Annotated in this window: 52 protein-coding genes and 6 tRNA genes (1 of these 58 running past the window's edge); 49 read left to right on the top strand and 9 right to left on the bottom strand. The window is 51.3% G+C overall.

Annotated features, from left to right (window positions below):
- Positions 1 to 1,093, top strand: partial view of an FAD-dependent 2-octaprenylphenol hydroxylase gene (locus BZJ18_RS03000; RefSeq protein ID WP_077455283.1) — the 3' portion only. 140 nt of this gene lie to the left of the window's left edge; 1,093 of the gene's 1,233 nt are visible here — the last part of the coding sequence; its start codon lies off the left edge, out of view; it ends in the stop codon at positions 1,091 to 1,093.
- 120 nt (positions 1,094 to 1,213) lie between these two features.
- Entirely contained in the window at positions 1,214 to 1,615 is a 402-nt protein-coding gene (gene gcvH / locus BZJ18_RS02995; RefSeq protein WP_069589757.1) for a glycine cleavage system protein GcvH, read from the top strand.
- Positions 1,616 to 1,692: 77 nt separating this feature from the next.
- On the opposite strand, the gene BZJ18_RS02990 is transcribed toward gcvH, so the two are convergent.
- The 5 genes from BZJ18_RS02990 to ygfZ all read right to left on the bottom strand — a co-directional run bounded on the left by BZJ18_RS02990 (position 1,693) and on the right by ygfZ (position 5,137).
- Complete coding sequence (locus tag BZJ18_RS02990) at positions 1,693 to 1,938, bottom strand: DUF1107 domain-containing protein (protein ID WP_069589755.1); 246 nt, start codon at positions 1,936 to 1,938, stop codon at positions 1,693 to 1,695.
- Between the two features lie 193 nt (positions 1,939 to 2,131).
- A complete protein-coding gene (locus BZJ18_RS02985; RefSeq protein ID WP_077455282.1) occupies positions 2,132 to 2,668 on the bottom strand; it encodes a GNAT family N-acetyltransferase in 537 nt (178 codons plus the stop codon).
- A 3-nt stretch (positions 2,669 to 2,671) separates the two neighbouring features.
- Entirely contained in the window at positions 2,672 to 3,634 is a 963-nt protein-coding gene (locus tag BZJ18_RS02980) for a LysR family transcriptional regulator (protein ID WP_077455281.1), read from the bottom strand.
- Between the two features lie 15 nt (positions 3,635 to 3,649).
- Positions 3,650 to 4,150, bottom strand: a complete 501-nt coding sequence (locus tag BZJ18_RS02975) for an aminoacyl-tRNA deacylase (protein WP_241824904.1) — start codon at positions 4,148 to 4,150, stop codon at positions 3,650 to 3,652.
- Positions 4,151 to 4,153: 3 nt separating this feature from the next.
- Complete coding sequence (ygfZ, locus tag BZJ18_RS02970) at positions 4,154 to 5,137, bottom strand: tRNA-modifying protein YgfZ (protein ID WP_077455279.1); 984 nt, start codon at positions 5,135 to 5,137, stop codon at positions 4,154 to 4,156.
- Positions 5,138 to 5,364: 227 nt separating this feature from the next.
- Between ygfZ and BZJ18_RS02965 the strand changes: the two genes are divergently transcribed.
- The 3 genes from BZJ18_RS02965 to BZJ18_RS02960 all read left to right on the top strand — a co-directional run bounded on the left by BZJ18_RS02965 (position 5,365) and on the right by BZJ18_RS02960 (position 7,950).
- Positions 5,365 to 5,628, top strand: coding sequence for an FAD assembly factor SdhE (locus BZJ18_RS02965; RefSeq protein WP_069589792.1), 264 nt, complete (start codon positions 5,365 to 5,367; stop codon positions 5,626 to 5,628).
- A complete protein-coding gene (locus tag BZJ18_RS17195; RefSeq protein ID WP_131825257.1) occupies positions 5,597 to 6,007 on the top strand; it encodes a hypothetical protein in 411 nt (136 codons plus the stop codon). The genes BZJ18_RS02965 and BZJ18_RS17195 overlap by 32 nt, the downstream gene beginning before the upstream one ends.
- A 113-nt stretch (positions 6,008 to 6,120) precedes the next feature.
- Positions 6,121 to 7,950: a methyl-accepting chemotaxis protein gene (locus BZJ18_RS02960; RefSeq protein WP_077455278.1), complete on the top strand. Its 1,830-nt coding sequence runs from the start codon at positions 6,121 to 6,123 to the stop codon at positions 7,948 to 7,950.
- A gap of 84 nt (positions 7,951 to 8,034) precedes the next feature.
- On the opposite strand, the gene nadB is transcribed toward BZJ18_RS02960, so the two are convergent.
- Positions 8,035 to 9,651, bottom strand: coding sequence for an L-aspartate oxidase (gene nadB / locus BZJ18_RS02955; RefSeq protein ID WP_069591283.1), 1,617 nt, complete (start codon positions 9,649 to 9,651; stop codon positions 8,035 to 8,037).
- Positions 9,652 to 9,985: 334 nt separating this feature from the next.
- Between nadB and rpoE the strand changes: the two genes are divergently transcribed.
- The 11 genes from rpoE to acpS all read left to right on the top strand — a co-directional run bounded on the left by rpoE (position 9,986) and on the right by acpS (position 18,936).
- Positions 9,986 to 10,567, top strand: a complete 582-nt coding sequence (gene rpoE / locus BZJ18_RS02950) for an RNA polymerase sigma factor RpoE (protein ID WP_077455277.1) — start codon at positions 9,986 to 9,988, stop codon at positions 10,565 to 10,567.
- Positions 10,568 to 10,599: 32 nt separating this feature from the next.
- Complete coding sequence (locus BZJ18_RS02945; protein WP_077455276.1) at positions 10,600 to 11,235, top strand: RseA family anti-sigma factor; 636 nt, start codon at positions 10,600 to 10,602, stop codon at positions 11,233 to 11,235.
- On the top strand, positions 11,232 to 12,209 hold the full coding sequence (gene rseB, locus BZJ18_RS02940) for a sigma-E factor regulatory protein RseB (RefSeq protein WP_077455275.1): 978 nt from the start codon (positions 11,232 to 11,234) through the stop codon (positions 12,207 to 12,209). The genes BZJ18_RS02945 and rseB overlap by 4 nt, the downstream gene beginning before the upstream one ends.
- The gene (locus tag BZJ18_RS02935; RefSeq protein ID WP_077455274.1) at positions 12,206 to 12,703 is read left to right on the top strand and encodes a SoxR reducing system RseC family protein; all 498 of its coding nucleotides are present in this window, start codon (positions 12,206 to 12,208) and stop codon (positions 12,701 to 12,703) included. The genes rseB and BZJ18_RS02935 overlap by 4 nt, the downstream gene beginning before the upstream one ends.
- Positions 12,704 to 12,781: 78 nt before the next feature.
- The gene (gene lepA / locus BZJ18_RS02930) at positions 12,782 to 14,578 is read left to right on the top strand and encodes a translation elongation factor 4 (RefSeq protein ID WP_077455273.1); all 1,797 of its coding nucleotides are present in this window, start codon (positions 12,782 to 12,784) and stop codon (positions 14,576 to 14,578) included.
- Between the two features lie 14 nt (positions 14,579 to 14,592).
- Positions 14,593 to 15,492, top strand: coding sequence for a signal peptidase I (gene lepB / locus BZJ18_RS02925; protein ID WP_077455272.1), 900 nt, complete (start codon positions 14,593 to 14,595; stop codon positions 15,490 to 15,492).
- A 12-nt stretch (positions 15,493 to 15,504) separates the two neighbouring features.
- On the top strand, positions 15,505 to 16,179 hold the full coding sequence (gene rnc, locus BZJ18_RS02920) for a ribonuclease III (RefSeq protein ID WP_077455271.1): 675 nt from the start codon (positions 15,505 to 15,507) through the stop codon (positions 16,177 to 16,179).
- Positions 16,176 to 17,081: a GTPase Era gene (gene era / locus BZJ18_RS02915; RefSeq protein ID WP_069591303.1), complete on the top strand. Its 906-nt coding sequence runs from the start codon at positions 16,176 to 16,178 to the stop codon at positions 17,079 to 17,081. Before rnc ends, era begins: the two co-directional genes overlap by 4 nt.
- 36 nt (positions 17,082 to 17,117) lie before the next feature.
- Positions 17,118 to 17,813, top strand: coding sequence for a DNA repair protein RecO (gene recO / locus BZJ18_RS02910; protein ID WP_069591305.1), 696 nt, complete (start codon positions 17,118 to 17,120; stop codon positions 17,811 to 17,813).
- Between the two features lie 2 nt (positions 17,814 to 17,815).
- Positions 17,816 to 18,547: a pyridoxine 5'-phosphate synthase gene (gene pdxJ / locus BZJ18_RS02905; protein WP_069591306.1), complete on the top strand. Its 732-nt coding sequence runs from the start codon at positions 17,816 to 17,818 to the stop codon at positions 18,545 to 18,547.
- Positions 18,547 to 18,936, top strand: coding sequence for a holo-ACP synthase (gene acpS / locus BZJ18_RS02900; RefSeq protein WP_077455270.1), 390 nt, complete (start codon positions 18,547 to 18,549; stop codon positions 18,934 to 18,936). Before pdxJ ends, acpS begins: the two co-directional genes overlap by 1 nt.
- 17 nt (positions 18,937 to 18,953) lie before the next feature.
- Here acpS and barA read toward each other — a convergent pair whose 3' ends face one another.
- Positions 18,954 to 21,716 (bottom strand): two-component sensor histidine kinase BarA, encoded by a 2,763-nt coding sequence (gene barA / locus BZJ18_RS02895; protein ID WP_077455269.1) that lies wholly within the window; start codon positions 21,714 to 21,716, stop codon positions 18,954 to 18,956.
- Between the two features lie 150 nt (positions 21,717 to 21,866).
- On the opposite strand from barA, the gene rlmD reads away from it, so the two are divergent.
- From rlmD to rpoS, 13 genes are all read left to right on the top strand, one after another.
- Positions 21,867 to 23,183 carry a 23S rRNA (uracil(1939)-C(5))-methyltransferase RlmD gene (gene rlmD / locus BZJ18_RS02890; RefSeq protein ID WP_077455268.1) on the top strand — a complete coding sequence of 439 codons (1,317 nt, stop codon included), beginning with the start codon at positions 21,867 to 21,869 and terminating at the stop codon, positions 23,181 to 23,183.
- Between the two features lie 91 nt (positions 23,184 to 23,274).
- Positions 23,275 to 25,488 carry a GTP diphosphokinase gene (gene relA / locus BZJ18_RS02885; RefSeq protein WP_077455267.1) on the top strand — a complete coding sequence of 738 codons (2,214 nt, stop codon included), beginning with the start codon at positions 23,275 to 23,277 and terminating at the stop codon, positions 25,486 to 25,488.
- Positions 25,489 to 25,536: 48 nt separating this feature from the next.
- Positions 25,537 to 26,346: a nucleoside triphosphate pyrophosphohydrolase gene (gene mazG / locus BZJ18_RS02880; RefSeq protein ID WP_077455266.1), complete on the top strand. Its 810-nt coding sequence runs from the start codon at positions 25,537 to 25,539 to the stop codon at positions 26,344 to 26,346.
- Between the two features lie 140 nt (positions 26,347 to 26,486).
- Complete coding sequence (locus tag BZJ18_RS02875; protein WP_069591319.1) at positions 26,487 to 28,121, top strand: CTP synthase; 1,635 nt, start codon at positions 26,487 to 26,489, stop codon at positions 28,119 to 28,121.
- A gap of 77 nt (positions 28,122 to 28,198) precedes the next feature.
- Positions 28,199 to 29,497 (top strand): phosphopyruvate hydratase, encoded by a 1,299-nt coding sequence (eno, locus tag BZJ18_RS02870; protein WP_077455265.1) that lies wholly within the window; start codon positions 28,199 to 28,201, stop codon positions 29,495 to 29,497.
- A 242-nt stretch (positions 29,498 to 29,739) separates the two neighbouring features.
- Positions 29,740 to 30,018, top strand: coding sequence for a cell division protein FtsB (gene ftsB / locus BZJ18_RS02865; protein ID WP_069591125.1), 279 nt, complete (start codon positions 29,740 to 29,742; stop codon positions 30,016 to 30,018).
- A 42-nt stretch (positions 30,019 to 30,060) separates the two neighbouring features.
- Positions 30,061 to 30,759, top strand: coding sequence for a 2-C-methyl-D-erythritol 4-phosphate cytidylyltransferase (ispD, locus tag BZJ18_RS02860; protein ID WP_077455264.1), 699 nt, complete (start codon positions 30,061 to 30,063; stop codon positions 30,757 to 30,759).
- Positions 30,759 to 31,238, top strand: coding sequence for a 2-C-methyl-D-erythritol 2,4-cyclodiphosphate synthase (gene ispF, locus BZJ18_RS02855; protein ID WP_069591121.1), 480 nt, complete (start codon positions 30,759 to 30,761; stop codon positions 31,236 to 31,238). Before ispD ends, ispF begins: the two co-directional genes overlap by 1 nt.
- Positions 31,235 to 32,272, top strand: a complete 1,038-nt coding sequence (gene truD, locus BZJ18_RS02850; protein WP_077455262.1) for a tRNA pseudouridine(13) synthase TruD — start codon at positions 31,235 to 31,237, stop codon at positions 32,270 to 32,272. The genes ispF and truD overlap by 4 nt, the downstream gene beginning before the upstream one ends.
- Complete coding sequence (gene surE / locus BZJ18_RS02845) at positions 32,253 to 32,990, top strand: 5'/3'-nucleotidase SurE (RefSeq protein ID WP_077455261.1); 738 nt, start codon at positions 32,253 to 32,255, stop codon at positions 32,988 to 32,990. Before truD ends, surE begins: the two co-directional genes overlap by 20 nt.
- 78 nt (positions 32,991 to 33,068) lie before the next feature.
- Positions 33,069 to 33,689: a protein-L-isoaspartate(D-aspartate) O-methyltransferase gene (locus tag BZJ18_RS02840; RefSeq protein WP_069591116.1), complete on the top strand. Its 621-nt coding sequence runs from the start codon at positions 33,069 to 33,071 to the stop codon at positions 33,687 to 33,689.
- A gap of 33 nt (positions 33,690 to 33,722) precedes the next feature.
- A complete protein-coding gene (nlpD, locus tag BZJ18_RS02835; protein WP_077455260.1) occupies positions 33,723 to 34,628 on the top strand; it encodes a murein hydrolase activator NlpD in 906 nt (301 codons plus the stop codon).
- Between the two features lie 97 nt (positions 34,629 to 34,725).
- Positions 34,726 to 35,700, top strand: coding sequence for an RNA polymerase sigma factor RpoS (rpoS, locus tag BZJ18_RS02830; RefSeq protein ID WP_077455259.1), 975 nt, complete (start codon positions 34,726 to 34,728; stop codon positions 35,698 to 35,700).
- A 68-nt stretch (positions 35,701 to 35,768) separates the two neighbouring features.
- Here rpoS and mutS read toward each other — a convergent pair whose 3' ends face one another.
- Complete coding sequence (gene mutS / locus BZJ18_RS02825; protein ID WP_198532177.1) at positions 35,769 to 38,315, bottom strand: DNA mismatch repair protein MutS; 2,547 nt, start codon at positions 38,313 to 38,315, stop codon at positions 35,769 to 35,771.
- 141 nt (positions 38,316 to 38,456) lie between these two features.
- Between mutS and BZJ18_RS02820 the strand changes: the two genes are divergently transcribed.
- The 20 genes from BZJ18_RS02820 to luxS all read left to right on the top strand — a co-directional run bounded on the left by BZJ18_RS02820 (position 38,457) and on the right by luxS (position 55,840).
- Positions 38,457 to 38,939 carry a CinA family protein gene (locus BZJ18_RS02820; RefSeq protein WP_077455257.1) on the top strand — a complete coding sequence of 161 codons (483 nt, stop codon included), beginning with the start codon at positions 38,457 to 38,459 and terminating at the stop codon, positions 38,937 to 38,939.
- A 133-nt stretch (positions 38,940 to 39,072) separates the two neighbouring features.
- Positions 39,073 to 40,119, top strand: a complete 1,047-nt coding sequence (gene recA / locus BZJ18_RS02815; RefSeq protein WP_077455256.1) for a recombinase RecA — start codon at positions 39,073 to 39,075, stop codon at positions 40,117 to 40,119.
- Positions 40,119 to 40,568, top strand: a complete 450-nt coding sequence (locus BZJ18_RS02810) for a regulatory protein RecX (protein ID WP_240531929.1) — start codon at positions 40,119 to 40,121, stop codon at positions 40,566 to 40,568. The genes recA and BZJ18_RS02810 overlap by 1 nt, the downstream gene beginning before the upstream one ends.
- Before the next feature lie 146 nt (positions 40,569 to 40,714).
- A complete protein-coding gene (gene alaS, locus BZJ18_RS02805; protein WP_077455255.1) occupies positions 40,715 to 43,297 on the top strand; it encodes an alanine--tRNA ligase in 2,583 nt (860 codons plus the stop codon).
- Positions 43,298 to 43,740: 443 nt separating this feature from the next.
- The gene (csrA, locus tag BZJ18_RS02800; protein WP_069591103.1) at positions 43,741 to 43,938 is read left to right on the top strand and encodes a carbon storage regulator CsrA; all 198 of its coding nucleotides are present in this window, start codon (positions 43,741 to 43,743) and stop codon (positions 43,936 to 43,938) included.
- A 200-nt stretch (positions 43,939 to 44,138) separates the two neighbouring features.
- Positions 44,139 to 44,231, top strand: a tRNA-Ser gene (locus tag BZJ18_RS02795).
- 24 nt (positions 44,232 to 44,255) lie between these two features.
- Positions 44,256 to 44,332 (top strand) — tRNA-Arg (locus tag BZJ18_RS02790).
- A 9-nt stretch (positions 44,333 to 44,341) separates the two neighbouring features.
- Positions 44,342 to 44,434 (top strand) — tRNA-Ser (locus BZJ18_RS02785).
- Positions 44,435 to 44,466: 32 nt separating this feature from the next.
- Positions 44,467 to 44,543 (top strand) — tRNA-Arg (locus BZJ18_RS02780).
- A gap of 55 nt (positions 44,544 to 44,598) precedes the next feature.
- A tRNA-Arg gene (locus BZJ18_RS02775) sits at positions 44,599 to 44,675 on the top strand.
- A gap of 25 nt (positions 44,676 to 44,700) precedes the next feature.
- Positions 44,701 to 44,777: transfer RNA gene (locus BZJ18_RS02770), tRNA-Arg, on the top strand.
- Positions 44,778 to 45,313: 536 nt separating this feature from the next.
- Positions 45,314 to 45,559, top strand: a complete 246-nt coding sequence (locus BZJ18_RS02765) for an OadG family protein (RefSeq protein ID WP_077455254.1) — start codon at positions 45,314 to 45,316, stop codon at positions 45,557 to 45,559.
- 32 nt (positions 45,560 to 45,591) lie between these two features.
- A complete protein-coding gene (oadA, locus tag BZJ18_RS02760; RefSeq protein ID WP_077455253.1) occupies positions 45,592 to 47,376 on the top strand; it encodes a sodium-extruding oxaloacetate decarboxylase subunit alpha in 1,785 nt (594 codons plus the stop codon).
- Between the two features lie 9 nt (positions 47,377 to 47,385).
- Entirely contained in the window at positions 47,386 to 48,516 is a 1,131-nt protein-coding gene (locus BZJ18_RS02755; RefSeq protein WP_077455252.1) for a sodium ion-translocating decarboxylase subunit beta, read from the top strand.
- Positions 48,517 to 48,686: 170 nt separating this feature from the next.
- Complete coding sequence (locus BZJ18_RS02750) at positions 48,687 to 49,643, top strand: NADP-dependent oxidoreductase (protein ID WP_077455251.1); 957 nt, start codon at positions 48,687 to 48,689, stop codon at positions 49,641 to 49,643.
- A 63-nt stretch (positions 49,644 to 49,706) separates the two neighbouring features.
- On the top strand, positions 49,707 to 50,129 hold the full coding sequence (locus BZJ18_RS02745; RefSeq protein WP_077455250.1) for a YqaA family protein: 423 nt from the start codon (positions 49,707 to 49,709) through the stop codon (positions 50,127 to 50,129).
- Between the two features lie 11 nt (positions 50,130 to 50,140).
- Positions 50,141 to 52,990 (top strand): M16 family metallopeptidase, encoded by a 2,850-nt coding sequence (locus tag BZJ18_RS02740; protein ID WP_077455249.1) that lies wholly within the window; start codon positions 50,141 to 50,143, stop codon positions 52,988 to 52,990.
- Between the two features lie 97 nt (positions 52,991 to 53,087).
- Positions 53,088 to 54,665, top strand: a complete 1,578-nt coding sequence (gshA, locus tag BZJ18_RS02735) for a glutamate--cysteine ligase (RefSeq protein WP_077455248.1) — start codon at positions 53,088 to 53,090, stop codon at positions 54,663 to 54,665.
- Between the two features lie 17 nt (positions 54,666 to 54,682).
- Entirely contained in the window at positions 54,683 to 55,291 is a 609-nt protein-coding gene (locus tag BZJ18_RS02730; RefSeq protein WP_443216497.1) for a transglycosylase SLT domain-containing protein, read from the top strand.
- Between the two features lie 30 nt (positions 55,292 to 55,321).
- The gene (luxS, locus tag BZJ18_RS02725) at positions 55,322 to 55,840 is read left to right on the top strand and encodes an S-ribosylhomocysteine lyase (RefSeq protein WP_069586877.1); all 519 of its coding nucleotides are present in this window, start codon (positions 55,322 to 55,324) and stop codon (positions 55,838 to 55,840) included.
- A 318-nt stretch (positions 55,841 to 56,158) separates the two neighbouring features.
- Here the strand turns inward: luxS and BZJ18_RS02720 are convergent, their stop codons facing one another.
- Positions 56,159 to 57,595: an IS1182 family transposase gene (locus tag BZJ18_RS02720; RefSeq protein WP_077455246.1), complete on the bottom strand. Its 1,437-nt coding sequence runs from the start codon at positions 57,593 to 57,595 to the stop codon at positions 56,159 to 56,161.
- Between the last annotated feature and the right edge of the window lie 76 nt (positions 57,596 to 57,671).

The raw sequence follows: 57,671 nt of genomic DNA, 5'->3' as shown, positions 1-57,671 counted from the left end.
GGATAACCGTGTGTCAGCCTTAAGCCGCGCCAGTGAACGCATATTGCGAGGCGTGGGGGCTTGGTCGGGCATTGAATCTCGCCGCCTCGCAAGTTATCAAGCTATGCACGTTTGGGAGCAAGACAGTTTTGCCGAGATAGCGTTTGATGCACAAAGTCTGGGCCAGCGTGATCTGGGCCATATTGTTGAAAACCGTGTCATTCAGTTGGCGCTCCTCGATAAAATCAAACAGCAAAGTAATGTGACGCTGCTGATGCCTGAGCAGTGTCAATCGATGATGATGGGTGAGCGAGAAACCTGGCTACAGCTTGCCTCTGGTGGCGGCGTGACCACTAAATTGGTGGTGGGGGCAGATGGTGCGCGCTCTTGGGTGCGAGGCCAAGCCAGTTTACCTTTGGTGCAACGCGACTACGGGCATCACGCGGTTGTTGCGACGGTTCGCACTGAGGTTGCTCATCAGGGCGTTGCACGGCAAATCTTCACGCCGGATGGCCCACTGGCTTTTTTACCGCTTAGCGATCCGTACCTTTGCTCGATTGTATGGTCGGTGTCGCCGTGCTTGGCGCAGCACTATACGGATATGGACGACGCGGCATTTAATCAGGCCTTAACGGCACAATTTGATGTGACCCTTGGGCTTTGCGAAGCCGTGGGGCCGCGCGCCAGTTATCCATTAACCATGCGTTATGCACAGCAATTTGCCGCTGACCGTGTGGCCTTGGTGGGGGATGCGGCGCACACCATTCATCCACTGGCCGGCCAAGGGGTGAATTTAGGGTTACTAGATGCCGCAGCGCTTGCCGAAACACTCATACACCTTGCTGAGCAAGAAAAAGACATTGGCCTGCATGCGTCACTGCGCAGTTATGAACGCTGGCGAAAAGCAGAAGCGGCGCAAATGATCGCCGCCATGCAAGGCTTTAGAAGTTTGTTTGACGGCGCTCATCCGATCAAAAAATTGATCCGTGGTGTCGGCATGCAGGCTGTGAATCATTTGCCGGGCGCTAAACTGCCATTTATTAAACGGGCGCTAGGGCTAAGTGGCGAGCTACCCAAGCTCGCCTGTACAACATTTTCTGAATCGTCTAGCTGAGATTATTGGCGAATCGATATCTGTGTGCTAGTTGTTGTGTAGTTAATCAACCAAGTATTAGTGAACCACGAAGTCTGTTGAAACGACGATGTGTCACTGGGTGCAACAAGGAACAAAACTATGAGTGATATCCCATCAGAATTAAAATTTACTTCAACGCATGAGTGGGTGCGCCCAGAAGGCGATGGCTTGTTTACCATTGGTATCTCGGATCATGCGCAAGCCCTATTAGGGGATATGGTATTTATTGATTTGCCCGACGAGGGCGACAGTTTTGATGCGGGAGACGATTGTGCCGTGGCAGAGTCTGTCAAAGCCGCCTCTGATATTTATGCGCCTATTTCTGGGGAAGTGGTTGCGGTGAATGAAGAGCTGGACGGTTCTCCGGAATTGGTGAATAGCGACCCTTATGGTGATGGCTGGTTATTCCAAATTCGCGCCACCGATGAGTCTGAAATTGATGATCTCTTGGATGCGCAAAGCTACGAAGAAACCTTAGGGGAAGAAGACGACGACGAATAAGGTTGGCTGTCTTTGCGTCATCGTCAGGCCCTGCCTTTTGGCGGGGCCTATTGATTTAAGCTCGTCCTGAACGTGAATCAGCGGCGTGTATTGACCGTGTGAGGCTGAGTCTCATCACACATCGCTTGCTGATAGGTCTCTCGTATCACCGCATTAACTTCTTTGACGGTTTGATAGTGCGTGATGGTGGCGTCTTGAGGCGCTTTTAGCCAACCGTTTTCGAAATCAAAGCGTCCTCGTCCGGCAATATAAAGTCGACCTGAAAAAAGTCGCGCCACATGTTTTGCGACCAACCTTGGCACATAGCGATTAAAAACGCGCATAAACCCTTCTTGGATAATGAAATAAACCTTGAGTCCTGACCACTTTGCATGGTGGCTCTGACGTGGTAACCCTATTCTAGGTGGTAACCATAGTTGTGATGTCGAGAAATAGCGACTTACAACGGTGCAGATTGTGTAAAGGGTTTATGGCGAGAGGATGACAGCTTCATCGTACATCTTCAGTTTGGGACCCTTACCACAAATCTGCACAGTTAAATGCGGGCACGCAACTGGGTTTTCCCCTCAGAGCGGTTAATGGTGCATCGGTTAATGATTGCGCTAGCCATCCATGTGGGTAGCTCAGATGATGCGGTGGTTGAATGGTATCTGGGGTGGTTGGCGTAAATCCCACGCGACCGTAAAAAGCCGGATCGCCATAGGTCATTACCAACTGATATCCCTGCGTTTTTAATACGGTCAGACCATGCTGGATCAAAGACTGTCCAAGCCCTTGTTTTTGATAGCTTGGGTGGACGGCCATCGGCGAAAGCAGTGCCGCCTCGGGCATGGTTGGATAGCTTAACCGAGAAAAAAAGACCGCCCCGGCCAGCACAGAGTTATCGATGGCGACAAACCCAAGCCACTCACCCTCAGGTGTGGTGTCGTGCAGCTGATGAATCAGTCGTCCAATGAGGTTCCCTTCCTCAGGGCCTTCGCTGTGAGTAAAAGTTTCGCGGACCAGTTCAGCAACGTCATTGATGTTCACATCGGTTAAAGGTAAAAACGGCATCGCTTACTCCTTTCCATCGTAGATTGGATCGGCTTTTAGGGCATCGACTCGGGTTAAAACGGTTTCGGTGATGTGGGCAATGAGCCACTGAGTACGTGGGTGGGCACTGATTTGTTGTCGCCATGCCAGATGGATGTCAAACCCTGGCACATCAATGGGAGGTGCGCTCAGAGCAAGGGTGTCGGTATCATCGAAATTATCGATACGTGCCATTAGTTCCGGGACTGTGCAAAGTAATTGGCGCTGTTTTAGCAATTGCCTCACGGTGAGAAATCGCTGCGATCCCATCACCACGTGACGGTGATAACCTAACTTGGTCAGGGTTTGGTCGATAGGGCTCGTTAACTGACCTTGGGTGGAAACCAGCGCGTGTGGCGTTGCGACAAAATCGGCCAAACTAATGGGGGCTTGCAGCCCTGTGCTTTTGGGATCAAACAGACAGACGTGCTGTTCGTGATACAAGAGCTGACTGGCCATGTTTTCCATCCCCTCTGGAAGCACACCAATCACGACATCGACCTCATCGTTATCAAGCGCCTGCTGACAACTTTTCTTGTCGACAGGACGAAGGCTCAATTGGGCGTGAGGCAGGTGAGTCGTAAAGCTATCAAATAAGGCGGGGGCAAAAATCAGCTCCGCATAGTCCGTGAGCCCGATGCGCACTTGTCCATCATAGTGTTGGGGATCAAAGTAAGGTGGCACCAACACCTCGCTGGCGAGCGTATCGAGTAATGCCTGAATCTTAGGCGCGATATCTATCGCGCGGGCAGTGGGGACCATTTGATGGCCGCGGCGCTCAAATAAGGGATCATCAAGCATCGCACGCAAACGCGACAGGCTATGGCTCATGGCCGATTGCCCTAAGGCCAAACGTTCAGCTGCGCGGGTGACGCTGCGCGTTTCCATTAAGGTGATAAAGGTTACGAGTAGGTTGAGGTCGTATTTACGCCACTGTTTTTGCGCCATCCTTAGCTTTGACTCCTAGGGGGTATCGTCACGACAAATGGCGGCGCGTAGCGGCTGGCACAGTGTCACTAGATCCGCCACTTTCACCCACAGCCCAGCGTGCGGATCACCACTGCTGATCGTGACACTATCGTGGTCGAAAATACGCTCTTCAAATACAATTGGCAGTGGCCGAGGTAACCCTAAGGGCGCGACTGTGCCAAGCGTATATCCTGTCATTGCGCGTACCTTATCTGCGTCAGCCAGTGTCATTCGCCGACATGCTAACTGCTCGCGCACGCGCCGTGGGTCGACCTGACAATCACCGGGCACACAGGCTAATGCGTATTGGTTACCCATATCACGTAAAAGCAGCGTTTTTAGCATACGCGCCGGTAAGATCCCGCGCGCTGCCGCTGTGTCAGTGATGGATTGGGTAGCTTGCGATTGCCACAGCACCTCATAAGCCACCCCTGCCATATCCAGCGTGGCAGTGACGGCGGTGTGCAGTGGCATAGAGGCAGGAGAAGCGACCAAGGGTTATTTTTCCTCTTCGAGTGAATACGGGAGTGCGACGCGCTGCCAAATGGCGTCGGGTGCATCCCCGAATCGAAAGGCGGTGTCGTCGTCCAAGTTATTGGGTAAAACCACTAAGGCGGCTGCATGACCATCTGAGTAGGTAGCGCCAGCAATGACGGTGCCGCCTGCTCGCCAATTATCCCCTACCGCACGCTCCACTTTATCTCCCGGCTTAGGGGCCTTATCGGCCTGTCCTACCAATTTATACATGGCGCGTTTATTGATGCCACGGTACTTCGCGCGTGCGACCGTTTCCTGACCGGTATAACAGCCTTTGGTAAAGCTGATCGCATCCAGTACCTGCAGATTGAGGGATTGTGGAATAAACTCGCTTTTGGTGGCGTCTTCAATGCGCGGCAAGGCAGCATCAACGTCGCATTGCTCCCATAGCGTGCTGTCAACCAATAAGGCACTTTCCTGATAGGCTGCAACCAGTTGATCCGCCGCAGAAGGCGTGATGGCAAGCAACCAGCGGGTTGGCTCGATCATCACCGCTGTGCCGTGCTCGCTGTGGCGCACGTCACCTTGAGCGCCGAAATGTTTTTCGATCACTTGTTCTGCTTGTTGGCCGACGACACCGAGTAATACATCTTCACTAGGCTGAAAGTCGATTTTCGAGAAGATGGCGTATTTTTTTATCTCAGTGAGTTGCGTTTGTGCAATCGACATTGGCTGCACCATGGCCAGACCGTCGCCGTGATGGAAAAGCCGTAATACCGACCATACTTTGCCTTTGGGATCGCAATGAGCCGCGAGGGTCGATTGATGTTTGTCGAGTTGGCTCAGATCGCAGGTCAATTGGCCTTGCAGATAGCTTTGAGTGTCGTCGCCGGTCACTTGCGTCAATGACCAGTTATCTAATGCGACCAAGGCCAAATCAGGCAGTGGGCTATTTGCATTGCGCTCGGCTGGGGTAAAGGCGACTGTTTGATACCATTCGCTCATAGAAATCACGCTCGCAGTTGAGAAAAACACAGAGTATGACACGTATACTAATCGTGCGTTGTCAGCTTGTCAGCCTTTGTATTGTAAGGGTATTGATGGCAAGCGACGTTGAATTGATAAACATCAGGGGATAGCTCTCATCTTCATCGCCGAGTTGAGAGGAAAAGTAGTCGCCCTCCGTTGGCGCTGATACTATGCATCCACTGACATCAGTGATTGAGGTAAACATGGTAAATACCGACGATAAACCACGGATCCGTTGGGCATGCCGCCGTGGCATGTTGGAGCTTGATGTAATCATTATGCCTTTCTTTGAAGCTTGCTATGACACCTTGAGTGACAGTGACAAGCAAGACTTCATCGCATTTTTGGAAAGTGACGACCCTGATTTGTTTGCGTGGCTGATGGGGCATGGTAAACCTGACGATCCTAAGATGAAATCTATCGTTGATAAGATCGTTGCCCATAACCGAAGCAAGCTTCGTACATAGTCAGCTCCGCTGTCCTCGCTATGTCGCTATTAGCCTGATCCTGTTCGGCGTGATAGCGGCATGGCTGATCACTTTTCACCTTGCCCTTCCTTTGAGTGCCCGCGCCCTTGCGATTATTTACGTGATCCGCGATGGTCAAAGGTTCTACCACCAGTTACTGGCTAGCCAAGGCACCTTATCCATTGATCGCCATTTTTATGTTCAGATGAATACCCAACCGAAAGGGAAAATGTCCTGTGTCTGGGCGACGCCTTGGTTGGTTGTCCTCGAGAATGCACAAGGGGAGTCGCGGATCTTTTTGTGGCGACGCGGGATGCCAGACTATCACTTTCGTCTAATTTATCGTCACTGCTGTACGGCGCTTGGAGATGGTTTGTGACATTATTGTGACGAGGTGTTACGCCGCTTTACTTTTACCCAACTTGGCCGATAGTAAAAGGTGCACACAATGTGTAGGGCTATTGAAACTCTGAGTTTGGTTGTAGGGTGACTATGAATATAAAGCAAAAACTATTGCTGCTAACCGCGATGTCGGTGGTAGCCCTGTTGGCCGTGGCGGGTGTGGCATGGAAAGTGGAGAGCAAGCTTGGCAACATGCACCGTCAGTTAACCACAGTGTCTGACCTTGAAGTGATTCTGCTTAATTTGCGACGTAATGAAAAAGATTTTCTTGCCCGCATGGATCCCAAATATCTCTCCCGATTTGATAATAATGTTGATGCCTTCAATAGCCTGCTCGGTGAATTGCGCACGGAAAGCCAAGCGCTTGGCCTCGATACGCAAATTATTGGTCAAGTGTCGACAGCGATGCAAGGCTACGCGCAGGGGTTTCGTGATCTTGGCGCGGGCTATCAACGTCTCGGCCTAGAGGCCGGACAAGGTTTGCGTGGTGATATGCAACAAGCCAGTGAGAAGCTGGTTGCGGCGACCCAAAACGATATTGTGCTGGAAAGCAGCGCCCGACTGTTGGTGGCGGAGGCGAAGCTGTTCGTTAATAGCAGCAATATAAGTCACATCGAGCAATATCAACGGCAAATGAACGAGCTGACTGCCTACCTAAAAGGCGATTTGTTAGCGTTATTCCAAGCGCACCATTCGACAGTAAAGGCGGTGGTAACGCAAAAAGAGCAACTGGGATTGGCGCATGACCAAGGCCTGCTGGGCAATATCCGTGGCAAGACCCACCAAGTTGAAGAGATGTTTGAAACCCTAAGTGAGTCATACCAAAGTGCTATTGATAAAGCGTTACGCGATACTGTGATGTTAACAGGCTCTATCGTAATCATTTTAGCGTTGATAATGACGGTGGTTTCTTTGTGGATGAATCGAGGGATTCAGCGCCGCATTTATAGCTTTAGTGAGAAAATGAGCCAGATCACGCAACAAAAAGATTTGACGTTGCGGGCCGATGAGGCGGGTCGTGATGAAATTGCGGCGATGGCCAAAGATGTTAATCAGATGCTGGCTGGCATCCAAACCATGGTGACGGATGTGCGCTCTGCGGTGCAAGCGTTGCATCAAAGTGCCGAGCAAGTCGAATCGCGTAGTCATCAAACCAGCTCTGCACTGACCACCCAGTTAGATGAAACTACCCACGCTGCAACCGCGATGAACGAGATGGAAAGCACCATTCGTGATATTGCCAGTAATACCGATCAAGCCGCCGAAAACGCCCGTACCAGTTTGGGACGCGCGCAAAATGGTCAGCAAGTGGTGGATGATACCCGCACCATGATCATGACTTTGTCTGAAACGCTCAGCAATACCAGCCATGAAGTGTTGGAGCTGAGTAAACTGTCCGACACAATTGGGTCAGTGCTTGATGTCATCAAAGATATTTCCGAGCAAACGAACTTGCTGGCCCTGAACGCGGCGATTGAAGCGGCTCGAGCCGGTGAACAAGGACGTGGTTTTGCGGTGGTTGCCGATGAGGTACGTCAGCTGGCGACCCGTACGCGAGAATCGACCGATGAAATCGCCGGTATTATTGGCTCGTTGCAGGATCAAACCCAGTCGGTCGCGGAGCGTATGGAGCAAAGCCGCGAAGATGGGCAAACGTCGGTGTCTAAAGTGGAGGCGGCTTCCCAAGAGTTGGCGCAAATCATGGCTGATATGCAACATATCATGGACATGACCACCCAGATCGCGACCGCCATTGAAGAGCAAAGTTCGGTTGCCAAAGAAGTGAACCAAAACGTGCATACCATTCAGGATATTGCTCAAACCAGTACCGATCGCGCCCAGCAAAATCGTGATGCAGCCCATCAGGTGGCGGAAGAGGCGGCGAACCTAGAACGCGCAGTGAGCCAGTTTAAAAGCTGAGCAAACAATGCAGTGGATTGAGTGCTGTTTCGTTCAATGAGAAAAGGCCAGCGTTTGCTGGCCTTTATTATTACCGTCACATGGTTAGCAAGGTTGATCGGGCACCAAAATGGTTGGCCCAGAGTCGGGTAATTGCTCTGGATAATCAATTGTGTAGTGCAGCCCTCGGCTCTCCTTACGCTGCATGGCACATCGCACCATCAGTTCCGCCACTTGTAACAAGTTGCGAAGCTCTAGCAAGTTATTCGACACGCGGAAATTGGCGTAGTACTCGTGAGTTTCTTGCTTGAGCAGTTCAATACGACGCAGTGCGCGCTCCAGACGCTTGGTGGAGCGAACAATCCCCATATAATCCCACATGAACAAACGCAGCTCGTGCCAGTTGTGCTGGATAACCACTTCTTCATCGGAGCAAATTACTTGGCTCTCATCCCAAGCAGGGAGCGGCGCAAGCGGCTCAACATGGTCTTGGTGCGCTTTGATATGTTCAGCGGCAGACCACGCGTAAACCACACACTCCAGAAGCGAATTAGACGCCATCCGGTTGGCGCCGTGCAAGCCGGTATAGCTCACTTCGCCGATTGCATAGAGGCCCGGTAAATCGGTATTGCCGTTTTGGTCAACAATCACACCGCCACAGGTATAGTGAGCGGCCGGTACAATCGGAATCGCGTCCTTGGTGAGATCAAACCCATAGGTCTGCAGCTTCTCGTAAATGGTCGGGAAGTGCTTGGTGATAAAGTCAGGATCTTTATGACTGATATCTAAGTACATGCAATCAGCCCCGAGGCGCTTCATCTCATAGTCAATGGCGCGCGCAACGACATCACGTGGGGCTAGCTCGCCACGCGCATCAAACTCTGACATGAATCGTGTCCCATCTGGGCGTTTGAGATGGGCGCCTTCACCACGTAATGCTTCGGTAAGCAAAAAGTTACGGGCATCAGGATGATACAAACAGGTTGGGTGGAATTGATTAAATTCCAAATTAGCGACCCGACAGCCCGCACGCCAAGCCATAGCGATGCCGTCACCAGATGACACATCTGGGTTCGAGGTATACTGGTACACCTTGGATGCACCACCGGTCGCCAGCACTACAAAATTGGTCCGTACCGTGTCGACCACTTCGCGGTCGCGGTTCCAGACATAGGCACCTAACACATGATTGGGACCACCAAGGCCGATTTTTTTACGCGTAATAATGTCGAGCGCATTGTGGCGTTCGAGCAAGGTAATATTGGGGTGGTTGCGTACATTATCTTGCAGTGAGGTTTGCACGGCCATGCCGGTGGCATCCGCAGCATGAAGAATGCGGCGGTGACTATGTCCACCTTCGCGGGTGAGGTGATATTTCGGCGTGTCACTCTCAGTATCTTCTTGATCGAAAGGCACGCCGCCATCGATCAGCCATTGTACGCAATCTTTCGCATTTCGAGCGATAAAGTCGACAACTTGCGTATCACAAATGCCAGCGCCTGCAATTTGTGTGTCTTCAACGTGTGACTCGACAGAGTCCTGCTCATCAAAAACCGCGGCAATACCACCTTGCGCGTATAAGGTGGCTCCTTCGCTTAATGGGCCTTTGCTAAGTACAATCACTTTATGTGTGGGCGCCAAACGTAGCGCCAATGATAGGCCGGCGGCACCGCTGCCGATAACCAGCACATCACATTGATGTTCCTGAGTTGTGGTCGTCATGATCCCTGGTCCTCTTTCTACGCGGCCCATGTTACACCAATTTGTCACGCCTGCGCGCACTTGGATCAAATCACAGTGAACGGAGGGGGAAAGTTTGCAACCATGCTATCCTTCGGGCGACAATATAGGCGGGCTAGGTTGTCATAATTTAGCCATCCCGTCACAGTAATGTGATGACACCCAAAATAAAACCAATATGGTGAGGAACTTTTCCCCAGCCACTTCGTCGTAGTATGTGCGAATGCTCGCAAGAGGGTTTAACCGCGTTCTGACAACGTCGGGCACAGAATTTCGATAATCGGGCGGAAAGAACAACCAAGGAGTAAACGCTCGAATGAGCGAGCAGCTAACCGATCAGGTTCTAATAGAACGTGTACAGAATGGTGACAAGCAAGCATTCAACCTGTTAGTCGTCAAATATCAAAATAAGGTGTGCAACCTTATTGCCCGCTACGTGGGAAAACACAGTGGCGATATTCCGGACATCGCACAAGAGGCGTTCATTAAAGCCTATCGTGCCTTACCGGGGTTTCGTGGTGAGAGTGCGTTTTATACTTGGCTGTATCGCATTGCGGTGAACACAGCAAAGAACCATTTGGTGGCGCAAGGGCGTCGTCCACCCGGCAGTGATATAGACGCAGAAGACGCAGAGAATTTTGAAAGCGGCGGATCACTAAAAGAAATTTCGAACCCTGAGAACTTGATGTTGTCAGAGGAACTGAAGCAGGTAGTTTTTTCGACGATCGAATCACTGCCTGATGACTTAAAAACCGCAATTACGTTGCGTGAGCTCGATGGACTCAGCTACGAAGAAATTGCACAGGTAATGGATTGTCCAGTCGGTACGGTACGGTCTCGTATTTTCCGCGCTCGAGAAGCGGTGGAGAAGCGCATCCGACCACTGATGAAACGGTAACGTGTTTTGCTGGCTGCATGACGGTGACATGAATGACGGATAGAGAACAAATTTCAGCGTTGTTAGATGGTGAGGTCGTGGATAACGCAGTGATCCACCAACTCGAGCACGATAATGACGCGCTGCAAACATGGGAAAGTTTCGGGACCCTCCGTGACGTAATGCGAGGCGAAACCCCAAGTGCCGCACAGTGGGACATTGCTGGGGCGGTGGCGTCTGCGTTAGACAAGGAGCCAGCGCATACCCCTGTTCATCATCACGATAGTGATGTGGTACCTATGCATGAAGCGCAGCCGACGCCAGAAAAAGCCCGTCGTCACTTGCCCAACTGGCTTCAACAAGTCACTCAAGTGGGGATGGCCGCCTGTGTGTCATTGGCCGTGATTGTCGGTGTGCAGCAGTATAACCAGCCGGAGAGCACATCACCGGTAGCGAGTACCGCCACGCAGCCACCGGTACTAGAGACCATTCCTTTTTCGGGTGCCGCAGAACCGGTGAGTCTGAGCCGAGACGATTTTCGCTCAACGCCCACTGAAGCGCAGTTGATGGAGCAACGTCGCCGGATTAATGCGATGTTGAAAGACTACGAATTGCAGCTTCGTTTGAATAAAGATAGGCTGTCTGAGAATCAGACACCGGCACCGTCGATGAGCAGTACAAATCAATGAAAAAAACTCTGATCGGTGCGCTTGCGCTGGTCGGTTTGATGTCTGCGCAAGCCTCGGCCGAACCTTCTGCCGAGGCTTTGTTACATCAAATGGACGTCGCAAGCGACACATTAGACTATGAAGTGTCCTACATCATGGTCGGCAAAAATAGTTTAGAGCCGATGCGCTTTCGTCATGCGCGCGTGGGTGAGCATGCATTCGGGCACTTAATGTACCTCAGCGGACCGCCGCGCGAAGTGATCCGTCGCGGCGATGAAGTGAGCTACTTTGAGCCGGGGTATGACCCCTTTACCATCGCCAGCGATCATATCGTTGCGCTACTTCCCACCTTGATTCAAACCGATATTGATGTCCTTGCACGTCAGTATGACTTTGTCTCAATGGGTGAATCTCGTGAAGCGGGTATGGCTTGCCAAGTGGTGCGAATCACCCCAAAAGATGGTGAGCGTTACTCGTATCTGTTGTGGATAGATGAAGAGAGTAAGCTCCCGGTCCGCGCGGATTTATTGGACCGAGATGGTGACCCGCTGGAGCAATATCGCGCATTGTCGCTTGTGGTCACGCCGCGCATTAGCGAAGCAATGCAGCAACTGGCAGAACTCACGCTCCCACCTGTACTCAAACTGCCTGCCACTAACCACTCATCATTAGATTGGCAAGTCACCCAATTGCCGGATGGTTTTGAGCCTGTGTACAGCAATCGCCATCGCTTAATGATGACCAAGCGTGCGGTTGAGAGCCAAATGTTTAGTGACGGTCTGTTCAGTTTTTCGGTTTATTTGGCCAAAGCGGACGATGTCTCGGTACGTGAGCAAATTGTTCGTCAGGGGCGCCGGACGTTGCACAGTGTGATTAGCGGAAACGCAGAGATTACCGTGGTGGGTGATATTCCGCCTGAAACCGCTAAACGTGTCGCTAATTCGGTGCGTATCACCGATAATGGAGAAAAAGCATCGCAACAGGTTGAACAATGATTAAAGCGCTCGCGGAAGTGACTGGATATCAAGATGGCTGGCTGGCACTGGCGTGTCAGCAACAAACCAGCTGTGGCAGTTGCCAATCACAAAGTCAGTGTGGCACCGGTATCGTGTCTAAAGCGTTGCCCGGTAAGGTCAATCATGTCAAAGTGCGTGCCCCCAAAGCATTACCGGTCGGGACCTTGGTTGAAATTGGTCTCGCGGAAGCCACCTTGGTGCGTTCCGCGTTGATTGTGTATCTGGTGCCGCTGGTGATGTTGATGGTAGGCGCACTGCTTGGTCAGTTTGTGTTTACCGAGCTTGCCAGTGGCGGCGAGGCTGGCGTGATTGCCACCAGTGTTGGTTTTGGCGCACTCGGTGTACTGATTGCGCGCTATTTGGCGGCACGGGTAGGGACGCCTGAGCAACAGCAGCCCCAGTTATTACGCGTGATGGGAGAGCCAGTTTCCGAGCTCGCGGTGATAAATGCAGCACGTCAGGATAGCGACTAGCCACTATTTTCGGTAGAATCCGCCCCACCTGATCCTAGGATCCCATTCTTATAGATAACGAGTAAGTCACACTAACACATGAAGCATATTCGTAACTTTTCGATCATCGCCCACATTGACCACGGTAAGTCGACCCTTTCCGATCGACTCATTCAAGTATGTGGGGGCCTTACTGACCGGGAAATGGCTTCTCAGGTCCTCGACTCTATGGACTTAGAGCGCGAGCGCGGTATCACCATCAAAGCACAGAGTGTGACACTGAACTATARAGCCAAAGACGGCAATGAGTATCAGCTTAACTTCATCGATACGCCAGGACACGTCGACTTCTCTTATGAGGTGTCACGCTCACTGAAAGCGTGTGAAGGTGCTTTGCTGGTGGTAGATGCTGGACAGGGCGTGGAAGCTCAGACCCTAGCAAACTGCTACACCGCGATTGAAATGGACTTGGAAGTCGTGCCTGTTCTGAACAAAATCGACCTTCCGGCTGCCGACCCTGATCGCGTCGCGCAAGAAATTGAAGACATCGTGGGTATTGAAGCCATTGATGCTACCCGCTGTTCGGCGAAAACCGGCGTGGGCGTGGATGATGTACTGGAAGATATTGTACGTCTTATCCCGCCACCAGAAGGCGATCCGAATGCTCCCACGCAAGCCCTGATCATTGACTCTTGGTTTGATAACTACCTAGGGGTGGTGTCATTGGTGCGTATCCGTGAAGGTGAGCTCAAAAAAGGCGATAAAGTCAAAATCATGAGCACCGGCCAAGAGTGGAACATTGATAGCATCGGCATTTTCACGCCGAAACGCAAAGAGCTCCAAGGGCTGAAAACGGGTGAAGTGGGCTGGGTGATCTGTGGCATTAAAGACATTCTTGGCGCCCCAGTGGGTGACACCATTACCCATGCAAAAAATGGCTGTGAAAAGCGCATTGAAGGTTTCCAAAAGGTCAAGCCACAGGTGTATGCCGGTTTGTTCCCGATCTCCTCGGATGATTATGAAAACTTCCGCGATGCGCTAGGTAAACTGAGCTTAAACGACGCCTCACTGTTTTATGAGCCAGAAAGCTCAGCGGCACTGGGCTTTGGTTTCCGCTGTGGTTTCCTTGGCATGCTCCATATGGAAATCATCCAAGAGCGTCTTGAGCGTGAATACAACCTCGACCTGATTACCACCGCCCCGACGGTTGTGTACGAAGTGACACAAAACGACGGAGAAGTGGTGTACGTGGATAGCCCCGCGAAGTTGCCGCCGATCAACGATATCGACACCATCGGTGAGCCGATTGCCCGTTGTAACATCTTGGTGCCAAGTGAGTTTGTCGGTAACGTCATCTCCTTATGTGTGGAGAAGCGCGGCATGCAAGTAGATATGGTGTATCACGGCAACCAAGTGGCGCTAACCTACGATATCCCAATGGCTGAAGTGGTCTTGGACTTCTTCGACCGGATTAAATCAACGTCCCGCGGTTACGCCTCTTTGGATTACAACTTCCAGCGCTATGAAGTATCAGACATGGTGCGGGTAGATATTCTTCTTAACGGCGACCGTGTTGATGCCTTGGCGATTATTACTCACCGTGATAATGCCCAGCCTCGAGGCCGTGATTTGGTTGAGAAGATGAAAGAGTTCATCCCACGTCAGCAATTTGATATTGCGATTCAGGCGGCGATTGGTAACCACATCATTGCACGCTCAACCGTGAAGCAATTACGTAAAAACGTTACAGCTAAATGTTATGGCGGTGACGTGAGTCGTAAGAAAAAACTACTGCAAAAACARAAAGAAGGTAAGAAGCGCATGAAGCAGATCGGTAACGTCGAACTGCCGCAAGAAGCCTTTTTGGCCATTTTGCACGTGGGCAAAGACAAATAATAACGGATTAAAGTATGGCCAATACATTTTCTTTGATACTGGTGCTGGTGACTGTGGTCACCGGCATAATTTGGGTGTTAGACAAGTACCGTTGGGCGCCGCAACGTCGCCAAGCGGCCGCGAAAACCCTCAATGTGTCTGACAGCGATGTCGATAGCGAACAAGTCGCCAAGGTGGCGCCTCAGCCCAGCTGGATTGAGAACGCGGTATCGATTTTCCCGGTCATTGCCGTGGTATTGGTCTTGCGATCCTTTATTTATGAGCCTTTCCAAATTCCATCAGGATCCATGATGCCAACCTTGCTGGTTGGCGATTTTATTTTGGTGGAAAAGTTTGCCTATGGGCTGCGTGATCCTGCGTTTCATACCGAGCTGGTTGAAACCGGCAAACCGGAACGCGGTGATATCGTGGTCTTTAAGTATCCACCACAACCGAATATCGATTACATCAAGCGAACGATCGGATTGCCTGGCGATACCATTGTCTATACCAAAGAAAAACGACTGTGTATCCAGCCAAAAGGGCAATCACAATGCGAACCTGTGCCCATTGATAATATTGAGCCGAGCGAGTTTTCCCAAGGCGGTGTGAACTTGATTCAGGCGCAAGAAACTTTGGGCGCGCAAGCACACCAGATCCTCGTGAACCCATCCCGCAATGACCGCGTGGCTGCGTATCAGCCTCGTCCGGGCGTCAACCGCTGGGTGGTGCCAGAAGGCCACTACTTCATGATGGGGGATAACCGAGATAACAGTGCCGATAGCCGTTTCTGGGGATTTGTCCCTGAACGCAACTTGGTCGGTAAGGCGGTAGCTATATGGGTAAGCTTTGAGTTCGAACGCGACAGTGATAGCTGGCTACCATCTTGGGTGCCGACAGGCGTTCGCTTTAACCGTATTGGTGGTATTAATTAATCCTGGAACATGATGACAACACTAACAGATAAACTGCAGCGTGAGATTGGCTACCAATTCAATACCGCGGCATTACTTGAGCTTGCACTGACACACAGAAGCGCCAATGGCACCCACAATGAGCGTTTGGAGTTTCTGGGCGATTCGATTCTCAGTTTTGTGATTGCTGACGATCTCTACCACCGCTTTCCTAAGGTGGACGAGGGTGATATGAGCCGTATGCGTGCCACCTTGGTTCGCGGTAACACCTTGGCTGAGATTGGCCGTGAGTTTTCACTGGGCGAAGTACTGCGCCTTGGCCCAGGAGAACTTAAAAGTGGCGGCTACCGCCGAGACTCAATTTTGGCGGATGCGGTAGAAGCGCTGATTGGTGCTATCTTTTTGGATAGTGATATTGATACGGTGCAACGCATTATCCTCAATTGGTATCAACAACGCTTAAATACCATTGAGCCGGGCGTCAGCCAAAAAGATCCCAAAACCCGCTTGCAAGAGCACCTACAAGGCAAGCGTAAACCCTTACCGTCTTACACGGTAATGAAAGTACGTGGCGAGGCACACAACCAAGAGTTTACGGTGGAGTGTCAAGTGGCAGGACTGGAGCGTTCTGTGATAGGTAAAGGCAGCAGTCGTCGCAAGGCAGAGCAAGCGGCTGCAGAGTTAGCATTACAGAAGTTGGCACAATGACACAAGCACAGCACTGCGGATTTATCGCTATTGTCGGGCGTCCAAACGTCGGCAAATCGACCTTGCTCAACCGTCTCGTTGGGCAAAAGCTCTCGATTACATCACGCAAACCGCAAACCACGCGCCACCGTATCATGGGAGTAGATACCCGTGATAACTATCAAGCCGTCTATGTAGATACACCAGGGCTGCATATTGAAGAAAAGCGCGCGATCAACCGCCTGATGAACCGAGCGGCAAACAGCTCGTTGACCGATGTGGAGCTCGTTCTTTTCTTGGTGGATGGCACCCACTGGACCAAAGATGACGAAATGGTTCTGAACAAGCTGGCGCGTTCAGGGTTGCCAACCGTACTCTTGGTTAACAAAGTGGATAATGTGCGTGAAAAGACTGAGCTCTTCCCGCACCTACAAACCTTGTCGGAAAAGATGGAGTTTGTTGATGTGATCCCAGTGTCCGCGAAACACGGTACCAATATCGATGTGGTCGAGCAGCGTGTTCGCGATGCCTTACCTGAGTGTGAGTACTACTTCCCTGAAGAGTATGTGACAGATCGCTCGCAACGCTTTATGGCGTCAGAAATCATTCGTGAAAAGCTAATGCGTTTCACGGGTGAAGAGTTGCCTTACTCGGTGACCGTCGAAATCGAGCGCTTTGATTACAATCCAGAAACGGATGGTTTTCATATCAATGGCCTGATTTTGGTCGAGCGCCATGGCCAAAAGAAAATGGTGATTGGTAAAGGCGGCGAGAAAATCAAACGTATCGGCCGTGAGGCCCGACTCGATATGGAAGATCTGTTTGAGCGCAAGGTCTACCTCGAGCTTTGGGTCAAAGTAAAATCCGGTTGGGCAGATGACGAACGTGCACTGCGCAGCTTGGGCTACATTGACGATCTCTAAGTTACCCACTCGGTAGCCATACACAGGAGGGGCGGCGTGGACGGCTTTCAACGCGGTTTTGTGCTTCACTCACGCCCCTATAGCGAAACCAGCCTGATCCTTGATGTGTTCTCTGAAGGCGAGGGCCGAGTTAGCTTGCTGGCTAAAGGCGCGCGCGGTAAGCGCTCTGCACTCAAAGGCGCCTTACAACCTTTCACCCCGCTGTTGCTAAAATGGGGCGGTCGCGGTGAATTGCGTACTTTACGAAGCGCTGAAGCGACCGGTTTGGCGTTACCACTTTCTGGCAATGCGCTCTATTCTGGCTTTTATCTCAACGAAGTTTTAATGCGCGTCCTTGAGCCGCAAACGCCGTACCCGACGGTCTTCCTCGATTATGTCACTGCACTGACGCAACTAGCACGCTATAACAATCCCGAGCCGGCACTGCGCCGTTTTGAACTCGCGTTACTCGAGGCGCTGGGCTATGGGGTTGATTTTCTTCATTGCGCTGGCAGTGGTGACCCGATTGACGATAACATGACGTATCTGTTTCGCGAACAACAAGGGTTTGTCGCGTCCCTGATGAAAAGCCAACAGCGGCAGTTTACCGGTCACGATCTGCGTGCGCTGGCGACGCGTCAATTTGACACCAGCGACCAATTGCGGGCTGCGAAGCGGTTTACACGCATTGCGCTTAAGCCATACTTAGGCCCTAAGCCGCTAAAAAGCAGAGAATTGTTTAGAAGGAAATAATCATGAATAAGATTTACTTGGGTGTGAATATTGATCACATTGCCACTGTGCGTAATGCGCGTGGCACCGCGTACCCAGATCCTGTCCACGCGGCTGAAATGGCAGAACGTGCCGGAGCGGATGGCATCACTGTCCATTTGCGTGAAGATCGTCGTCATATCACGGACCGCGATGTGCGCATTCTCAAAGAAACGCTACAAACGCGCATGAATTTAGAAATGGCAGTGACCGATGAAATGGTGAAAATTGCCCTCGACACCCAACCTGAATTCGTCTGCTTAGTTCCCGAAAAGCGTGAAGAATTGACCACGGAGGGAGGGTTAGATGTCGCCGGTCAATTAGACAAAGTAAAAGCGGCAACACAAACCCTGACTCAGGCGGGCATAAAAGTGTCGCTATTTATCGATGCTGACCGTGAGCAGATTGATGCCGCCCACCAGTGTGGTGCGCCTTATATCGAGCTGCATACGGGTCACTATGCTGATGCCAGTAACGACAACGACCGCCAAGCTGAATTGAAGAAGATTTCCGCTGCTGCCAGCTACGCGGCGGATCTGGGCATTAAAGTGAACGCCGGACACGGCCTGACTTACCATAACGTCACGCCGATTGCGGCGATGCCAGAAATGCATGAGCTGAATATTGGTCACGCGATTATTGGCCGCGCCATGTTTGATGGCCTGCAAAAAGCAGTGGCGGATATGAAAGCGATCATGGAATCCGCGCGTCGCTAATGGCCATTTTAGGCGTTGGCACTGACATTGTTGAGATAGCGCGCATTGAGGCGGCGCTGTCTCGCAGTGTCCGTTTTGCGGATCGTATTCTGACTGAGCCAGAGCGGGCGCAAATGGCGGCAACTCAGCAGCCAGGGCGCTATTTGGCGAAACGGTTTGCCGCGAAAGAAGCTGCCGCGAAAGCACTAGGAACCGGGATTGCTCAAGGGGTCAGCTTTCAAGACTTTACGGTGAGCAATCAACCGTCGGGGCAGCCCGTGCTGACCCTGTCTGGCAAGGCACAACAGCTAGCGATAGCTCGAGGTGTCAGCCATTGCTGGCTGACGCTCTCCGATGAAAAAGCCTATGCGGTGGCGCACGTGATCCTTGAAGGCACACCGGCGGCTTAAAGGCCGCCGAGGGTGTTTTACGTGTCGTCGTTCAAATACAGGGGCGCCAGCTGCTCAATGTGCGCAATCTCATCTTGTAGCTCCAGTAACTCCGGCTCGACGGTATCGATATCCGCGCCTGCTTTGAGCTGCGTTTCTAGCTCATGACACAGCGCTTTGAGTTGCGGAACGCCGCTATATGCGCAGCTGCCATGTAACTTATGAATTGCTTGCCATAAATCCTCGGTAGAGCATGTACCGGCCAATGCGTGCTCCATGATGGTTTTGACACCAGCAAATGAGGCAATCAGCATCTCTAGCATTTCTTTGGCGAGATCTTCTTTACCCGCGGCTTGGCTTAACGCTCTTTGCCAATCGAGGTGGCTCGCACTTTGATCGGTGCAAACCGCTTTCGGGGCGGGTTCCACATCACTCACCGTCACGGCGGAAAGCTCGTCAAAGCGTAGCCAGCGTGCGAGGGTGCTTTCTAACATGGCTTCTTCAATCGGTTTGGTCAGATAGTCATCCATGCCCGCTTCCAATAGGCGCTCGCGCTCGCCCGGCATCGCATGGGCGGTGACAGCCACAATGGGGGTTTGCTGATTCATGCCCGCTTTACGAATTTCCTGACAGGCCGTGACCCCATCCATTTCTGGCATCTGGATATCCATCAAGATGATGTCGAAGGCTTGCTGGTGGGCAAGTGCTAAGGCTTTAACCCCATTTTCGGCGGTCACCACTTTCTCGACCCGTTCGGCCAGCAAAGCGGTGATCAGCTTTAAGTTGGCGGGGTTATCATCGACGGTCATCACTGTGTACGGCGCTTTTTGATGGCTGCTGGGTTTCGGCAGTGGTAGCGGCGTAGGCTCGGGCGAGCCTAGTAATGTCTCAAGGAGCTTGCGTTGTGGGATAGGTTTTGCAATGCAGGCGCTGACGCCGGCTTTTAATAAGTGTTCGGAGGCTTCCAGCTCAGTGGTCGGTAGACACACAATCACACTGTTTGCTCGCTGCTCACAGGCGAGCACGGCCTGTTTCATGCTTTCGATTTCTGGCATTTTTCCGGCGTCAAAACATAACAGCGCAAAAGTGTATGCGTGATCGCTGAGCATCTCGACATCGGCGACGGTATCGATGTTTAACCCCACTTGCCCTAATCGATGACGGAGGATTTCCCGTGTGCGAGGGTTGGGTTCAACAATCACCAGATCACGGCCAACCAGCGGCTCGATATCAATTGGCTGCGAGACGGGTAAATCAGTCTGCGTGAGTTTCAACGTAAACCAGAATGAAGAACCTTGGTGGAGGCGGCTGGTAAAGCCGATGTCTCCGCCCATCTGTTGCACCAATTTTTGGGTGATCACCAACCCAAGGCCTGTCCCGCCATAACGGCGTGAGATACTGGCATCGGCCTGACGGAAGGCTTGGAAAAGCTGGGCTTGCTGGCGCTCTGAGATGCCAATGCCGGTATCTTTGACCATAAACTGCAGCTCCATGGTTTCATCATGTAGCTGTTTTAAATCGACACTGACATCAATGTTGCCGCGCTCTGTGAATTTGGCAGCATTACCAATTAAGTTGATCAGCACTTGCTGAATACGTAGCGGGTCACCAACCGCGCCAGCAGGGATACGGGCATCGGCACGTAAGGTTAGCTCCAGCCCTTTTTCATGCGCCATGGGTGCGAGCAGACGCATGACTTCATCCAGCATGTCTTGGAAATCAAAAGGAATGTTTTCCAGCAGCAGTTTCCCTGCTTCGAGTTTGGAGAAGTCGAGAATGTCGTTGATGATGGTCAACAGGTTGTTGGCCGACTTTTCTATGGTCAGTAAGTAATCGCGTTGGCTACTGCTCAACTCTGTTTTCAACATCTGACGGGTAAAGCCAATCACCCCGTTCAAAGGCGTTCTCAACTCGTGAGACATATTCGCTAAGAACTCAGATTTCACTCGAGCCGCTTCTTGAGCATTCTTTTTGGCGATGTCTAATTCAACGTTTTGGATCTCGAGCTGCTCGAGGGTTTCGCGCAAGTCACAGGTAGCCTGATCAATGCTTTGCTGCATTTCCAAGTGGTACTCGGAAAGCGAAATGGCCATGGCGTTGATGCCATTTTTGAGGGTATCGAGCTCACCCAGTAGCTCGCCTTCAATACGAACATCCAAGTGCCCGCGACGGATCCTATCGACTAAGCTCACCATATTCGCAATAGGGTGGGTGACATCTGAGATCAATCGGTATGCAAAGAAGCATGAGAGGATCACGCCGAGTGCGACCATCACCAATGCGGTGATCATCTCTTGATATTGCTTTAGCCGCACCGAGCTTAGATCCAGCTCCATCGCAATATAGCCCAAGGGGCGCTCGACGTTTAACCCAGGCGTAAAACGGCCAATTTCCAGAATAGGCGCCCGTAAAATTAGGGTCTCTTGCTGTTGACTTACCTGTAACTGTGTCGGGATGGGTTGGCCATTATTGACCGAGAGCATCGCCAAATCACGGTGATAGTTGGAGGTAACAAACAATTCGTTGTGGCGATCGAACACCGCAATACTGCGCACAAACTGGGAGTGCTGACGATGCGCAAAGCCAATTAAGCGTCGCACATTTTCGCGGCTATCGTTTTTTAATCCAACCTCACTGGCAATCGCCAAAGGCTCGATAATGGCAGACCCTGTGATGGTAAGTTGTTGTTCCAAATCCTGATAACGCGTGCTGGTAAAGAACGCACTCAGCAGGAGGCCAACAATCAAGGTAGGCGCAATGGTCAACACGGAGACACGGGTGCGGAGTCCATATTTGGTCATGCTGGATAAACTATGGGAAAATAATGGCTGTAATTAGCTGCCAGTGTACATGATTCAATAACTAAATAGTCAGCGAACTATCACAACTCCCACTGGCAGGATCTCTTTGACTCGCTTGCGACGACAAGCACTTTGACACTGGAATCCACCATGGCGCGCTTTTTTAAGCCTCAGAAGAAAAAAAACGTTGAACAAAAGCATCAGTTGCTCGCGATTCAACGCCTCGACCACCACGGTGATGGGGTCGGCTATTGGCAGAAAAAACCAGTCTTTGTTCCGGGTACTTTGCCCGGTGAACAGGCGCTGGTGCAGCTCACCGAGCAAAAGCGCCAGTATGCGCGGGCCAAACTGATTAAACTCGACCAGCGCGCGGAAACTCGCATTGAGCCGGCTTGTCCTTTGTATCAGCAATGTGGCGGCTGTAGTTTGCAGCATTTAAGCCACTCAGGCCAAGTGGCACACAAGCGCGCAGTGCTGACAGAATTGATTGAAAAATTTGCCGGAGACGAGACGGTCGAGCTGTCAGATGGCGCCATCGATAGCCCTTGGCAGTATCGTCGTCGCGCGCGCATCAGCTTGAAAGTCGATAATAAAGGGGCGCTGACCATGGGGTTTCGAGCCCGTCAAAGCAATGCCATTGTCGATGTGGGCCACTGTCCTGTTCTAAGTGAACCATTAAATCAGCTTCTTGCCAGCTTGCGGCCTTGTTTGGATGGACTGCGAGGACGCCGAATCCTCGGTCATGTTGATTTGATTGAGGCAGACAATGGCTGTATTGCGTCGTTGCGCACCACCAAGGCGTTGCATCCAGAAGATAGGCAAGCGCTTCAAGCATGGGCAGAGCTGACAGGCTGCATGTTGTATTGGCAGCAAGCTGACGGGCCGCTTGAGCGAGTGGTGGGCGAGCCTCCGTATTACGAGAGCCAACAAACCCGCCTCTATTTTCAGCCTGGCGACTTTATTCAAGTCAACGCGGCGGTGAACCAACAGATGGTTGCCCAAGCACTGAATTGGCTAGATCTTGCGTCAACCGATGTGGTGTTGGATCTGTTTTGTGGTCTTGGCAACTTCAGCATCCCCATGGCGAAACAGGCGAAAACCGTGATTGGTGTAGAAGGGGTTGAGGCGATGGTGTCGCAAGCTCAGGATAATGCGAAGGCCAACCAAGTAAGCAATGCGCAGTTTTACCAAGCAGATCTCAATGGTGAGACGCTGAATGGGGACTGGACACGGCACGCATTTGATAAAATCCTGCTCGATCCTGCCCGAGCAGGGGCTGCCGGAGTGATGGACTTTGTGGCACAATCTAGCGCTACACACATTGTTTATGTGTCCTGCAACCCAGCAACGCTGGCGCGGGATAGTCGCGTGTTGTTGGCACAGGGTTACCAACTAACTCGCTTGAGTATGCTTGATATGTTTCCGCAAACAGGGCATTTGGAATCCATGGCACTGTTTCGACGCTAGGCGTCGTCAATGATGTGCTACATCTAAATCCACGCGGTTAAACATGGATATGCCTCTTTCGCTGAGGCGAAAGATAAGGATAGGAACAGTTATGGTTGCGGTACGAGAAGCCCATCTGCATGAAGATGAAGCCTTTGATCTTCAAACTTGGATTGCGCGGTTAGGACAAGACGCCTCAACCGCTCAAGCCCTGCTGGATGGGTACAATTATTGTCGTACGTTAGGGGATGAAACGGCGCTGAGCCAACCGCTGTGGCGTGGCCGAGAGATGATTGAAATCTTGGTGACCCTGAGTATGGACGCCGACACGCTCCTCGCCGCGCTCTTCTTCCCGGTGGTGGAAGACAAATTGCTGGCGCTCGATACCTTGGAAGAGCGCTATTCGCCCGCGATTGTCAAACTGATTGAGGGCGTGCAGCAAACCGCCGCCATCCGTCATTTGAATACCCAAACCGATGCCGAAGCGACCTCCGCGCAGGTGGATAATGTTCGCCGTATGTTGTTGTCTATGGTCGAAGATTTCCGTTGCGTGGTGATCAAGCTGGCGGAACGTATTTGCTATCTGCGTGAAGTCAAAGATGCACCGGAAGAGGTGCGTCTGCAGGCGGCGAAAGAGAGTGCTAACATCTATGCACCCTTGGCCAACCGTCTCGGTATTGGTCAGTTAAAATGGGAAATCGAAGACTACGCCTTCCGCTACCAGCACGCGCAGACCTATAAACAAATCGCGAAGCAACTGGCTGAGCGGCGCATCGATCGCGAAAACTACATTACCGCGTTTGTCACTGATCTGCAGCAGGCGATGGAAGCTTCTCATATCAACGCGCAAGTGTATGGCCGTCCCAAGCATATCTACAGTATTTGGCGCAAAATGCAGAAAAAAAATCTGCAGTTTGATGAGCTATTTGATGTACGTGCGGTGCGCATTATCGCCGAAGAGCTACAAGACTGTTACGCCGCATTGGGCGCGGTGCACACCAAATATCGCCACTTGCCGAAAGAGTTCGATGATTACGTCGCCAACCCCAAACCCAACGGTTATCAGTCAATTCACACCGTCGTGTTGGGGCCGGAAGGCAAACCGGTCGAAATTCAAATTCGCACCCGTCAAATGCATGATGATGCGGAGCTTGGGGTGGCGGCGCACTGGAAGTATAAAGAAGGCTCAGCCAGTGGACGCAGTGGCTACGATGAGAAAATTACCTGGCTGCGAAAACTCTTGGCGTGGCAAGAAGAGATGTCAGACTCAGGCGAAATGCTGGATGAGTTGCGCAGCCAAGTCTTTGATGATCGCGTGTATGCCTTTACACCGCGTGGTGATGTGGTCGACTTGCCAAGCGGTGCGACGCCGCTCGACTTTGCCTACCACATTCACTCTGAAGTCGGCCATCGTTGCATTGGTGCCAAGGTAGAAGGACGCATTGTGCCTTTCACCTATCACTTGCAGATGGGGGATCAGGTTGAAATTATCACCCAAAAAGAGCCCAACCCCTCACGTGACTGGTTGAATCCAAGCTTAGGCTTTGTGAATTCGAGCCGAGCGCGGGCAAAAATCAACGCTTGGTTCCGAAAACAAGACAGAGATAAAAACATTGCCGCGGGTAAAGAAATTCTCGATACCGAACTACAAAAAATTGGCGGTGCCAGTAAAGATGCGAGTTTGGCGCTCAAACGCTTCAATGTGAATTCACTGGAAGAGCTGTATGCGGGGGTCGGAAGTGGCGATCTGCGCATCAATCAAGTGGTTAACCACATTAACAGCCTGATCAACAAGCCAAGCTTGGAAGAAGAAGAGCAACAGTTGCTGGAAAAACTTCAGCAAAGTGAACAAAAAACCGTAGGTGGAAAAACTCACCGTGATGCGGTGGTGGTTGAAGGCGTTGATAACCTGATGACCCACCTCGCGCGTTGCTGTCAGCCGCTGCCGGGTGATGACATTATGGGCTTTGTGACCCAAGGGCGCGGGATTTCAGTACACCGTGCGGATTGCGAGCAACTCAACGAACTTCGTCACCATGCGCCGGAGCGAATCATCGCCACCGTATGGGGCAAAGGGCATGTCGGGCAATACCATGTGCGCATTCGCTTATCCGCCAATGAACGCACCGGATTAGTCAAAGACATTAATACCGTGCTCAGCAATGAAAAAGTCCGCGTTGCGGGCATGCAAAGCCGCGTCGATTACAAAAAGCAGATGTCTATCATGGACTTTGATTTAGAGATTTCCGATCTCGACACGCTTAGCCGAATTGTAAACCGGCTGGAGCAGGTCAAGGATGTGGTAGAAGCCAAACGACTCAGATAAACATCACGCCCTGTTATCGACAGGGCGTTTTTTTAAGGATAACGAAGTATGGCGTCGATTGACGATTTACTGACTATCATGGCGACCTTGCGCGACCCACAAAAAGGGTGCGATTGGGACAAAGCCCAAACTTTTGCCTCCATCGTGCCTCACACGCTCGAAGAAGCCTATGAAGTGGCCGATGCCATTGAGCGTGAGCACTGGTCGGACCTAAAAGATGAATTAGGCGATTTACTCTTTCAAATAGTGTTCTACAGTCAATTGGGACACGAGCAAAATCGTTTTGATTTTGACGCCGTCGTGGGGGCGATTTGTGACAAACTCACCCGTCGTCACCCGCATGTCTTTGGTCCTAAAGACAGCCAAGGTGAGCCGCTGCACGGCCCAGATTGGGAAGGGATTAAAGCACAGGAGCGTGCCGACAAAGCGGCGTCAGAACAACCCACTAGCGTGTTAGACGGCGTTACGTTAGGCCTTCCCGCACTGGTGCGCGCACACAAACTGCAAAAACGTTGTGCGCGAGTGGGGTTTGATTGGGATGCGGTGGCGCCGGTGCTCGATAAAGTACGCGAAGAAATTGCCGAGGTTGAGCAAGAACTGGCAATCACGCCGGTAGACCCCGCGCGGGTGGAAGAAGAAATCGGCGATTTATTGTTTTCGGTGGTAAATCTGGCACGCCACGTAGGCACGGATGCGGAATCCGCGTTGCGTAACGCGAATCAAAAATTCGAACGACGTTTCCGTCAAGTTGAAACTCAATTACGCAATGATGAAAAAAATATTCAAGAATGTCAGTTAGATGAACTGGAATCGGCCTGGCAACAGGTCAAAAAGCAAGAAAAAAGCAACACGCTGTAAGTTTCATCATTGATTTGCGACAAATAAAAACAGTATGGTGTGTGATAGTTTTCACGTTGTGGGAGTGAGTGGGGTCTGGTATCATGACTTCCCGTCCAGATTTCCATTAATTTCCTCTAAATCCAACTCTCAGGTTTAGCATGACGACGAATTACATTTTTGTTACGGGCGGTGTTGTATCCTCCCTCGGTAAGGGTATTGCTGCAGCCTCATTGGCAGCCATTCTTGAAGCGCGTGGCCTCAACGTCACCATCATGAAACTCGACCCTTATATCAACGTGGATCCAGGGACAATGAGCCCTACCCAGCACGGGGAAGTATTCGTCACGGAAGACGGCGCCGAGACCGACCTTGACCTCGGTCACTACGAGCGCTTTATCCGCACCAAAATGACCAAGCGTAATAACTTTACCTCTGGTCGTGTATACGCGGATGTCCTGCGCAAAGAGCGCCGCGGAGATTATCTGGGAGCGACCATTCAGGTGATTCCACACATCACTAACTCGATCAAAGACCGCATCATCGCCGGTGGTGAAGGTCACGACGTGGTGATCGTGGAAATTGGCGGCACTGTCGGTGATATTGAATCACTGCCATTCCTTGAAGCGATTCGCCAACTGACCGTGGAAGTCGGCCGTGAGCGTGCGATGTTTATGCATCTTACCTTGGTGCCATACTTGGCAGCGGCGGGTGAAGTGAAAACCAAGCCGACCCAGCACTCGGTAAAAGAGCTTCTATCAATTGGTATCCAGCCGGATGTCCTTGTTTGCCGTAGTGAGCGTCCAATTCCAGCCAATGAGCGTGCAAAAATTGCACTGTTCTGTAACGTACCAGAGAAAGCGGTTATCACCATGAAGGATGTGGATTCTATCTACAAAATTCCTTCATTGATTCGCTCTCAAGGGCTGGACGACTTGGTTTGTCAGCGCTTTGGTATCCAAGCGCCGGAAGCCGACCTGTCTGAATGGGAACAAGTCATTTACGAAGAAGCCAATCCAATGGGTGAAGTCACCATTGGTATGGTGGGTAAGTACATCGAACTGCCTGACGCGTATAAATCTGTCAACGAAGCGCTGAAGCATGGCGGATTGAAAAATCGTCTGACTGTCAACATCAAGTATGTTGACTCACAAGATCTCGAAACCCGCGGCACTGAGCTGCTCGATGGTTTAGATGCGATTTTGGTTCCGGGTGGTTTTGGCGATCGCGGCGTCGAAGGCAAAATCCTTGCCGCACAATATGCGCGTGAAAACAAAGTGCCTTATCTTGGCATTTGTTTAGGCATGCAAGTGGCGTTAATTGAATACGCCCGTAATGTTGCTGGGATGGAAGGAGCTAACTCCACCGAATTCAGCAAAGACAGCAAATACCCAGTGGTGGGACTGATCACCGAGTGGGTCGATGAAGAAGGTAACGTGGAAGAGCGTAGCGAATCCTCTGATTTAGGCGGCACTATGCGTCTAGGCGCACAGCTTTGCCACCTTTCTGAAGGGTCTAAAGCGCATCAGCTATATGGCAACACTCAAATCCACGAGCGCCATCGTCATCGCTACGAAGTGAATAACTTGCTGCGTCCACAATTGGAAAAAACCGGTCTACTTGTATCGGGCTTGTCGGCGGACAAGAAGCTGGTAGAAATCATCGAAAACCCAGCACATCCATGGTTTGTGGCCTGTCAGTTCCACCCAGAGTTCACCTCGACTCCTCGCGACGGCCACCCGCTATTCGCCGGGTTCGTTGCGGCTGCAGGTAAAAAGCAGCGCGGTGAGCTATAACACAAATGTGAAGCGGTAGTCCTGACGGGCGGCCGCTTTTTATTTTTTGAATACAATGACAGACGAGAGGAATCACAATGTCTAAGATCGTTAAAGTTCTAGGTCGTGAAATTATCGATTCACGCGGTAACCCAACTGTAGAAGCAGAAGTGCACTTGGAAGGTGGCTTTGTTGGTATGGCGGCAGCGCCATCAGGTGCGTCTACCGGTTCTCGCGAAGCACTAGAGCTGCGTGACGGTGACAAGTCACGTTTCATGGGTAAAGGCGTACTGAAAGCGATTGAAGCGGTTAACGGCCCAATCGCAGAAGCACTGCTAGGTAAAGACGCGAAAGCCCAAGCTGACATCGATCAGGTGATGATCGACCTTGACGGCACTGAGAACAAATCTAAGTTCGGTGCTAACGCGATCCTAGCGGTTTCTCTGGCTAACGCAAAAGCTGCTGCGGCGGCGAAAGGCATGCCTTTGTTTGAGCACATCGCTGAACTAAACGGCACTGCGGGTCAGTTCTCAATGCCTCTACCAATGATGAACATCCTCAACGGTGGTGAGCACGCGGACAACAACGTTGATATCCAAGAGTTCATGATCCAACCTGTTGGTGCGAAAACCCTGAAAGAAGCACTGCGCATTGGTGCGGAAGTATTCCACAACCTAGCCAAAGTTCTGAAGGCCAAAGGCCTAAGCACTGCTGTTGGTGACGAAGGTGGTTTCGCGCCTAACCTAGAGTCAAATGCTGCTGCCCTTGCTGCTATCAAAGAAGCGGTTGAGAAAGCAGGCTACGAGCTAGGTAAAGATATCACCCTAGCGATGGACTGTGCTGCGTCTGAGTTCTATGACAAAGAGCAAGGCATCTACAACATGAAGGGTGAAGGTAAAACCTTTACTTCAGAAGAGTTTAACCACTACTTGGCGAAACTGGCTGAAGAGTACCCAATCGTGTCTATCGAAGACGGCCTAGACGAGTCAGATTGGGATGGCTTTAAGCACCAAACTGAACTGCTGGGTGACAAACTTCAGCTAGTGGGTGATGACCTGTTCGTAACCAACACCAAGATCCTGAAAGAAGGCATCGAGAAAGGTGTGGCGAACTCTATCCTGATCAAATTCAACCAAATCGGTTCTTTGACCGAAACCTTGGCTGCGATCAAGATGGCGAAAGACGCGGGCTACACTGCCGTAATCTCTCACCGTTCAGGTGAAACTGAAGACGCAACCATCGCTGACTTGGCGGTTGGTACTGCAGCAGGCCAAATCAAAACTGGTTCTATGAGCCGTTCTGACCGTGTTGCCAAGTACAACCAGCTGATCCGTATCGAAGAAGCGCTGGGTGAAAAAGCACCGTTTAACGGTCTGAAAGAAGTTAAAGGTCAATAATAAAAGTCGCAGCCGATTGGCTGTGATGGAAAGGCACCTTGCCTTTCACTGTTGACCCCAAAAGCCGCCTTTATGGCGGCTTTTTTATATTCAGGAGCGTATGAATGGATAAGAGGTGCGTTTGAGCGCATCTTCACGCCCCGGATAAACAGAAAACCATGACACCGGCGGCCTGATCCGCTAGCCTATGCGGTTAGCATAATTGACGTTGCTGGCCCACTGAACACCTAAGGAGTGAAACCATGAGACTGCTATCTGTTGCGCTATTTATCACTCTGGCATGGCTGCAATATGAATTGTGGCTGGGCAAGAATGGCGTTATGGATTATTGGCACACTCAGGCAAACGTCGTGGTGCAACAACAAGCGAACCAAAAGCTGGTGAAGCGCAACCAACAAATGTATGCCGAAATCGCGGATCTCAAACGTGGACAAGAAGCGATTGAAGAGCGCGCCCGTAATGAGTTGGGCATGATTAAACCTGACGAAACCTTTTTTCGTTTAGTCGACGCAACGCGATAACCCATCATCCGCACGATCGCGGACTAATCAAAGAGAAAACGCGTGGTAGAAAAAGCCTCTTTGCAATCAGGAATTACAGCGGTGGTGCCCGCCGCTGGCGTAGGCAGTCGCATGCAGGCAGACTGTCCAAAGCAGTATTTACACCTTTCAGGTAAGCCGTTAATCACCCACACCGTTGAACGCTTGCTGAGTCATGCTGCGATTGACCGCGTGATTATCGCGATCGGTGAGAACGATGGCTATTTCGCTGAGACCGGACTGGGCGGCAATCCGGATATTACCGTCGTCACAGGCGGTGCAACGCGGGCGCAATCGGTACAGGCAGGGCTTGAGGCAGTGCAGACCCGTTGGGTGATGGTGCATGATGCAGCACGCCCCTGCGTCACTCACAAAGACATTGATGCCTTGATTCACGCAGCCCAAAGCCATTCTGACGGCGCGATCTTAGCTGCTCCGGTTCGCGACACTATGAAGCGGGCACAGCCGGATGGCTGTATTGCACAGACTGTCGACAGACAGGCACTGTGGCATGCCTTGACGCCACAAATGTTTCCCACCCTGCACTTAAAAGTGGCATTGGCAAGCGCTGGTGATCAGGTGACTGATGACGCGTCGGCGATTGAGGCAGCAGGCGGCCATCCGCTATTAGTTCCTGCCAGTGCCAGCAATATTAAAGTGACGCATCCTGAAGATAGGGTGCTGGCCGAGTTTTACTTATCGCAACAAGAAGGCAAATCATGATGCGAATTGGACATGGGTTTGATGTACACAAATTTGGTGGTGATGGCCCGGTGATCATTGGTGGTGTCGCTGTGCCTTATGAGCAAGGGTTGCTTGCGCACTCGGACGGTGATGTGGCACTTCACGCCCTGTGTGATGCATTGTTGGGCGCGATTGCGGCCGGTGACATTGGCCAGCATTTCCCAGATACCAGTGATGAGTGGAAAGGTGCGGACAGTCGTATGTTGCTGCGCGACGTTTACCGCAAAGTACAAGAAAAAGGTTATCGTTTGGGTAATGCAGATATCACTATCATTGCCCAAGCGCCAAAGATGGGCCCGCATATTCCCGCCATGTGTGCGGCGATTGCTGACGATCTAAAGGCCCCCATCGATGCCATTAATGTAAAAGCAACCACCTCAGAGCGACTCGGTTTTACCGGGCGTAAAGAGGGTATTGCTTGTGAAGCCGTTGTGCTATTAACAAAAGAGACGCTATGACAGACGTACTTGCTCCCCTGGCTTATATGCATGGCCAGCCGATTCAATCCGGCCAAATCAAACACTCGCCAGACGACTTTTACGTCTCGGAAACCCTCGGTTTTACCCCATCGGGAGCCGGTGAACACTTCCTAGTGCGAATCAAAAAGCGTGGCGAGAATACGCGCTATGTGGCCAATGAGCTGGCTAAAGCATGCGGTGTGCCATCACGACAAGTGAGTTGGGCGGGCCTGAAAGATAGGCATGCGGTGACCGAGCAGTGGTTCAGCGTACAATTACCGGGCAAAGCCGATCCTGATTTAAACGAGTTTGTCGCCACGCACCCTGGCGTACTGAGCATTGAAGCGACCGCTCGCCACCATCAAAAACTGCGGCCGGGTGATCTTATCGGGAATGATTTTGTGCTGCAGATCCGCGCTCTAGCCAATCCGAGTGCGTTGGTGCCGCGCTTAGAGGCCATTGCAACCCAAGGCGTCCCTAATTACTTTGGTGAGCAGCGTTTCGGCCGAGAAGGGAATAACCTTGACGCAGCGCGAGCATGGGGACGCGGTGAGCGCAAAGTGAAAGATAAAAGTAAGCGCAGTTTTTACCTCTCTGCGGCGCGTTCATTGCTGTTTAATCACGTGGTTTCAGCACGCCTCGAGGCAGGCTGTTTTAGTCAAACACTGGCGGGTGATCTGTGCGTTGACGATGCCGACCAACTGGTCGCCTGCAACCAAGCCGGCGTTGAAGGGATGCGTATTACCGCCCCTCTGACCGGTGACAACGCGCTACCTACCACAGACAGTGCGCAGCAGTTTGAGCAGGCGATTCTCGATAAAGAGCCGGATCTGCTGGCCGTGATCCGCAATAACCGCATGCGCCATGACCGCCGAGAGATCCGTTTGTTGCCGCAAAATATGACGTGGGAGCTCGGTGCAGACAGCTTGTGTGTGCGTTTTTCTCTGCCTGCCGGCGCTTTCGCCACCACAGTGATGCGCGAGCTGATTAGCCCACAAGAACAAGGAGAGCTGGATGCGCATACTGATCAGTAATGACGATGGCTACCACGCGCAAGGGATCCAAACACTCACTCACGCTCTGAGTGAGATTGCCGAGGTGGTGGTCGCTGCGCCGGACCGAAATTGTTCGGGCGCGTCGAATTCATTAACGCTTGAGAATCCGCTGCGGGTTCGTGAACTCGGTCCTGGGCGTTTTGCGGTGCAAGGTACGCCCACTGACTCGGTCCATTTAGCGTTGAACCAATTGGTTCCGTGGCAACCTGACTTCGTGATCACCGGCATTAACCACGGTGCAAACTTGGGCGATGATGTGCTTTATTCCGGCACCGTTGCCGCGGCCACGGAAGGGTTCTTTCTCGGTGCCCCTGCGATCGCGGTTTCATTATGTGGTCATCAGCATTTTGACACCGCCGCCCATGTGATTAAGCAGTTTTTGTCTAAAAACCAGCGCCATGCCGCCCCCAGTCACCGTCTGATTAATATCAATGTGCCGGATGTGGCGATTGATGCGTTAAAAGGATGGAAAGTTACCCGTCTTGGTGCCCGTCATCATGCCGAAGATGTGATAAAACAAGGCGATCCGCGCGGGAAACCCATATACTGGATCGGTGCACCCGGAAAAACGCAAGATGCTGGACCGGGCACGGATTTTCACGCCATAGCGGAGCAATACGTTTCTATTACGCCGCTTCAGGTGGACCTTACCGCTCACGACACGCTCGGAGCGTTTTCTCAGTGGTTAGCGGAATAGCTACTGAAAACAGGCTGGCGAAGTTAACGCGCTAGCCTATCTCGTTCGATTAATACTCAGTGATAAAGGAAGCAGACGTTGAGTCAAGCGCAATCACTTATTCAATTTTTGCAGCAACAAGGTATTGATAACCAAAGCGTTCTAGATGCAATGCAAGCAGTGCCCCGGCATCTGTTTGTCTCTGAAGCCATGACTCACCAAGCATACGGAAACAATGCGTTACCGATTGGGTGGGGACAAACTATCTCACAACCTTATATTGTGGCTAAGATGACAACATTGCTCAATTTGCGACGCGACAGTCGCATTTTGGAAATAGGAACCGGCTCTGGCTATCAAACAGCGATACTTGCTCAGCTGGTGGATCAGGTTTATTCCGTTGAACGGATTAAGCAGCTGCAAATGCTCGCCAAGCGACGCCTCAAGCAGCTCGACATTTATAATGTGGCCACCAAGCACGGTGATGGTTGGCAAGGCTGGCCGGCGAAAGGTCCTTATGATGGGATTATCGTCACCGCGGCGGCAGAGCGTATTCCAGATGCATTATGCCAACAACTGACAGAAGGCGGTGTGATGTTAATTCCCGTTGGAGAGCACCAACAAACGCTAATCAAGGTGACAAGGCAGGGCGAAGAGTTTCTGACCGAAACGATTGAATCGGTGCGTTTTGTGCCCCTTGTTGCCGGCGAACTGGCCTAACTACGCTGTCTATGGAGTAGAAACTAAAAACAGATGAAAATCGCGTTTTTTCTTTTATCAGTAGTCATACTTTCTGGGTGTGCTTGGCATGGCCCGGCACCCGTATCTAGTGTGACGCCTGACTACTCCAGTGTCGACAGAGGTAGCTACCGCGGTAGCTACTACGAAGTGAAGAAAGGCGATACGCTCTACTATATCGCCTACATCACCGATCGTGATATTGACGACATCATCAAACATAACAACCTCCAACCGCCTTACACTATTTATCCGGGTCAAACCTTAGCGTTGTGGAAGCCTGCGTATCAGCGCCCGGACGTGGCAAAGTCCACCTCAGGGGCAACAAATGTGGCCTCGGCCACAAGTTCAGCTGCAAAAGCTGCGGCGGTAGCAGTATCTTCTAGTAAAAGCACCGAAAATGGTAAATTCGGTCAAGAAAAGAAGGCGAAAACGGCGGTTTCGCAACAAAAAGCAGTTGAAGCCCAATCAGCCACAAGGTACAGTCAAACTAAACAAAAAAGTAAACAAGCTGTTAACAACAAGCGGACGGCGAGCGTATCCAACCAACAGATAAGCTGGCAGTGGCCAACCAACGGCCGAATGGTGTCGCGATTTTCTAGCACTGAACGAGGCAATAAAGGCATAGATATTGCTGGACAACGAGGGCAAAGCATTCAGGCAGCGGCAGACGGAAAAGTCGTATACGCCGGAAGCGCGCTTCGAGGTTACGGCAAATTAATAATAGTGAAACACAATGATGATTACCTGAGTGCGTATGCACATAATGACAGGTTCTTGGTTTCAGAAGGCCAGTCTGTCAAAAAGGGGCAGAAAATAGCTTCAATGGGCAGTACAGGTACAAACAGTGTTCGGTTGCATTTTGAGATTCGCTACAAAGGAAAATCGGTCAATCCGTTGCATTACTTGCCTAAGCGATAGCGCTATAAAAGCGTGAGATCGTCAAGCCACCAGTGTGACGGGGCCGGTGAAAGCAGAGATGCGCTCTGCTTAGCTGCTACGCCATAAGGGAGGCGCTATGAGCCAAACTAACACCGCGAAAAAACTGGACGGCTTGGATCAAGACGTGGATTTCGAGACCTTGGATGCGCAAGTTGAAGAAGTTGCCGAAGAGGTTGAACAGGCTGTACAACAGCACGCTGCGACATCCAAAGCCCTAGATGCCACACAACTCTACTTGAGTGAAATTGGTTTTTCACCCCTGCTGACCGCCGAGGAAGAAGTGTTGTATGCGCGTCGTGCCCTACGTGGTGACGAAGTGGCACGTAAACGCATGATCGAGAGTAACCTCCGTTTGGTGGTGAAAATTTCTCGACGCTACTCAAACCGAGGTCTTGCGCTATTGGATTTGGTCGAAGAAGGCAATTTAGGTCTTATTCGCGCCGTTGAAAAGTTCGATCCAGAGCGAGGCTTCCGATTCTCTACCTACGCCACATGGTGGATTCGCCAAACCATTGAGCGTGCTATCATGAACCAGACGCGTACCATTCGCTTGCCGATTCACGTGGTGAAAGAGCTGAATGTCTACCTGCGTACGGCGCGTGAACTGGCACAAAAACTGGACCATGAACCGACTGCCGAAGACATTGCCGCCCAACTCGATAAACCGGTTGAAGATGTTAATCGCATGCTGCGTTTGAACGAACGCATTGGCTCGGTGGATAACCCAATTGGTGGGGATTCAGAAAAAGCGCTGCTGGATATCATCGCCGATGAAAAACAAGATGGTCCAGAGCACACCACCCAAGACGACGATATGAAAAAGTCGATCGTGCAATGGCTACAAGAGCTGAACCCCAAACAACGTGAAGTGTTGGCGCGTCGCTTTGGCCTTCTTGGCCACGAAGCCTCCACGCTTGAAGACGTGGGGCGTGAAATCGGTCTAACCCGTGAGCGCGTGCGTCAAATTCAAGTTGAAGGATTGCGTCGCCTACGCGATATGTTGACCCAGCAAGGACTGAGTATTGAGTCTTTGTTTAATGTCGAGCAATAACAGCACTAATCGCTATAAGCAAAAAAGGACGGCCAAGGTGCCGTCCTTTTTAATGCGTTATTGAATGATTAGCGAGACTGTTGGAGGGCTTTGAGTGCATAGAGTGCATCAAGCGCTTGACGAGGTGTCATCTCATCGGGGTTGAGCGCATCAACGGCCTGATCGAGCTCACTAGGTTCAGGAAGCAAAGGGAGCTGTGTTGGCACGGCCTGATTGTGAGATGTGTCGCCAGTGACTTTTTGTTGGCCACTTTGTTCTAACTGCGCCAATTTATGCTTGGCTCGGCGGATCACCGGTTTAGGGACGCCAGCTAATCCTGCCACCGCTAGCCCGTAAGATTTACTCGCCGCGCCTTCTTGTACGGCGTGCATAAAGGCAATCTCATCACCATGTTCCACCGCGTCCAGGTGGACATTCACCAAGCCGTCCATTTGCCCCGGTAGTTCGGTGAGCTCAAAATAATGAGTGGCAAACAGAGTCATAGCTTGAATCTTCTCGGCCAGCCATTCAGCACTGGCCCATGCCAGTGATAAGCCATCATAGGTACTGGTGCCACGGCCGATTTCATCCATCAAGACTAAACTGTGTGCGGTTGCATTGTGCAAAATATTGGCCGTTTCCGTCATTTCTACCATAAAGGTGGAGCGTCCTGAGGCGAGATCATCAGACGCACCAATGCGGGTGAAAATGCGATCGACCGGTCCAATGACGGCACTGTCGGCAGGCACATACGCACCAATATGGGCCAACAAAGCAATCAACGCGGTTTGGCGCATGTAGGTCGACTTACCCCCCATGTTAGGGCCGGTAATGATCAGCATACGCCGTTCAGGCCTCAGTGAGATAGGGTTTGGAATGAAGGGGGCTGTCATCACTTGTTCGACGACCGGATGGCGACCTGCTTCAATCTCCACACCAGCTTGGTCACTGAGTTTAGGGCGGTGGTAATTAAGCGTGTCAGCGCGCTCGGCGAGATTACACAGCACATCGAGGGCGGATAACACTTCAGCCGCACCCTGCAATTGAGCAAGGTGAGGAAGCAATAAATCAAACAGCTCTTCCCACAACCGTTTTTCCAGCGCCAAAGCCGTAGACTTGGAGCTTAGCACCTTGTCTTCATGCTCTTTGAGCTCGGCAATGATATAGCGCTCCGCGTTTTTAAGCGTTTGACGGCGAATGTAATGCGCGGGGACGCGATCGCTTTGTGCGCGGCTAATCTGGATATAAAAGCCATGCACTTGGTTGTAGCCGACCTTTAAAGTATCAATGCCGTACTTGTCACGCTCGCGCTGTTCTAGCTCCTCAAGGTAGCGCGATGCGCCGTCAGACAGCTCACGCCATTCATCGAGTTCCGCGTGATAGCCGGGGGCAATGACTCCACCATCACGGATCACTACCGGCGGGTTATCGACAATTGCCCGCGTCAGCAAATCTGTAAGCTCAGGCATAGGCTGAGTTGCTTTGGCATAGTGTGCAAACGCGGGGTGATTCAATTCACTGAGCTGTGACTGAATCGCCGGCAGCTGTGCAAGCGCAGTCCGTAGGCGGGCCATATCGCGTGGACGAGCAGAGCGCATCGCCAAGCGTGCTAACACGCGTTCGATATCGCCAACGGGTTTGAGCTCGGCGGCGAGATCGCCATAAAGCCCAGTATCAAGCAATGTCTCAATCGCATCCAATCGTTGATTGAGTACACTTCGGTCGCGGAGCGGTTGATGTAACCAACGCTTAAGCAAGCGGCTTCCCATCGGGGTGGTGGTACGATCCAGCACGTCGGCCAAGGTATTATCATGACCACCAGCAAGGTTTTGTGTGATCTCAAGGTTGCGGCGTGTCGCAGCATCTAGCACCACCGCGCTGTCTTGTTGTTCTTTGATAATCGCCCGAATATGAGGTAGGGCGGTGCGCTGAGTATCTTTGGCGTATTGCAACAAACAGCCTGCGGCACTGAGCCCGCGCGCACAGTCTTCTACGCCAAAACCAATCAGGTCTCGAGTGCCAAACTGGGCGGTCAACTGACTACGTGCCGTATCGAGGTCAAACTCCCAAATAGGACGACGGCGGGCGCCTTTGCTTACCGAAAGCAGGTCGGGGTAGGCAAAATCCTCAGGATAGAGCAGTTCGGCCGGTTGGGTACGCTGCAGCTCTGCCTGCATTTGTTCTAACGTTTGTGGCTCACTCAACACAAAACGGCCGGACGTAATATCTAAGGTGGCAAAGCCAAAGCCAGTATCATCGGCGATGATGGCGGCCACTAAATTATCCACTCGCTCGCTCAGTAATGCCTCATCAGAGACGGTGCCGGGTGTGACAATACGCACAACTTGGCGCTCGACTGGGCCTTTGCTGGTGGCCGGATCGCCAATCTGCTCGCAAATGGCAACGGGTTCGCCCAATTGGACAAGCTTGGCAAGGTATCCTTCTACCGCATGGTAAGGCACGCCTGCCATTGGAATGGGCTCGCCATTTGAGCTACCGCGCTTGGTCAGTGAGATATCAAGCAATTGTGAGGCGCGTTTGGCGTCGTCGTAAAAGAGTTCGTAAAAATCTCCCATACGGTAAAAGAGCAGCTCCTCAGGGTGCTGAGCTTTTAACTTGAGATACTGTTGCATCATGGGCGTGTGTTTTTCGAGCGCTTGTACTGTCACGACTAGACCTGCAAAATGGAACGTTAAGGCCGCTTAGAATACGTGATGTCGGGGCACAGGGTAAAGCCACGTCATGTGGATTTCGGTGCCATGAAAAAGGAGAAACACGTGGACCACTTATATTCACTGGCAAAGCAGCTAGGTGATGTACTGGCTGATGCACAATTGACCATCACCACCGCTGAGTCATGCACGGGTGGGGGAATCGCCTATTGCCTGACGGATGTTGCGGGTAGTTCGCAATGGTTCCATCAAGCCTTCGTGACTTACAGCAATGACGCGAAGCAGCGTTTGGTGAAGGTACCTGATATGGCGCTCGAGCAGTATGGCGCAGTGAGTGAACCTGTGGTGATGGCAATGGCTGAGGGCGCGCGTGAGCGTGCAAACGCAGATGTTGCGATTGCCGTTAGCGGCGTGGCCGGGCCATCAGGAGGGAGTGAAGAAAAACCAGCCGGCACCGTCTGGTTTGCGTGGGCATGGCGAGAGGATGAAACCGAGACCGAAGTCTGTCACTTTGATGGCCACCGCCGTCAAGTGCGCGAGCAAACCATTGCGCACGCACTTGGTCATGTTTTAAATCGGCTACAGTGACGTGTTTGGGTTGTGGGACACATCAGATTTTTTCTGATCAGCTCTAGACACTGTATAAATGGACAGTATACTTGACCGCATTAACGACAGCTTTCTCGTCGCATAGATTGAGTTTTATTTCTTGGAGACTGAAATGGACGATAACAAAGAAAAGGCGCTTGCCGCTGCGCTTGGACAAATCGAAAAGCAATTTGGTAAAGGCTCTATTATGCGCCTTGGCGATGACCGCACCATGGACATCGAAACCGTATCGACCGGCTCATTGTCTCTGGATATTGCGCTAGGGGCGGGAGGATTGCCATTTGGCCGTATTGTTGAAATTTATGGTCCGGAATCATCGGGTAAAACAACCCTGACCCTACAAGCGATTGCCGAAGCCCAAAAAATGGGCAAAACCTGTGCGTTTATCGATGCCGAGCACGCACTAGATCCTGTTTACGCCCGTAAGTTAGGTGTCGATATTGATAACCTTTTGGTTTCACAGCCCGACACAGGTGAGCAAGCGCTGGAAATTGCGGATGCACTGACCCGCTCCGGTGCTGTCGATATGATCGTGATTGACTCGGTAGCGGCGTTGACACCAAAAGCGGAAATTGAAGGTGAGATGGGTGATTCTCACATGGGCCTTCAGGCACGCATGCTGTCACAAGCGATGCGTAAATTGACCGCCAACATCAAAAACAGCAACACCTTGATGGTATTCATCAACCAAATCCGGATGAAGATTGGTGTGATGTTCGGTAACCCCGAAACCACCACGGGTGGTAACGCACTGAAATTCTATGCGTCGGTGCGCTTGGATATTCGTCGTATTGGTGCGATCAAAGAAGGCGACGAAGTGGTCGGTAACGACACCCGTGTGAAAGTAGTGAAAAACAAAGTCGCGGCGCCCTTTAAGCAAGCTGAATTCCAAATTCTTTATGGCCAAGGCATTAACCTGCATGGCGAACTGATTGATCTCRGGGTCAAGCACAAGCTGGTCGAGAAAGCGGGTGCGTGGTACAGCTACAAAGGCGATAAAATTGGCCAAGGTAAAGCTAACGCCTGTAAGTACCTCAAAGAGAACCCACATATTGCGAAAGAGCTCGATACCACATTGCGTGAAATGCTGTTGCAAACCGCATTGAATAACGAAGTGGTAGAAGCTGACGCGCAGGCAGAAACAGAAGACGATTTGTAATGTCGTCATCGTGCCAAGAGATTGCGGTGGGCTTATTGGCCCGCCGCGATCATTCTGTACAAGAGTTGCGCCAAAAGCTTGAGCAGCGTGACTTTGATAGCGAAACGATTGAAAGCACCTTGGCAACTTGCTTAGAGCGGGGTTGGTTAGATGATGCCCGTTTTGCAGCGAGCCTATTACGCCAAGGGATCAGCAAACAACATGGCTGGTTGCGCATCTGCCAAGATGCCAAGCGTAAAGGGGTCGATAGCGAGTTACTTTCTCAAGCAGAGCAAGCAGCTGAGATTGATTGGTTTGCCTTGGCAAAAGAAACCGCACAGCGCAAATATGCTGATATTGACGGCGTGATCCCACCCGCGGATCAAAAACTCAAAGCCAAGCGGATGCGCTTTTTGCAATCGCGAGGCTTTAACTTCGATCAAATCCAATACGCGCTCTCCAACGACTAAATTCCTCATCAATTATCGCTGAATCCTGCACTGTCTCTTTTCCGTACGCGATCGGTTGTTTACAATGGCGCAAATAAAATTATGTTACCATCGCGTCATTACTACGACCGGTTGCTAACGCAACACTCGATTATCAGGATTAGCCAATGTATATGAGCACTGATGAGATCCGCACCGCGTTTCTCAAGTTCTTTGAAAGCAAAGGGCATCAGATTGTGCCCAGCTCATCGCTCGTGCCTGCCAATGATCCAACGCTTTTGTTCACCAACGCAGGTATGAACCAGTTTAAAGATACCTTTTTAGGGATCGAAAAACGTGACTACTCACGCGCCACCTCTGCGCAGCGTTGTGTACGAGCGGGCGGTAAGCACAACGACTTAGAAAATGTCGGCTTCACAGCACGTCACCACACCTTCTTTGAAATGCTGGGTAATTTCAGCTTCGGCGATTATTTCAAACAAGATGCGATTCAGTACGCGTGGGAATTTCTGACCGAAACGATTGGCCTGCCGACTGAAAAGCTCCTAGTCACCGTTTATAAAACCGACGATGAAGCTTTCGATATCTGGCACAACACTATCGGTGTACCGGCTGATCGTATCGTGCGTATTGGTGATAAAGAGGGCGGTAAACCTTACGAGTCAGACAATTTCTGGCAAATGGGTGACACTGGACCTTGCGGCCCATGCTCTGAAATTTTCTACGATCATGGCGACCATATTTGGGGCGGACCTCCGGGCTCTCCAGAAGAAGACGGTGACCGTTTTATCGAGATCTGGAATATCGTTTTCATGCAGTTTAACCGTCAAGCTGACGGCACCATGGAAAACTTGCCGAAGCCATCGGTTGATACTGGTATGGGTATCGAGCGTATTGCGGCCATTAAGCAAAACGTTCATTCCAACTATGAAATTGACGTGTTCCAGCAACTGATCAAACAAGTGGCTGACAACATTGGCGTCGACGATTTGGGTAACCAATCGCTGCGTGTGGTAGCAGACCACATCCGTTCATGCGCGTACCTGATTGTTGATGGCGTGATGCCATCCAATGAAGGCCGCGGCTACGTGCTGCGTCGTATCATTCGTCGTGCGGTGCGCCACGGTAACAAACTGGGCGCAAAAGGTGCCTTCTTCTACAAGCTCGTTGGCCCCTTGGCGGCGATTATGGGCACGGCTGGTGAAGCGCTGCGTGAGCAGCAAACCATGGTCGAAAAAGTACTTAAAATCGAAGAAGAAAACTTCGGTCGCACCCTTGAGCGTGGCATGGTCATGCTGGAAGAAGCCTTGGATAAAGTGCAAGGTGATGTGTTAGATGGCGAAACCGTCTTTAAGCTTTACGATACCTATGGCTTCCCAGCTGATTTAACCAACGATGTTGCCCGTGAGCGTGGCTATCGCATCGATGAAGACGGGTTTGAAGCGGCGATGGAAGCACAGCGCCAACGTGCGCGCGAAGCGGGTCAGTTCGGTACTGATTACAACCAAGCCATCAAAGTGGATCATGGTTCAGACTTCTGCGGTTACACTGGCACAGAGGGCGAAGGAAGCATTACAGAGATCTTTGTCGATGGGACGCCTGTTGAGACGCTCGCATCGGGTGATCATGCGGTTGTGATTCTCGACCATACCCCTTTCTATGCCGAAGCGGGTGGTCAATGTGGTGACGCGGGTGTGCTGATTACCGAGCAAGGCCGCTTTGCAGTGACAGATACGCAAAAAGTTGGTCAGGCCATTGCGCACTACGGCAGTTTAGTAGAAGGGCAACTGCTTGTCGGTAGCACAGCGAAGGCGCAGGTTGATGCCGCGCGTCGTCAAGCCATTGCACTTAATCACTCTGCCACTCACTTACTTCACGCAGCCCTGCGTCAAGTCTTAGGTGAGCATGTGGCACAGAAAGGCTCGTTGGTTCGCCCAGACGGATTGCGTTTTGACTTCTCGCACCTAGAAGCGGTCAGTCACGACGAATTAAAAGCGGTTGAGCGAATTGTCAATGAGCAAATCCGCGCCAACCACAGCGTGCAAACTGATGTGATGGATATCGATGCGGCCAAACAAAAAGGGGCGATGGCTCTGTTTGGTGAAAAGTACGACGACAAAGTACGCGTACTGACCATGGGTGACTTCTCCATCGAGCTGTGTGGCGGTACGCACGCAAACCGTACCGGTGATATTGGTCTATTTAAGATCACCTCTGAGGGTGGCATTGCTGCGGGTATACGCCGCATTGAAGCGATCACCGGACAAGATGCGATTGAGCGTGTGTATCAGCAACAAGCTGACTATGAAGCCAAGCTTGACGATGCGCACGGTAAAGCCAAGGCGCTTGAGAAGCAAATTCAGCAGCTTAAGCAAAAACTGGCGGCGCAAGAGAGTGCCGGGCTTATCAATCAAGTCCGAGAACTTAACGGTGTTAAAGTGCTTGTGAGCCAGCTCGATGGCGCAGATAACAAAGCGCTACGTAGCATGGTTGACGACTTGAAAAACCAGATGGGTAGCGGGATTGTTCTGCTCGGTAACGTTGCCGATGGTAAAGTCGGTCTGATTGCCGGTGTGACCAAAGATCTGACTGGCAAAGTCAAAGCCGGTGAGTTAGTCAACCTTGTCGCGCAACAAGTCGGCGGCAAAGGTGGTGGTCGCCCAGATATGGCGCAAGCGGGCGGTAGCGATGTGGCTGCATTACCGCAAGCGATTCAATCTGTCGATGCATGGCTGGCAGAGCGCCTCTAATCGAGATCACAGCTAAGTGTTAAAGTCAAGAGGGTCGCCATGGGCGGCCCTTTTTTGTGATCTAGATTAATAATTGCACTTTTTTTTTGATTCTGTATAGTGCAACGCCTTAGGCAATGCGCTGGCGAGAAGACGTGATATGGCTTAGATTTTACGTCCTTGCCAACCAGTGCAACACAGATTTCTCTTACACTGTTATCTCAGGTCAAGCGCTAACATCGCTAACGGCATGATGATAAAACAGTAAATTTCTCTGCCCTTTTCTGGATATGGCCTGATAATTCAGCCATAGTGTGTGTTGCGGCGTTTATTTAACCGTCGCATTAGCATCACGAGCAGGGAAATGGTCATACGATCACAGATAGCGGGCCGGTACGCAGGCGGGTTATCTGGCTCAGACACTGATTGAATAAGTAAAAGATTGATACTCAAGGAGTAGAAGAATGCTGATTTTGACTCGCCGTGTTGGCGAAACTTTGATGATTGGTGATGAAGTCACCGTCACCGTCTTGGGTGTGAAAGGTAACCAAGTTCGCATCGGTGTGAACGCACCAAAAGAAGTCTCTGTACACCGTGAAGAAATTTACATGCGTATACAAGCAGAGAAAGGCACCCCAGCCGGTGGTCAGAACGACTACTAATTGAGTGCAGAAAAGGTCGACCTAGGTCGGCCTTTTTTATGCCAGAAAGTTGCAGAATAATTACGTCTAAACGACCAATAAACCAACAAAAAAGCCGACCTTTGGGTGATAATTGTCCATTTGTTTGGGGCTAAGCGATTTTTGCCCGAAAAGTGTTTGACATATTTGTGGCTCAAAGTAATATGTGCCCCCGCAGCGACGGTGAGGTGGCCGAGTGGCTGAAGGCGCTCCCCTGCTAAGGGAGTATACGGTTTGTAGCCGTATCGAGGGTTCGAATCCCTCCCTCACCGCCATGTTGCTGCAAGCAAGATAGATGTGCGTCCGTAGCTCAGCTGGATAGAGTACCTGGCTACGAACCAGGCGGTCGGAGGTTCGAATCCTCCCGGACGCGCCATTTACTTGTGGTGAGGTGGCCGAGTGGCTGAAGGCGCTCCCCTGCTAAGGGAGTATACGGTTTGTAGCCGTATCGAGGGTTCGAATCCCTCCCTCACCGCCATGACTTACAAGCCTGCCTTGTAAAACTGATGTGCGTCCGTAGCTCAGCTGGATAGAGTACCTGGCTACGAACCAGGCGGTCGGAGGTTCGAATCCTCCCGGACGCGCCATCACCCTTCACGGAAGACTTGCAAACGATGTTCAGGATGAACCGATTGTAGACACGCGCTCGTAGCTCAGCTGGATAGAGTACCTGGCTACGAACCAGGCGGTCGGAGGTTCGAATCCTCCCGAGCGCGCCATCTTCAATCATGAAAATCCGTCAGCGCGTCCGTAGCTCAGCTGGATAGAGTACCTGGCTACGAACCAGGCGGTCGGAGGTTCGAATCCTCCCGGACGCGCCATTTCTTTGCTTTAATTCCCAATTCATTTCCTCCTATTGTTCGTCACGCTACCGTGGCAGTTCGTGTTACTCCCTCATTTATCGTTGTGTTAAATACCGACCGTTCAGTCTGTTTTTCTCGCTCGTGTGATCCATCCTACTGGTCAATCCTTTTGATGCGTTTATTAACGCTTTCTCCTTTTATCAGTCCCTAAGAGTGATTGGCTATGGAGAAGAAAAAGGTTTTTTCCAAAATTCGCAAAATCATTTGGATTCCCGCATCGAAACCCTTGCATAGACAAGCTCGCAACTCTGATAAACCCCCAGTACTCTCCGTAATATGTGCAATCTATGAATTTACCTTTACGTAAACGTCATATAAAGCTTATCGCGTCTAGCGCGGTGATGACGTGCGTTGTCAGGTAACAAAAACGCAACACATCGATTGTCATTTATGCAAATAGTTAGTATTTTGACCGCAAACGATTAAATACCCCTTTAAACTCTGTGAGGAATCAAATCATTGTTAAAGGGGAATAGGTGACAAGGACGATAACCATGGAACTGGGCCCGCTTTTAGAACAGGCACTGATGCTCATGCTCACCGGCATGTCAGTGGTGTTCGTATTTCTTTCAATTCTGATTTTTCTGGTACGTCAGCTAGCTCGCTTTGGCGATCCCACCCCGCCTACGCCAGCATCGTCTGTCACGTCTACCCCCGTTAAAGCTCAGCCGGGAGCATCCCCGGATGTGATTGCTGCGATTACCGTCGCTGTTCAGCAATATCGCCAACGCCAGCGTTGAGTGGTAAGGCACATATAGAAAAGGAGTTTGTTATGTCTACGCCGTTAGCTATTACCGATGTGGTGCTTCGTGACGCCCATCAGTCGTTGTTTGCCACGCGCCTGCGTTTGGACGATATGTTGCCGATTGCCGCCGAGCTTGATCAAATTGGGTTTTGGTCACTCGAAACATGGGGTGGGGCGACCTTTGACGCGTGTATTCGCTACCTGGGAGAAGATCCTTGGGTGCGCTTGCGCGAGCTGAAAAAGGCGATGCCGAACACGCCAATGCAGATGTTGTTACGTGGGCAAAATTTGCTGGGATATCGCCACTATGCCGACGACGTAGTGCATAAATTTGTCGAACGTGCGCACGCCAATGGTATGGACGTGTTCCGTATTTTTGATGCCATGAATGATGTGCGCAATTTCAAAGCGGCGGTCGGTGCCGCGGTAGAAGCCGGGGCACATGCACAAGGAACGATCTCGTATACCACAAGCCCTGTTCATACCTTGGATACATGGACAGATCTTGCCAGGCAATTGGAAGATTTAGGGTGTCATTCACTGTGTATTAAAGACATGTCTGGCTTGCTCAAACCGTATGAAGCCTATGAGCTAGTGAGCCGTATCAAATCGGCGTGTGATATCCCTTTATCACTGCACTGTCACGCCACGACCGGCTTATCAACCGCCACTGCCATTAAAGCCGTTGAAGCGGGGCTCGATGTGTTAGATACCGCGATTTCGTCGATGAGCCAGACCTATGGCCATACGCCGACGGAAACCGTGGTGGCGATGCTGGAGAACACAGAGCGCGATACGCAGCTCGACCTCAACAAGTTGGAATCTGTGGCTGCCTATTTTAGAACGGTACGGAAAAAGTATGCGCAGTTTGAAGGGCAGCTCAAGGGCGTCGACTCACGGATTTTGATCGCACAAGTGCCGGGCGGCATGCTCACCAATATGGAAGGCCAGCTTAAAGAGCAAGGTGCGGCCGACCGCTTGGATGAGGTACTCGATGAGATCCCGCGTGTACGCGAAGATCTCGGTTATATCCCATTGGTCACACCCACCTCCCAAATTGTCGGCTCGCAAGCAGTGATTAATGTTCTGACTGGCGAGCGTTATAAGAGCATTACCAAAGAAACGGCGGCGCTGCTCAAGGGCGAATATGGAAAAGCGCCCGCTCCGGTCAATGCGAAGCTGCAAGCCCAAGTGCTGGATGGTGAAGCGCCGATTACTTGCCGTCCTGCAGATAAATTAGCGCCTGAGCTGGATGCGCTCACGCAGGCTCTCATTGAAAAAGCCGACGCTGAAAACGTGTCTTTGGCAGACGATAAAATCGACGATGTTTTAACTTATGCGTTATTTCCGCAGGTGGGGTGGAAGTTCTTACAAAATCGCGGCAACCCCGATGCCTTTGAACCTGCACCAACCGGTGAAGCAGAGCCTGCTTCTGTGGCCACCAAGCCGACGTCAGGCGGCGAGATTGAAACCTATAGCGTGCGTGTGAATGGACAGGTCTTTAATGTGGATGTAGGTCCAGATGGCGCGTTAGGAGACATTCAGCCCAGCGCGTCGCCAGCGACATCAGTCCCTCAACCTAGCGCCGCTCAATCACAAGGCGAACCCGTCACTGCTCCTTTAGCGGGTAACATCTTCAAAGTGATGGTATCGCCGGGTGAGCACGTGCAAGAAGGGGATATATTGATTGTGCTCGAAGCGATGAAAATGGAGACCGAGGTCCGAGCGGCGCAAGCAGGCACAGTTCAGGATGTCCAAGTAAAAGAAGGCGATGCGGTGACCGTAGGTATGCCGCTATTGCACTTAGCGTAAGAGGGCAACATGGAAGGATTAATGATCTTGTGGTCAGAAACGGGCTTGGCGAATTTCCAATGGCCTCAGCTTGTGATGATCGCCGTCGGTTGCTTGTTGCTCTTTTTGGCCATTCGCCGTGGGTTCGAGCCTTTGTTGCTTTTGCCTATCGGGTTCGGGGCGATACTGGCGAACATTCCTAATGCCGGATTTAACGAGCCGGGCGGCTTGCTCTACTACGTCTATCATGTCGGTATCGATACGGGCGTCTTCCCGCTATTGATTTTTATGGGCGTTGGCGCGATGACCGACTTTGGCGCGCTGATTGCTAATCCTCGCACGCTGCTATTGGGTGCGGCGGCACAGTTTGGCATTTTTGCCACCTTGTTTGGTGCCATTTTGCTCAACTTGGTTCCTGGGATGGCATTTACGCTCAAGGATGCCGCCTCGATTGCCATTATTGGTGGTGCGGATGGGCCGACAGCAATCTTCCTCGCCAGCAAACTGTCGCCGGATTTGCTCGGCGCCATTGCAGTCGCCGCGTACAGTTACATGGCGCTTGTGCCGATTATTCAGCCTCCGATCATGAAGCTGTTTACCTCGGAAAAAGAGCGTCAAATCGAGATGCAGCAGTTACGCCATGTGTCGAAAACTGAGAAAGTGCTGTTTCCGCTGGCGGTATTAATGATGACCATCTTGTTCTTGCCGTCGGCAACACCGCTGGTCGGGATGTTCTGCCTCGGAAACTTGATGCGAGAATGTGGGGTTGTCGACCGTTTATCCGGCACCGCGCAAAATGAGCTGATTAACATTGTCACCATTTTCCTTGGCTTGGCGGTGGGCTCTAAATTAGAAGCGGATAAGTTTCTTCAGTTTGAGACGTTAGGCATTTTGGTACTCGGTGCTGTGGCATTCAGTATTGGGACTGGCGCCGGCGTGCTGATGGCAAAGCTGCTTAACCGCTTTAGCCGCGATCCGATCAATCCGCTGATTGGCGCAGCAGGCGTGTCGGCAGTGCCTATGGCGGCAAGGGTTGTCAACAAAGTTGGTTTAGATGCCAACCCACACAACTTCTTGTTAATGCATGCTATGGGGCCCAATGTGGCCGGTGTGCTTGGCTCGGCGGTGGCAGCGGGTATCTTGTTGGCGTTGGTCGGATAATACGCCCTGCCTTGTGACGAGAAAAGGCGAAAAGAAAACGGCGGTAGGCATTGTGTCTATCGCCGTTTTTGTTAAGACTAGAGGTTTACGCTTTGCGATTATGCAGTGCTTTGCTATGAAGCGATGAGTCAGGTGACTCAACCGGGCAACGGCATGCGAAAGGAGTCTTTATGTCGAACAATGTATCTCTTGCGATCCCCCAATTTGGTGGACCTGAGGTGTTAACCGCCGTTAATCGTGCTATTCCGTCGCCGTCTGAAGAACAAGTGCTGATTCAGGTAAAAGCGGCAGGCGTGAATCCGATTGATGCAAAAACGCGTGCAGGCCTTGGCTGGGCCGCAGAGCATAACCAAGACAGATTACCTTGGGTGCCGGGATATGATGTTGCGGGTGTTGTGGTGGCTAATGGCACCAACGAAAGCAAGTTTGATGTGGGCGACCGCGTTGCAGGTATGATTGGCTTTCCCACTGAGGGTGGCGGTTATAGCCAGTACGTAGTAGCGGACGCGGGGTTACTCTCGACCGTGCCACCGAGTGTCCCTATGGTGGATGCTGCCGCTGTACCACTTGCCGGTCTCACTGCATGGCAAGCGCTCGATCATGCGCAATTACAGGCAGACGATAAAGTACTGATCTTGGCCGGTGCCGGTGGCGTGGGTCACTTGGCGGTTCAATTAGCGGTTCGAACTGGGGCGAATGTTTACGCGACCGCGTCGCCGTCCAATCATGATTTCTTGCGTCAGCTTGATGCAAAACCAGTTGATTATCACCAAACCCATTGGGCAACGGCTCATGGTGAATTTGATGTGCTGATTGATCTGGTTGGAGGAGAAACTGGGATTGATGCGCTCGCCAGTTTACGCACTGGCGGACGTGTGGTGACCGTGCCGACCAATACCCGCGATATGATTACCTCAGCAGCGGCCGAACGGGGCTTGAAAGCCACTGGGATGCTGGTGGAGCCCAATACATGGCAAACTCAGCGCCTACTCGACATGCTTGACCAAGGTGATTTACGGATTGATATTGCGGCTGTGTATCCGTTAGCGGAGGCTGCACAAGCACACGTTGCCCTTGAAGAGGGTCATACGCGTGGTAAACGCGTCCTCGAAATGCCGTCTGCATAAATGGATAAAAGAGTGGTCATTCCGGGCCTAAACGCCTGAACCAATAGGGGAGTCTGCGGTCGAATGGGCGATTGGTCATCGCTGGTTATGTTGTTTGCAACCAGCTTTCTCAGCGCCACCTTGCTCCCGGGTGGCTCTGAAGCCAATATGGTGTATTTGCTTCATCACCATCGCTACCCCGAAAGCGTCATTATTGCGATTGCCAGTGTGGGCAATACGCTAGGCGGTATGACCAACTATGCGATTGGTCGTTGGTTACCTGACTATCAACCCAAGCGGCGCTGGGATCGCCACGCGCTGGCGTGGTTAAAGCGATACGGTTATGCCGCATTATTGTTAAGTTGGGTGCCCGCCATTGGTGATCCCCTGTGTGTCGTCGCCGGGTGGCTACGTTTACGCCAGTCTTGGTGCTGGCTAGTTATTTTTTCTGCAAAAACAGCGCGCTACCTTATTCTTGTCTTGTCATATCATTGGGTAGCCGAGTAGGAAATTATCATATGCAACGTTTATTGCTCGTCTCGTTTTTTGTTCTTGCCTCACTGACAGGGTGTCAGTTACTTGGCCCTCAAGCCACGCCAACCCCTGAAGGTATTACTTGGATTAAAACCGTGTCGCCGCCTGAGGGCAGCGCACAGGTGCCTTATCAACAGTTTACGCTCGATAACGGGCTGACGGTTTTGTTACACGAAGATCATTCCGACCCTCTTGTTAACGTCGATGTACGCTATCATGTTGGCTCTGCGCGTGAGGAGCCTGGCAAATCGGGCTTTGCGCACTTTTTCGAACATATGATGTTTGAAGGCTCAGAGCACGTTGACGATCACGGCAAGCGCATAAAAGAAGTGGGGGGCTATAACAATGGCTCGACCGATCGCGATACCACTCAGTATTATCAAACCGTTCCCGCCAATGAGTTAGAGCGCGTACTTTGGCTTGAGTCGGACCGAATGGGCTTTTTGCTAGAAGCGGTTTCGCAACGCAAATTTGAAGTCCAGCGTGACACGGTGAAAAACGAACGTGCTTATCGTATCGATAATGCGCCCTATGGCCGGGTTAATGAAACCATTAATCAAGCGCTTTATCCTGAAGGTCATCCTTATTCATGGCCGGTGATTGGTTATGTTGAAGATTTAGACCGCGTTGATGTCGATGACCTCAAGCAATTCTTCTTACGTTGGTACGGTCCCAACAATGCCACCTTGACCATTGGTGGAGATATTGACGTACAACAAACCTTGGCGTGGGTGAAAAAGTACTTTGGTGACATCCCGAAAGGCCCAACTATTCCCGCGACAGCCCCTCAGCCTGTCACTCTGGAAGCCGATCGATTTGTCACTTTAGAAGATAAAGTGTCGCAACCAGTATTGGTCATGACTTTCCCTACCAGTATTCCGGAGACAGACACCAGCATGCGTTTGAGTGTCCTGGCCAATGTGTTGGGGCAAGGGCGTGACAGTGTGCTTTATCAATCCCTCGTGCAAACGGGGCAGCTGTTAAGTGCAGGTGCATCGCATCAGTGCGGTGAGCTGGCCTGTACGTTTGAGATCTACGGTGTTGGCCGCCAAGGCCAGTCACTGGCTGAGATACGTACCTTGTTAACGCAAACCCTGACGCAGTTTGAGGCAAAAGGAGTCAGTGACGAGGATATCGATCAAATCCAATCCATGGTGGAAGCCGATAATATCTTCGCGTTGCAAAGTGTCGATGGTAAGGTCTCACAGCTGGCCAGTGATTATACGCTCTACGGTGATGCAGATCGCATGAACCAGCGCCTTTCACGCCTTAAGGCGGTGACCCCTGACAAGGTGATGGAAAGCTATCGGCAATGGATAAAAGGTCAGCCCGCAGTGAACACCAGTGTGGTCCCCGTTGGACGAACGGATTTGGTGGCGGCGTCCGCGAATTTTATCTATCAGCGTCCAGATTATGGTCGGGTACAGACGCAAAACCCGCACGACACGTTAGCACGACGTGACCCCCCAGACACTTTCGATCGCACCCAGATCCCGGCTCCGAATGGGGATGTCACGGTTAATGTGCCACGCATTTATCGGGCGGACTTGGACAATGGTATTCACCTGGCAGGCACAGTAAGTCGCGAGACACCCACGGTCACCTTGCAGCTTAGCTTGCCCGCGGGATCGTTAATGGAGCCGAATGACAAGCGTGGTGTCGCCGAACTCACGGCCAGTATGATCACCGAAGGCGGCGCGGGAATGTCGGCCGCTGAATTAACCCAGGCGCTCGATAAACTTGGTAGTCAGGTTAGTGTTAATCCCGGTGGCTACCATACGACAGTGACCTTAACCTCCTTGAAAAAGCATTTAAGAGAGACGTTGCAACTGGCCTATCAAGTACTCAGTGCGCCGACGTTTTCCGAACAAGATTTTGAACGACTTAAAAAGCAAAAATTGGAGAGTATGGCGGCACGGGCCGACGATGCCGGTTGGCTGGCTGAGCAGGCAACGAGCCAATTGCTCTATCAAGATGCCACCTTCCGTGCGCCGCAAGGCGGTGTGGCACAAGACGTAGCGGCCATGACACTTGAAGACGTTAAACACTTCTATCAGCAGCATTATGTGTTAAAAGACAGTGAGCTTATTGTGGTTGGCGATTTGTCTCCAGAGCATGCGATCAATGTTGCGAATCGGATTCAACCTTGGCAACCGACGTTTGAACGTCATGCACAAGTTGTACGGCCGGTGCCGCGAGATGAAAAAAGCCCCCAAATTTGGTTAGTGGACAAACCACAAGCCCCCCAAACCAGTATTCGTATGGTGCGCCATGGTATGCCCTACGATGCCACCGGCCTGATGTTTAAAACCCGCTTAGCCAACTTTAATTTAGGGGGCAATTTTAATGCGCGCCTGAATCAAAACTTGCGTCAAGACAAAGGCTATACCTACGGCGCCCACAGTGGAGTGTATGGTGGTCGTCAAACCGGGACCATTGAAGTGAGTGCCGATGTGCGTGCGGACGCGACGGTAGATGCAATCAACCAGCTTTGGCAGGAAATGGCCAATGCGGCGGAAAATGGTTTCACACCGCAAGAGCTGGCTTACCTGCGCCAATCGAGCGGACAACAAGATGCGCTGAGCTATGAAACCCCGTGGGATAAGGCAGGCCTAATTGCCCATATTGAGGAGTTTGATTTATCCGACAACTACCGCGATGAGCAACAAGCGATAATTCAAACGATTGATCTCGAACGCTTAAATCAGGCAGCGAGACGTTGGTTTAATCCGAATGACTATCAAATCATCGTTGTCGGAGATGCCGAACAGCTTGCGCCAGAGCTGAAAGCGCTTGGTTTGCCGGTGAATCCGCTTACGCTTGAGTATCGCTAACGCCGCCTCGAGTAAACACATGTCGCTGCGTGATGGCTTTTGAGTGATAGCTTGTTTATCCTAACCCGTCACGCAGCACAAAGATAAGAGAAACGTTTTGACTGATTTCACCCAGCGGTTAGCGCGTTTGGCGCAAAACCCAGAAGCATTAAAGGGGATTGGCCGAGGACTGGAGCGTGAAGCCTTACGGATCACGCCAACCGGGCATTTGGCACAGACGCCGCATCCAGATGCACTTGGCTCAGCGCTAACGCATCGATGGATCACCACGGACTTTGCGGAGTCTTTGTTGGAATTTATTACGCCCGTCAATACATCGGTCAACGGAATGCTCGATGAGCTGCAAGACATTCACCGTTTTACTTACAAGCAAATGGGTGACGAGCAGCTATGGCCCATGTCCATGCCATGTGTGGTCGCGTCTGAAGACGATATTACCTTGGCACAATATGGCAGCTCGAATATCGGGCGGATGAAAACACTTTATCGCCAAGGGCTCAAACATCGCTATGGCAGTGTGATGCAAGTGATCTCTGGGGTGCATTTTAATATTTCCCTCCCAGAGACGTTTTGGCAGCATCTCTACCACACGGAGTCCGTGACGCAAGCCCAAGTCACGCAAGGCTATTTTGATCTTATCCGTAACTACTACCGTCACGGTTGGATGATCCCGTATTTGTTTGGTGCGTCACCTGCCTTGTGTGGCACCTTTATTAAGCATGCACAGACCCGTTTGCCGTTTGAGCATTTGCCATCAGGTACCTGTTACTTACCGTATGCAACCTCGTTGCGTCTCAGTGATTTAGGCTATACCAACAACGCGCAAGCCGAGCTAAGAATAGGCTTTAATACTCTTGAGCAATATTTGGAAGGATTGCGCAGTGCGATTCGTACCCCCTCGCATGAGTTTGCCAAGCTTGGGATCCGTGATGGTGACAGTTATCGCCAGCTTAATACCAATGTCTTGCAGATAGAAAATGAACTCTATGCGCCTATCCGCCCCAAACGCAATGCGAAAAGTGGTGAAAAGCCCACAGAAGCCTTGGATCGTGCCGGTGTCGAGTACATTGAAGTGCGCTCGCTAGATGTTAATCCATACAGTCCGGTTGGTATTGAACAAGACCAAATCCATTTCCTAGATCTCTTTGTAAGTTGGTGTGCGCTATCACCGTCAGATCCGATGACGGATGCGGAGCTCAATTGCTGGCGTGAGAACTGGAACAAGATAGTGATTGAGGGGCGCAAGCCAGGCTTATTGCTTACCACCGGGTGTGACGGCCATCAGCGCACACAAGCGGAGTGGGGATTACAAGTGATGGCTGAGCTCAAACAATTGGCTGTCGTGATGGACCGAGCGGTGGGTGATAATCGCTACGAAACCGTCTGCGATAAAATGATGGCCTGCTTTGACAACCCAGATCTCACCCTCTCTGGACGCCTACTTGCCGATATTATCGCCCAAGGTGGTATTGGTAATGTCGGCTTAGGGTTAGCCAGTGCGCACAAGACGGCACTTAGTGGCGATGACTATCGTGTGCACAGTGATGTGGAATTTTTGCAAGAAGCGGCTGCCAGTCTCGCTCGTCAAAAGGACGTTGAAGCGAGTGACACACTTAGTTTTGAGGCCTTCTTGAAAGACTATTTCAAAGATGTGCCAATGGCAGAAAGCTGGTAAATCGGAGGATGACTTGGGTGTGTGTTAGTCGAGCTTTCGCGGCACTAGGGGCGGTATTATTACTGTCTAGCTGTGCAACACCACCGCCGGATAATCCGAATAACCTATGTGCGATTTTTGAACAGAATCCAGATTGGTTTGAAGCGGCGGTGGAGATGGAAAAGGCGTGGGGGACACCTATCCAAGTCGCGATGGCCTTCGTGAAACAAGAAAGTGCATTTGTCCATGATGCCTTGCCGCCTCGTGATTATATCTTAGGGATTTTACCTTGGGGGCGAGTGAGTAGTGCCTATGGGTATGCACAAGCGCAAGACCCCGCATGGTCGGACTATCAAAAGGCAACCGGTAATGGCGGGTCACGTACCAACTTCGATGATGCATTGCAATTTATTGGTTGGTACACCAACGAAACCTATCGTCAACTTGGCGTGTCTAAATGGGATGTGTACCGACAATATTTGGCTTACCATGAAGGACGTGGTGGTTTTGAACGCGGCTCTTTTGAGCGCAAACCCGAACTTAAACGCGTCGCGCGAAAAGTAGAGCAGCAAGCCAAGGATTATGGCTGGCAGCTTAAAGGCTGTCGGCAACGTTTAGAGGATAATCTGAGCTGGTGGCCTTTCTAAGCCACAGTGATGAATTAAAAGGAGGGCAAAATGCCATTATTGGATAGTTTTACGGTCGACCATACCCGTATGAATGCACCTGCAGTGCGCGTGGCTAAAACGATGAAAACGCCCGGTGGTGATACGATCACCGTGTTCGATCTGCGCTTTTGCCGACCCAATGAAGAGATCTTGACGGAAAAAGGCATCCACACGTTGGAACACTTGTTTGCAGGCTTTATGCGCAAGCACTTAAACAGCAAGGATGTTGAAATCATTGATATCTCCCCAATGGGATGCCGAACGGGCTTTTATATGAGCTTGATTGGTCAACCTAAAGAAAGTGATGTGGGTCGCGCTTGGGAAGCGGCGATGGAAGATGTATTGACGGTACCGTCGCAAGATAAAATCCCAGAGCTGAATGAGTACCAATGTGGCACCTATGCAATGCATTCGCTCTCTGAAGCGAAGGACATTGCACGCGCGATCATTGATGCTGGGATCACCGTGAATAAGAACGATGATCTGTCGCTACCCGAGTCGATGCTACAAACCTTGCGTGTGGATTAATTTCTTTGCAGAAATAGGTGCACATCGGATATAAAAAAGTAGACGTTTAAGGCGCCACCGTTCGGTGGCGTCAGATTGCTGACGAACCCCGCCTTTTTAGGCGGGGTTCTTTTTGATAAGCGGCCGTAGGCCGCGATCGCGATATTTTTTGTTAGAGAGTGGTCGTTACCGACCAACGCCTAAATTGGCGGATAGAAGCCAGTATTTGCCTTATATCCGCCATGTTAAAGCCACATTTTCTTAGATAGCTCACCACTAACGNTTTAGGCGGGGTTCTTTTTGATAAGCGGCCGTAGGCCGCGATCGCGATATTTTTTGTTAGAGAGTGGTCGTTACCGACCAACGCCTAAATTGGCGGATAGAAGCCAGTATTTGCCTTATATCCGCCATGTTAAAGCCACATTTTCTTAGATAGCTCACCACTAACGCTATCTTCTTGATGTTTTGAGCCGCCGCCGCCAGCCAGCATTGCATTTGCACATTTGCAAGCCCTCGGAAGCGTGCGTAGCGATGTCCATGATGCTGCTTAGCGTCGGCGAAGCTTCGCTCCACAGTCTCACTTCGTCGCTTGTATATCTTTTTGCCATAACGAGACAGTCGCATTTCATTGGCACGCTCGACTGCATCAGTGTAAAGATGACGCGTGATGACCTTTTGCATGGTCTTACTTTGCGTACAGTCGTTTCTAACCGGACAGAACGCACACTGCTTTGGGTCTGAGTGATAAGTACGATAGCCGGCTCTTGTGGTTGTTTTATAGATAAGCGTTTGCCCTTTGGGGCAGCGATATGTGTCGGTTTTCTTATCGTATGTGAAGTGTTTTTTCTTGAACGTATTCTTCGTTCGAGAAGGGCGACGATAGCCGAATACGCCAAGAATGCTGCGACGCTCTAAGGATTCGGCAACCGGTGCCGTGAAGTAGCCAGCATCGATGCCCACGGCAATAGGATTGAGGTTAAATTGCGCGAGTGTGTGGTCAAGGCGACGGATATACGGTTGTGAGTCGTTGACATTCCCTGGGGTTGTATACGTATCGACGATGATACCGTGCTTACCATCAACGGTCCTATGGTCAAGATAGAAGAAGCCTTGGGGCTTATTATCTCTGGTCATAAAACCACTTTCAGGGTCAGTCGTACTCACTTTTGTGTTTTTGACGTCCGTTTTTAATGGCGCGTCCTTGAACGGCTTTTTTCCTTCTGCTTTGCGGTCACAGGCGATGTCTTCATCCAACATCTCTAGGTAAGCGCCGGCACTCACCGGGCGCAGTTTATTCACATGCTTATTTTTGTTCGCACTGGCTTTAAGGTGTGTGCTATCAGTATACAGCTCTTGCCCTGCGACTAAGCCCTTCTCCATGGCTTGAACCACAATATGGTTGAATATGCGTTCGAAGACATTCGTGCCATTAAAGCGACGAATACGATTTTGGCTCAGCGTGGACGCGTGGATGACCTTCTCTGTCAGCGACATACGCAAGAACCAACGATAAGCAACGTTAACTTCAATTTCTTTAACAAGCTGGCGCTCGCTTTTGATGCCGAAGAGATAGCCAAGCAGGATGATTTTAAATAAGCGAACAGGGTCAACGGGTGGACGGCCATTATCTTTGCAATAAAGGTGGGCGACTTCATCTCGAATAAACTCGAAGTCGATGGCACGGTCGATTTTACGAACAAGATGGTCTTTGGGAACAAGTTGTTCCATCGTCACCATTTCAAGTTCATATTGGTGTGGAGAAGGTTCTTGAAGCATACCGGAGCATCCCTATTGCGACACTCCTATTAGATCAAAGGTCTAGCTCGAAAGCTAGACCTTTGTCAGCAGTCTG

This window comes from Salinivibrio sp. IB872, from assembly GCF_001995345.1.
GTDB classification, from domain to species: Bacteria; Pseudomonadota; Gammaproteobacteria; order Enterobacterales; family Vibrionaceae; genus Salinivibrio; species Salinivibrio proteolyticus.
This window is presented reverse-complemented; position numbering and strand designations above follow the sequence as displayed.

Bases quoted from the DNA above. Each gene is read 5' to 3' on its own strand.
- gcvH (WP_069589757.1), top strand. From the start codon at position 1,214: ATGAGTGATATCCCATCAGAATTAAAATTTACTTCAACGCATGAGTGG.
- BZJ18_RS02990 (WP_069589755.1), bottom strand. From the start codon at position 1,938: ATGCGCGTTTTTAATCGCTATGTGCCAAGGTTGGTCGCAAAACATGTG.
- BZJ18_RS02985 (WP_077455282.1), bottom strand. From the start codon at position 2,668: ATGCCGTTTTTACCTTTAACCGATGTGAACATCAATGACGTTGCTGAA.
- BZJ18_RS02980 (WP_077455281.1), bottom strand. From the start codon at position 3,634: ATGGCGCAAAAACAGTGGCGTAAATACGACCTCAACCTACTCGTAACC.
- ygfZ (WP_077455279.1), bottom strand. From the start codon at position 5,137: ATGAGCGAATGGTATCAAACAGTCGCCTTTACCCCAGCCGAGCGCAAT.
- BZJ18_RS02965 (WP_069589792.1), top strand. From the start codon at position 5,365: ATGGTAAATACCGACGATAAACCACGGATCCGTTGGGCATGCCGCCGT.
- BZJ18_RS02960 (WP_077455278.1), top strand. From the start codon at position 6,121: ATGAATATAAAGCAAAAACTATTGCTGCTAACCGCGATGTCGGTGGTA.
- nadB (WP_069591283.1), bottom strand. From the start codon at position 9,651: ATGACGACCACAACTCAGGAACATCAATGTGATGTGCTGGTTATCGGC.
- rpoE (WP_077455277.1), top strand. From the start codon at position 9,986: ATGAGCGAGCAGCTAACCGATCAGGTTCTAATAGAACGTGTACAGAAT.
- BZJ18_RS02945 (WP_077455276.1), top strand. From the start codon at position 10,600: ATGACGGATAGAGAACAAATTTCAGCGTTGTTAGATGGTGAGGTCGTG.
- rseB (WP_077455275.1), top strand. From the start codon at position 11,232: ATGAAAAAAACTCTGATCGGTGCGCTTGCGCTGGTCGGTTTGATGTCT.
- BZJ18_RS02935 (WP_077455274.1), top strand. From the start codon at position 12,206: ATGATTAAAGCGCTCGCGGAAGTGACTGGATATCAAGATGGCTGGCTG.
- lepB (WP_077455272.1), top strand. From the start codon at position 14,593: ATGGCCAATACATTTTCTTTGATACTGGTGCTGGTGACTGTGGTCACC.
- rnc (WP_077455271.1), top strand. From the start codon at position 15,505: ATGACAACACTAACAGATAAACTGCAGCGTGAGATTGGCTACCAATTC.
- era (WP_069591303.1), top strand. From the start codon at position 16,176: ATGACACAAGCACAGCACTGCGGATTTATCGCTATTGTCGGGCGTCCA.
- pdxJ (WP_069591306.1), top strand. From the start codon at position 17,816: ATGAATAAGATTTACTTGGGTGTGAATATTGATCACATTGCCACTGTG.
- acpS (WP_077455270.1), top strand. From the start codon at position 18,547: ATGGCCATTTTAGGCGTTGGCACTGACATTGTTGAGATAGCGCGCATT.
- barA (WP_077455269.1), bottom strand. From the start codon at position 21,716: ATGACCAAATATGGACTCCGCACCCGTGTCTCCGTGTTGACCATTGCG.
- rlmD (WP_077455268.1), top strand. From the start codon at position 21,867: ATGGCGCGCTTTTTTAAGCCTCAGAAGAAAAAAAACGTTGAACAAAAG.
- relA (WP_077455267.1), top strand. From the start codon at position 23,275: ATGGTTGCGGTACGAGAAGCCCATCTGCATGAAGATGAAGCCTTTGAT.
- mazG (WP_077455266.1), top strand. From the start codon at position 25,537: ATGGCGTCGATTGACGATTTACTGACTATCATGGCGACCTTGCGCGAC.
- BZJ18_RS02875 (WP_069591319.1), top strand. From the start codon at position 26,487: ATGACGACGAATTACATTTTTGTTACGGGCGGTGTTGTATCCTCCCTC.
- eno (WP_077455265.1), top strand. From the start codon at position 28,199: ATGTCTAAGATCGTTAAAGTTCTAGGTCGTGAAATTATCGATTCACGC.
- ftsB (WP_069591125.1), top strand. From the start codon at position 29,740: ATGAGACTGCTATCTGTTGCGCTATTTATCACTCTGGCATGGCTGCAA.
- ispF (WP_069591121.1), top strand. From the start codon at position 30,759: ATGCGAATTGGACATGGGTTTGATGTACACAAATTTGGTGGTGATGGC.
- truD (WP_077455262.1), top strand. From the start codon at position 31,235: ATGACAGACGTACTTGCTCCCCTGGCTTATATGCATGGCCAGCCGATT.
- surE (WP_077455261.1), top strand. From the start codon at position 32,253: ATGCGCATACTGATCAGTAATGACGATGGCTACCACGCGCAAGGGATC.
- nlpD (WP_077455260.1), top strand. From the start codon at position 33,723: ATGAAAATCGCGTTTTTTCTTTTATCAGTAGTCATACTTTCTGGGTGT.
- rpoS (WP_077455259.1), top strand. From the start codon at position 34,726: ATGAGCCAAACTAACACCGCGAAAAAACTGGACGGCTTGGATCAAGAC.
- mutS (WP_198532177.1), bottom strand. From the start codon at position 38,315: ATGATGCAACAGTATCTCAAGTTAAAAGCTCAGCACCCTGAGGAGCTG.
- BZJ18_RS02810 (WP_240531929.1), top strand. From the start codon at position 40,119: ATGTCGTCATCGTGCCAAGAGATTGCGGTGGGCTTATTGGCCCGCCGC.
- alaS (WP_077455255.1), top strand. From the start codon at position 40,715: ATGTATATGAGCACTGATGAGATCCGCACCGCGTTTCTCAAGTTCTTT.
- csrA (WP_069591103.1), top strand. From the start codon at position 43,741: ATGCTGATTTTGACTCGCCGTGTTGGCGAAACTTTGATGATTGGTGAT.
- BZJ18_RS02765 (WP_077455254.1), top strand. From the start codon at position 45,314: ATGGAACTGGGCCCGCTTTTAGAACAGGCACTGATGCTCATGCTCACC.
- oadA (WP_077455253.1), top strand. From the start codon at position 45,592: ATGTCTACGCCGTTAGCTATTACCGATGTGGTGCTTCGTGACGCCCAT.
- BZJ18_RS02755 (WP_077455252.1), top strand. From the start codon at position 47,386: ATGGAAGGATTAATGATCTTGTGGTCAGAAACGGGCTTGGCGAATTTC.
- BZJ18_RS02750 (WP_077455251.1), top strand. From the start codon at position 48,687: ATGTCGAACAATGTATCTCTTGCGATCCCCCAATTTGGTGGACCTGAG.
- BZJ18_RS02745 (WP_077455250.1), top strand. From the start codon at position 49,707: ATGGGCGATTGGTCATCGCTGGTTATGTTGTTTGCAACCAGCTTTCTC.
- BZJ18_RS02740 (WP_077455249.1), top strand. From the start codon at position 50,141: ATGCAACGTTTATTGCTCGTCTCGTTTTTTGTTCTTGCCTCACTGACA.
- luxS (WP_069586877.1), top strand. From the start codon at position 55,322: ATGCCATTATTGGATAGTTTTACGGTCGACCATACCCGTATGAATGCA.
- BZJ18_RS02720 (WP_077455246.1), bottom strand. From the start codon at position 57,595: ATGCTTCAAGAACCTTCTCCACACCAATATGAACTTGAAATGGTGACG.